Source organism: Ferrovibrio sp., assembly GCF_029255545.1.
GTDB lineage: Bacteria > Pseudomonadota > Alphaproteobacteria > Ferrovibrionales > Ferrovibrionaceae > Ferrovibrio.
In genome coordinates this window covers 1-45,162 of the sequence record NZ_JANLJJ010000055.1, presented here as the reverse complement: position 1 = coordinate 45,162, position 45,162 = coordinate 1, and the positions used below count along the sequence as shown (strand labels likewise).

Sequence of the window (45,162 nt, the reverse complement as noted above, 5' to 3'; positions counted from 1 at the left end):
GAAGGGCCTGGTCGATGCCTGCAAGCAGATCGATCCGAGCCTGGGCAAGTAAGGCTGGCGGCAAATAACCGGCCGGGCGGAGACATCCGATGACCAGCGCGGCGCGCCAGACTGCCTCTGGCGCGCCGTTTCTGTTTCGCGGTGCCTTCGGCGCCGCGCTTGGTCTGGCCATCCTCTATCTGTTTGCCGGCCCGCTGCTGCCCGACATCCTCTGGCTGAAGGCGGCGGTGAAGGGCGCGGTCTGCCCGCTGCTGGCTGTGGCGCTGTGGGCTTCGCGCGGCGGCGATGCCGATGCCAAACGCCTGGGCCTCGCTTTGCTGTTCTCGGCGGCCGGCGATGTGTTCCTGGCGGTCGACCGCGTTGGCCTGTTCGTGCCGGGCCTGGCCAGCTTCTTGCTCGCCCATCTGGTTTATCTCTGGCAGTTCGTGGCGCGTCGTCCGCGGCCTATGCGGCTGCCGGTCCTGCGTCGGCTGGTGGCGCTCGGCATTCTCGCCGGGATCACGATCATGCTGGCGCTGCTCACGCCCGGCCTGGGCAAGCTGCTGGCGTCGGTCTATGCCTATATCGCCGCCATCGCTGCCATGGCGCTGGCCGCCACGGCCCTGCCCGGCCGGCCGCTGGTGATGCTGGGCGCGATCAGCTTCATGGTCTCGGACTCGCTCATCGCGCTCGACAAATTCGTGGCGCCGATCCCCTTCGTCGGCCCGGCGATCTGGATCACCTATGTGGCCGCCCAGGTGATGATCGTGCTGGGCTGGAAAGACCGGGCCTGACGTCTTACATTGGTCGGGAAGGAGACTCCCGCCATGCGCCTGCTGCTCGCCATTTTCCTGCCCTTCATGGTGTTCTTCACCATCGGGCGGCCGATTGCCGGCATCATCTGCCTGATCCTGCAGGTCACCCTGATCGGCTGGATTCCGGCGGCTTTGTGGGCGGTCTATTCGCTCAGTCAGTACAACACCGCCAAACAGATCGAGCAGGCGACCGGGCGGCGCACGCTGTAGCCTCGCGCGCGCCTCATCAGGAGGCGGGTTGATTGCAAAGTTTGCCCCACATGCAGCGTGCTTCATTCCGCCAAGAAATACGCTCGGGGCGACGTTCATACCAACACGGTCGAAGGCTATTTCTCGATCTTCAAGCGGGGCATGAAGGGCATCTATCACCATTGCGGTGAAAAGCACCTGCATCGCTATCTGGCGGAATTCGATTTCCGCTACAACGTGCGAGGCGTCACGGATGGTGAACGCGCAGCCCTTGCGGTGAAGGGTGCCGAGGGCAAGCGGCTCATGTACCGGCAACCTGACTAAGCCGGTTCCGTTTCTTCTGACAGACTGGTTTATCCGGCAGGCGGCTAGGCGGCGGAAGTAGGCTTCCGGCCCTTGCGCTTCTTCGGGATGTCCTTGATCGGCTGGGGCCGGGTATTCAGGGCGCTGGCTAGCAGCCGCTTGAACCGGTCGTCGGCTTGGTCGTCCGGGTATTGGGACCGATCTTGCGAATCGGGCCCACTACCCATTGCGAATCCTCTAAAGCAAGCGAGTTTTTGCTCCGGAAAGCAAACAATCAGCTATCCGGGCTCCCGAACGGGCCTGTAAAATTAGCGATTGTCTCCCTGTTTCGCAGGGAGGCTGGCTGGGGCCGGGATGCCGTTGATTTAGCGGTCGGCGGCATCCCACGCCCCAAGTACAGTACCGAAAGGAGGTGTATGGGCATGCAACCCATAATATAATCTCCGTCCGGGTTACGGAGGCGCTACCAACACCGCCGTAATTCGCAGCCCCGTTGGGGGACACTACGGGACGCCTCCGGAGAAATCCGGGGGCGTCTTGCTTTGCGCCTTTCGGCGCAATTTCCGCAGACTCGTCACGCGGAAACTTCGGAAATCATTCTGCCATCGTTTCAGGAAACTTGAAACGCATAATCGGCGTATCAGCCGACTTATCACTACGCACATTCTCAGCAGCATCATCAGGACGAGTACGAAACAGACGACGCTGCAAAACCACAATCATTGTACTCTTTTTTCTTCCCCAGCCTAATGGCACATAAAACTCAATTATTCCAAAGTGATAAGATGTTTTTCCGTATGGCGGGAACTACATAATTAGGTTTTATATCTTAACAATAACCCTATTATGTTCTATACTGTTCAGGTGAGCCACAGACCGGTATTTAGAAACCATTCCTGCTTTCTAAGACAGACTCTCACATTTATATAAAATCAATAACTTACCTATGCAAAACCATCGCAAAACGATTCAAAACGCATCGCTCTCGACTGCAAATCCCGGCGCGGCAGCGCAATCCGCGCTGGCCCGCGCTGCACAATCCGCAACAGGCCAGAACTTGTACGGTGCCAATTTAAGACTTGCCGCTTCGGCCCCGCTTGCCTAAGTGCAGGGCTTGGAAACGAACGAGCGTTCAGGAGACGAGTCCCCATGACGACCCAGACCCAGGCCCCCCGCTCCGGGGCCCCGACCTCCTGGCGCACCCCGCTGCTGATCATCCTCGCCGGCTGCACCATCGCCCTGCTGAATTTCGGCGTGCGCTCGGGCTTTGGCCTGTTCCTCGAGCCGATCAGCGCCGCCAATGGCTGGGGCCGCGAGGTCTTCGCCTTCGGCATCGCCATCCAGACCGTGCTGTGGGGCTTCGGCCAGCCTTTCGCCGGCGCGCTCGCCGACCGCTACGGTTCCGCCCGCGTGCTGGTCGGCGGTGCGCTGTTCTATGCCGCCGGCGTGGCGCTCACCGCCTATGCCACCACGCCGCTGATGCTCAACGTCACGCTCGGCATGCTGATCGGCATCGGCCTGGCCGGCTCGTCGTTTACCGTGGCGCTGTCGGCCATCGCCCGCATGGTGCCGCCCGAAAAACGCTCCTGGGCGCTGGGCATCGGCACGGCGGCCGGTTCGATGGGGCAGTTTTTAATGGTGCCGCTGGGCCAGGCCTTCATCGCCGCCTTCGGCACGGCTTTCGCGCTGATCCTGCTCAGCCTGTTTGCGCTGGCCATCGCGCCGCTGGCGCTGGTGCTGGCCGGCAAGGCGCCGGAGGGCAGCGGGCCGCAGCAGTCGATGGGCGAGGCCCTGCGCGAGGCCGGCGTGCAGAAAAGCTACTGGCTGCTGATCTCGGGCTTTTTCGTCTGCGGCTTCCACGTCTCCTTCATCCAGACCCATCTGCCGGCCTATATCGTCGACCGCGGCCTCGATCCCGCCACCGGCGCCTGGGCGCTGGCCCTGGTCGGCCTCGCCAACGTGGTCGGCTCGTATACGGCTGGCGTGCTGGGCGGCAAACGCAGCAAGAAATACCTGCTCAGCTTCATCTACGGCGCGCGCGCCGTGGTGATCACGGTGTTCGTCATGCTGCCCATGACCGAGGTCAGCGTGCTGGTCTTCGCCTTCGCCATGGGCCTGCTCTGGCTCTCCACCGTGCCGCTCACCTCCGGGCTGGTGGCGCAGATCTTCGGCCCGCGCTACATGGCCACGCTGTTTGGCATCGTCTTTTTCAGCCACCAGGTCGGCGGTTTCCTTGGCGTCTGGCTCGGTGGCCGCCTGTTCGACATGACGGGGTCCTACAATCTGGTCTGGTGGATCTCGATGGGTCTCGGCGTGTTCGCCGCCATCGTGCACTGGCCGATCGACGAACGCCCGCTGGCGCGCCTCTCGCCAGCGCCGGCAGAGTAACGCCATGGCCGGCACGCACCGCATCGCGTTGGGTTTTGCGCTGGCGGTGCTGCTGGTCTGGGGCCTGCTGTTTGCCGTCACGGTGCAGCGCGCCGCCCTGCCGCCGGAGGCCAGCGGCCGGGTGATCGCGGTCTATCCCTTCGGCTGGGATGCGCTGGCCGTCACGGCGGCGGCGACGCAGACGGAAGCCCGGCTGGTGCGACAGACCTGGCTGCCCAACGCGGTCGAGCTGGCCTCCGACGATCCCGGTTTCGCCGGCCGCCTGCGCGAGAGCGGCGCCATCGGCGTCTACCGCGCCCAGCCTTTCACGCTGTTCACGCTCGCCGGCTGCACCGGCATGCCGCCTTCGCTGCCCTCACTGCGCCGCTTCGGCTGAGCCGCCGACTTCAACAGTGGTGTGCGGCATCGCGGTGATGCCCAGCTTGGCCAGCAGGGTCGCGTCGCGATTCTTGCCGGGGTTCTTCGTGGTCAGCAGCTTCTCGCCCAGGAAGATCGAGTTGGCGCCGGCCAGGAAACACAGCGCCTGCAATTCCTCGCTCATCTGCTCGCGCCCGGCCGACAGACGCACCATCGAGGCCGGCATCACGATGCGGGCCACCGCGATGGTGCGCACGAAGTCGATGCCGTCCAGCGGCGCCTGGCCGTCCAGCGGCGTGCCCTCCACCTGCACCAGCATGTTGATCGGCACGCTGTCGGGATGGGCGGGCAGGGTGGCCAGGCTGTGCAGCAGGCCGGTACGGTCCTCGGCCTTTTCCCCTAAGCCCACGATGCCGCCGCAGCACACTTTCAGCCCGGCTTCGCGCACGTTGGACAGCGTGTCGAGCCGGTCCTGGTAGGTCCGCGTGGTGATGATCGCGCCGTAATGCTCGGGCGAGGTGTCGAGGTTGTGGTTGTAGTAATCCAGCCCGGCCTCGCCCAGCCGCTGCGCCTGCTCGGACGACAGCATGCCCAGCGTGGCGCAGGTCTCCAGGCCCAGCGCCTTCACCTCGGCGATCATGGCGCAGACCTTCTCAAGGTCGCGCTCCTTCGGGCTGCGCCAGGCCGCGCCCATGCAGAAGCGGCTGGCGCCGGCCGCCTTGGCCTCGCGCGCGGCGGCCAGGGTCTCGTCCAGCCCCATCAGCTTCTCGGCCTTGACGCCGGTGTCGAAACTCGCGCTCTGGGGGCAATAGGCGCAGTCCTCGGGACAGCCGCCGGTCTTGATGCTCAGCAGGGTGCTCATCTGCACCGCGTTGGCGGCGAAATGGCGGCGGTGCGCCTGCTGGGCCAGGAAGACCAGGTCGCTGAATGGCAGGGCGAATAGCGCATCGATTTCCGCGCGCGACCAGTCGTGGTGTGGTTCGGCCGCAGCGCAACGTGCGGTGAGGGACGAGATATCCACAATGCCGGCAATGCTCATGACGGGCTCCCTGGAACGGTGGCGAGGGTCTGCACTAGCCCGGTCTATTGCCGCTGTCCAGTGCCGCCTTCACCTTGCTGCGCGCGGAGCGGTGGTTTACCCTCGCGATCATGACGGGAGCCAACAAGACCGGCACAGATAAGACCGGCACAGAACCGGCGCTGACAATCATCATCGCCGACGACCACCCACTGGTGCGCGAGGCGCTGGGCCAGGCATTGCGGCAGGCCATGGCCGGCGTCGCGGTGATCGGCTGTTCCGACCTCAACGAGGCTCGCGCCGTCCTGGATGCGCGCGAGGCCGTCGATCTGCTGATCCTCGATCTCGACATGCCGGGCATGGACGGTTTCTCCGGCCTCGCCACGGTGCGCGCCAGCCATCCCGCCGTGCCGGTGGCGATCGTCTCGTCCACGCGCGAGCCGGCCGTGATGCGCCGCGCCATCGAATTCGGCGCCGCCGCCTTCGTGCCGAAATCAGCCGCGCTCGACACCATCGCCAGCGCGCTGCAATCGGTGCTGGACGGCGAGGTCTGGCTGCCGCCTGAACTGGAGGATGGCGGCGTCCCGGATGTCCCGGATGACTTCGCCCGCCGCGTCGCCGAGCTGACGCCGCAGCAGCTGCGCGTCCTCACCCTGCTCAGCAAGGGCAAGCTGAACAAGCAGATCGCCCATGAGCTGTCGGTCGGCGAGGCCACGGTGAAGGCGCATGTTACCGCGATCCTCAAGAAGCTTGGCGTGCGCAGTCGGACTCAGGCGGTCATCGCCGCCCGGCATTTCTCGCTCTGACAGATTTCTTGCCCTGACTGAAACGGATCAGTCGCCGGTTTCGGCCAGGGACCGGGCCAGGGGCTGGGGCTGGACCGGCCGCCGGCGCTGGCTGATCAGGGCGCGCAGGGCCGCAGGTTTCACTGGTTTGTGCAACACGTCTACATGGGTCTCGGCGGCGCGGCGGCGCATGTCCTGGCCACGGTCGGCGGTGATCAGGATGGCCGGCAGCTGCTGGCCCCAGTCGCGGCGCAGCTGCGCGATCGCGTCCAGCCCATCGGGTGAATCCTCATCCAGATGCAGGTCGGCCAGGATCACGTCCGGGTTGCGGCCAACGGCGGCCACCGCCTCACGGGCCGCGGCGATCGTGTCGACCGCCGCCACCGTGCAGGACCAGCCTTCCAGCAGCGTGGTCATCGCCTCGCGCACGCCGGCCTCGTTCTCGATGCAGAGCACGAAGCTGCCGCTGAGCGAACCGGCGGTGAAGGCCGGCAATGCCGGCTGCAGCGCGGGCAGGGCGGGTTCGACGGCGGCGCGCGGCACGGTGATGCTGAAGACCGAACCGCGGCCGACGCTTGAGCGCAGCCCGATCGGGCTGTTCAGCATGCGGGCGATGCGCTCGACAATGGCAAGGCCAAGGCCAAGGCCGCGCTCGGCCGCATCGCCGCCGCGCTCCAGCCGGGCGAATTCCTGGAAGATCACCTGCCGCTTGTCATCCGGGATGCCGGGGCCGTTGTCGCAGACCTCGATGCGGATGCTGTCGCCGCGCCGCCGGCAGCCGATCAGCACGCGGCGGTTCGGCTCGTCGGCGCTGGTATAGCGAATGGCATTGGCGACGAAATTCTGCAGCACGCGGCGCAGCAGGGCCGGATCGCTGCTGACCGTGGCGCCGGTCGGCACCGCTTTCAGCGTGACATGGCGCCGGGCGGCGAGCGGCGCAAAGGCCGACACGATGGAATCGAGCAGCGGCCCCAGCGCCACCGGTCGCACCTCGAGCTGCACGGCGCCGGCATCCAGCTTGGAAATATCGAGCAGGGCATCGAGCAGGGCCTCCACCGCGCCGAGGCCATGGTCGATCTTCGAGACCAGCGGATTGTCCGGCTCGCGTTCGGCCAGGGCAGCGGTGAACAGCCGCGCGGCATGCAAGGGCTGCAGCAGGTCGTGGCTGGCGGCAGCCAGAAAGCGGGTCTTGCCCAGGTTGGCCGCTTCCGCCTGCGCCCGCGAGGATTCCAGCTCCTGCACGGCCAGCTGCAATTCGGCGGTGCGCTCGGCGACGCGGCGCTCCAGGCCTTCATAGGCGGCGCGCAGGGCGGCATCGGCGCGGCGCCGCTCGGTGACGTCCTGATAGAGCAGGAAGAAACCCAGTACCGTGCCCTGCTCGTCGATATGCGGAATATACGTGCCGTGCGCCACCTCGATCTTGGCGTCATTGGTGGGGAATTCGGTCTCGAAGCTTTGGCGCTGGCCGGCCAGGGCGGCTTCGATATGCGGCTTCAGCCGCAGATACCGGTCGGATGGCAGCATCTCGTGGACGCGCCGGCCATCGATTTGGTCCTGCGGCAGATGCAGGGCGCGGCGGAACGGCATGTTGGTGAAGCGATAGCGCTCGTCGCGATCCACATAGGCGATCAGCACCGGCACGTTGTCGGTATAGATGCGGATGGCGCGCTCGGAATCGCGCAGCGCCTCGGCGGCGCGGACGCGGTCGCTGATATCCGTGCAGGTGGCGACGAAGCCGCCATCGGGCATCGGATCGACGCGGATTTCGATCACCCGGCCGCTCGGCTGGCGCTGTTCGTGGATGCGCGAGCCGCTGGCGCCGGACGCCAGCATGGCGGCGAGATCCGAGGCGGCGTCGCCCACCAGGGTGGCGAGCGGCACGCCATTCTCGGCCAGATTGGCCGGCAGGCCGAGCAGGTCGAAGAAGCGGTCGTTCCAGGCCGCCAGGCGCTGGCGGTTGTCGAACACGCCGATGCCCTGGCTGATATGGTCGAGCGTGGTGCGCAGCAGGTCGAGATTGTGACGGATCGCTTCGGATGCCTCGCCCAGCATGGCGCGGGCGGCGCGCGGGCTGAGCAGGTTCTTGCCCTGGGCCGAGGCCATCACGATGCGCGCCGATGCCGCGCCGATCGCGCCGCCCAGCAGATGCTCGGTGAAGGCCATGGCCTCGCCCGCGCTCATGCGACGGCCGGCAAAGGCGCGTTCGGCGCGCTCCTCGCCGATGAAACGCGCGGCCAGGGCGCGCAGCTCGTCGATGCGCGGGTCGTGATCGGCTTCAACAAAGGCGGTGGCTGGCAGGCCTTCGCCGCCGGAGACGAAGATCGCCGCCTGCTCAAGGTCGCGGCTGCGCGGCCGCGACAGCAGCGACACGCCGATCAGCAGCGTCAGATTGGCGACGACGCTGGCGACGAAGCCTTGCAGGATGGCGTCGAAATCGCTGATCGGCCAGGGCAGCCAGGCGGCCAGCGGCGCCACCATCGGCCGGCCGGTCGCCGCGCCCTCGATGGACGGCACCAGCAGGGCGTAGATCCACACGGCAAACGCCGCCAGCAGGCCGGCGATCACGCCGTGGCGATGGGCGCGTTTCCAGTACAGGCCGAGCAGCAGGGGCGGCGCGAAATTGGCCACCGCGCAGAACGAGATCATGCCAATCGAGGACAGCGGCAGATAGCCGGCGATCCAGGTATGATAGATATAAGCCGCGATCAGGATCAGGACGACGGCGGCGCGGCGCACATTCAGCACGATCTGGCCGACTTCGCCGGAGCCGCCGGCGCGTGAGCGCAGCAGGAACGGCGTCACCAGCTCGTTCGACACCATGATCGACAGCGCCATGCAGGCGACGATTACCATCGAGGTTGCTGCCGAAAGGCCGCCGATGAAGGCAAAGACCGACAGGGCGATATGGTCGGCCTTCAGCGGCAGGGTAAGGACGAAGAAATCCGGATTGGTGCCCTTGTCGGTCAGGAGCAGGCCGGCTGCGGCAATCGGCACGACGAACAGGTTGATGGCGACCAGGTAGAGCGGAAACAGCCAGCGCGCCGCCTTCAGGCTGTTCGGGTCGCTGCCTTCCACCACGGCGACATGGAACTGGCGCGGCAGGCAGAGGAAGGCGAAGGCGGACAGGACCGTCATGGCGATCCAGTTGCTGCCCAGGCCCTGGCTCAGCTGCGCGGTCAGGCGCGGATCGGCCTGCACCCGGGCCAGCAGGTCGCTGCCGGAATCGAACAGGCCGTAGAAGACGAACAGGCCCACCGCCAGGAAGGCGGCCAGCTTGACCAGCGATTCGAAGGCGATGGCCAGCATCATGCCGCGATGCTGCTCGGTGGCCTGCACATGGCGCACGCCGAACAGGATGGTGAACAAGCCCATGATGCCGGCCACGAACATCGCGGTATCGCGCCAGGGCGGCGGCAGGCTGGCATTGAGCAGATGCGCCATGTCGGTGCCGACCAGCACCTCGAAGGTGACGCTGACCGCCTGCATCTGCAGCGAGATATAGGGCAGCACGCCGATCACCGCGATCAGGGTGACCAGCACGGCCACGGCGCGACTCTTGCCATAACGCGAGCCGATGAAGTCGGCGATCGAGGTGACATTCTGCCGCTTGGCGATCTTGATCATCTTGGCCATCACCGGATAGCCCAGCGTGATGGCCAGCACCGGCCCGACATAGATCAGGATGAAATCGGGGCCGGAGAGGGCGGCGCGGCCGACCGAGCCGTAGAAGGTCCAGGAGGTGCAATAGATGGCGAGCGACAAGGCATAGATGGTGGCGCCGCTGCGGCCGGTATACCAGCGCGGTCCGAGCCGGTCGCCGAGATGGGCTATCGCGAACAGCAGTCCGAGATAACCGAGCGACAGAAGCAGAATGGCGCTGCCCTGCAGCATGAAGCGTTTTCTCCCCGTTCCGGCCAGTAAATCCTCCTCGCCCTGTCCTGTCCACCGGCAAGAGACGGTTGCCATTGCCGCTGTGCCGGGTTTTCCTGCGCCGATGACGCGTATTTTCCGCCTGCTGAAAATCTGTGCTGCCCTGCTGCTGGCCTTCTGGGGCGGCGGTTTGCTGCTGTTCCGCTTCGTCGATCCCCCCGCCACGCCGCTGATGCTGATCCGCAGCATCGAGCGCGGCGCCCTGGTGCGTTACCGCCCGGTCGGGCTGGCGGAGGTTGCCGCCGGGCTGCCACGCGCCGTGATCGCCTCGGAGGACGCCCGCTTCTGCCTGCATCACGGCATTGACCTGGGGGCCGTGCAGGACGCGCTGGAGGATTACGAGGAAACCGGCCGCCTGCGCGGCGCCAGCACGATCAGCATGCAGGTGGCGCGCAACCTGTTCCTGTGGCCGGGTGGCGGTTTCGTGCGCAAGGCCCTGGAGGCCCCGCTGGCCCTGGCGCTGGATGCGGCCTGGCCAAAGCGGCGTATCATGGAGGTCTATCTCAACATCGCCGAAATGGGCCCCGGCCTGTTCGGCGCGGCGGTGGCTGCGGACGATCATTTCGACCGGGCCCCGGGCCGACTGACGGATATGCAGGCCGCCCGGCTCGCGGCCATCCTGCCATCGCCGAACCGCTGGAATGCGGCGGCGCCCACTGCGTATGTCGAACGGCGTACCGCCACGATCCGGGCGCGCATGGGACAGCTCGGCCCGGCGCAACTGGCCTGCCTCGGCTAAATTGGCAACAGCGGGACACTTGCGCAGAGCGGCCGGGCGGCGATTATTGACGCCACAAAAACACCGACCGGAAGCAGTCTTTCACCATGTCCGACAATCTCTATTCCCTGATCCGCGCCCGCATCACCGATCCGGCCAGGACCTTCATCGAGACCGGCGATGGCCGCCGCTTCAGCTATGGCGACACCTTCGAACTGGCGGGTCGTTTCGCCAATGCACTGGTGGCCCTGGGCGTGCAGCCGGGCGACCGCGTCGCCGTGCAGGTCGACAAGTCGGCCGAGGCGCTGATCCTGTATCTGGGCGTGGTGGCGGCTGGCGCGATCTATCTGCCGCTCAACATCGGCTACACGCTGACCGAACTGGAATATTTCATCGGCGATGCCGAACCGCGCGTGGTGGTCTGCCGCCCGTCGGTGGCCGCCGAACTGGCGCCGCTGGCCAGGCGGCTGGGCGTGGCCCATTGCGAGACGCTGGGTGTGCAGGGCGATGGCAGCCTGATGGACAAGGCAAAAGCCGCGGCCGCGGCCTTTACGCCGGTGCCGCGCGGGCCGAACGACCTGGCCGCCATCCTCTACACCTCGGGCACCACCGGCCGCTCGAAAGGCGCGATGCTCAGTCATCGCAACCTGTATTCCAATGCCGCCACGCTGATGGAGTACTGGCGCTTCACGGCCAACGACGTGCTGCTGCACGCCCTGCCGATCTTCCACACCCATGGCCTGTTCGTCGCCAGCAACATCATCCTGCTGGCCGGGGCGTCGATGATCTTCCTGCCGAAACTGGATCCCGACGAGATAATCCGGCACCTGCCGCGCGCCACCAGCATGATGGGCGTGCCCACGTTTTACGTGCGCCTGCTGCAGCATCCGGGCCTGACCAAAGACCTGGTCCGGCATGTGCGCCTGTTCGTCTCGGGCTCGGCGCCGCTGCTGGCCGATACGCACAAGGAATGGGAGGCCCGCACCGGCCACCGCATCCTTGAGCGCTATGGCATGACCGAAACCAACATGAACACCTCGAATCCCTATGACGGCGACCGCGTGGCCGGCACGGTGGGCTTTCCGCTGCCGGATGTCGAGTTGCGTATCGCCGATCCGGAAACCGGCAAGCCGCTGGCCCAGGGCGAGATCGGCATGATCGAGGTGAAGGGTCCGAACGTGTTCCAGGGCTACTGGCGCATGCCGGAGAAGACGGCGGCCGAATTCCGCCCGGACGGCTTCTTCATCACCGGCGACCTGGGCAAGATCGACGAGCGCGGCTACGTGCATATCGTTGGTCGCGGCAAGGACCTGGTGATTTCGGGCGGCTACAACGTCTATCCGAAGGAAGTCGAAACCGAGATCGACGCGCTGCCCGGCGTGACCGAATCTGCCGTGATCGGCGTCAACCATCCCGATTTCGGCGAAGGCGTCACGGCTGTCGTGGTGGCCGGCAAGGATTGCAAGCTGGACGAGGCGGCAGTGCTGAAGGCGCTGGATGGCCGGCTGGCCAAGTTCAAGCTGCCCAAGCGCGTGTTCTTCGTCGATGACCTGCCGCGCAACACGATGGGCAAGGTGCAGAAGAACCTGCTGCGCGAGCAGTATAAGGACATCTATACCCGCTAAGCTGCCGGCTTGCGCAGCAGCGCGACGTCGGCGCCGGCCAGCTCCAGCTCCAGCCCATGCTGGTTCGCGATGAAGCGGAAGGTCGTATCCGAATAGAAGCAGATATGCGTGGGGTCGCGGATGTAATGCCATTGCGCGAAGGCTCCGCGGTCGCGCACGCGTTTGGTCATCACGCCCAGCCAGCCGCCCGGCCGCAGCAGGCCTGACAGCCGCGCGATCTCGGCGCCGGGTTCGGCCAGGTGCTCAAACACCTCGCTGCTGGTGATGAAGTCATAGGGCTGCTCCAGCGCGGTGGCGTCGGGCGCAAAAAGCGGATCGTAGGCGCGCATGGCAAAGCCGGCCTCGCTGAACATGGCGACCAGCGCCGGGGCCGGGCCGCAGCCGAAATCCAGTCCGCTGGCGCCTGGCGGCAGGCGCTGGGCCAGTGGCGTGAACAGGCGGCCAAGGAAGCGGCGGTAGCCGGGATCATCCAGCGCATTCTCGTGCGTGTCGTAAAAGGCACGCGTGGCGGCCACATCCAGATGCTGGTGCGGCGGCACGAAGATCAGATCGCAGCTTTCGCATTGCAGGTAGTCGCGCCGCGCGTCGCGATGATAGGGACGTGCTGAGCCTGAGCAGAGTGGGCAGGGCGGCTTAGGTGCTGACATGGCCGCAGCATAGGCGGCGGGTCGGATAAAGGCGATGGCCGGCAGCGGCATGCGCCGCCGGCCATGTCTGTTCAGATGTCGAAGAACACCGTCTCGTTGTCGCCCTGCAGGACGATGTCGAAATGATAGACGGTTTTGCCGTCCTTTTTCTCGCCGCGTTGGGCGAGCAGGGTCTGGCGCCGCACTTTCAGTTCGATCAGGTTCAGCACCGGATCGGCGGCATTGGCGGCTTCCTCGTCGGAGAAATACATCCGCGTGCTGAGGCCGATATTGATGCCGCGCGCCACCACCCAGAAATTAATGTGCGGCGCCATCATCTTGCCATGGCGACCAACCACCGGGCCGGGCTTGATCGTCTCGAAGCGATAGATGCCGGTATCGAAATCGGCGCCGGTGCGGCCCCAGCCGCGGAAATCGGCATCCAGCGGCTTGTCCTGCGTGTCGGCCGGATGGCTGTAGCGGCCGGCGGCATTGGCTTGCCAGATCTCCAGCAGCGCGTCGTTCAGCGACGAGCCAGTGGCATCCAGCACGCGGCCCTCGATGACGATATGCTCGCCCTTGGTCTGCGGGCCGGCCAGCGCGTTACTGAAATTATGCGCGAAGATGTCGAAGCCGGCCTGGTGCGGCGCCAGTCCGATATGCACATAGGGGCCGGCGGTCTGCGAGGCGGTTTCCTGCAGGTAGGTGAGGGGCTGCGGCATGGTCTCAATTCCCATCCAGCTTGTTTTCGAACATGGTGGAGCGGCGGCCGCGCAGCACGAAATCGAAGCGGTAAGCCAGGCTGTCGAGCGGGATCGCCGCGTTCAGGTCGAGTGGCGCGATCAGGCGTTCCAGCGCGCCCTTGTCGGGCACGGTCTGCAGGATCGGACAGATCGGGATCAGCGGATCGCCCTCGAAATACATCTGGGTGATCAGCCGTTGCGCGAAGCCCGAGCCGAACAACGAGCAATGGATATGAGCCGGCCGCCAGGAATTGACGTAGTTGCGCCACGGATAGGGACCGGGCTTGACGGTACGGAAGAAGTAGTTGCCGTTCTCGTCGGTCAGCGTGCGGCCGCAGCCGCCGAAATTCGGATCGATTGGCGCCAGGTAGGTATCCTTCTTATGGCGATAGCGGCCGCCGGCATTGGCCTGCCAGACTTCCACCAGCGTGTTGGGCACCGGCCGGCCGTTTTCGTCCACCACGCGGCCATGCACGACGATGCGTTCACCGATCGGGTCGCCGGTCTTGGCGTAGTTGCGGATCAGGTCGTTATCCAGCGGACCGATTTCGTTATGGCCAAAGACCGGGCCGGTCACCTCGGATAGCGAGTTCTGCAGCGACAGCAGGGCATGCTTCGGCGACCGGGTGACGCTGGTCTTGTAGGTCGGGGTATAGGCGGGCGGATGCAGACGGCGATCCCGCTGGAAAAATTCCCCTTTGGTTTCCATGGTTTGCTCCCTAGATGCACCACTCTCGCGCCGGGGCGGCGGCGAGCAGCGGCATCCGGGAAGTTTCAACTTCTCTATTCAAAAAATATATTGATTAATTATAATACAATGCATGAGTAAATTCGATCATTTGGCTCTGGACGGCCATAGCCTGCAGCTGTTCCTCGCCGTGCTGGAAGAGGGGTCGGTGACGGCGGCGGCGGCCAGGCTTGGTCTCACCCAGTCGGCGGTCAGCCACAGCCTGCAGAAGCTGCGCGAGATCGCGCGCGACCCGCTCTTCGTTAAATCGGGCCGGGGCATCATCGCCACCGGCCATGCCCATGCCCTGGCCGAACAGGCGCGCCGGCTGCTCGACGACATGCAGGCTTTTTCCAGCGGGGCGCAGTTCGAACCGGCCAGCGCCGATCTCGACCTCACCATCGCCGCCAACGATTTCCAGCGTGACCTGCTGCTGCCCACCCTGCTGCGGCAGCTGGAGGCCGCGACACGCAGCGTGCGGCTGCGCGCCATCCCCTCGCAACTGCCCAGTGCCGAGATGCTGCGCGAGAATCGCTGCGAGCTGCTGATCTCGCCGGTGCCGCCGGCGGGCACCGACATGCTGCAGAAGCGACTCTTAAGCGACCGCTATGTCTGTTACTACGACGCTGCCATGCGCTCACCGCCGCGCCGCGCGGATGATTATCTGCAGGCGCGCCATGTCACGGTGGTCTACAGCGACAACGAACGGCTGCAATTCGACAAGCGGTTGTTGGCGGCCGGCCACCGGCGCGAGGTGGCGGTATCGGTGCCGAATTTTTCCGGCGTGCCGGCTTTCCTGCGCGGCACGCCGATGCTGGCCAGCCTGCCCAGCCTGCTGCGGGACGGCCTGATGCGCGATTTCGCCCAGGTGCCGATCCCGTTGCCCGAGATTTATCAGCAGGGCGTAGGCGATCTGCCAATGTATATGGTCTGGCACCGCCGGGTGCAGAATGATCCGGCCCATATCTGGTTGCGCGCGCAGGTCGAACGCGCCGCCATCACGGCCCTGCAGGGCGGCGAAGCCGGGCAGCCCCGGTCATAATTAAAAAATCATTTCCACCGATATGGCGGCGGCTATGCCGCGGCTTTGTTGCATTGTAACGCGATATTGCGCGCCGCGAGGATGGATTGCGACGGCAACGTGCGCTGCCTAGCGTGGCCCTTGACCGGTAAAGACCGGCGATCTTCTTCACGATCCCAGAACAGGAGATTGCAATGTCAAACTCGATCAATACCAATGTCGGTGCCCTCGTTGCCCTGTCATCGCTGCGCAGCCTCAATACGGAACTCGACAAGACCTCCAAGCGCGTCCAGACCGGCTACAAGGTGGCCGATGCATCGGATGATGCCGCCGTTTTCGCGGTTGCCCAGGGCATTCGCGGCAATGTGAAGGCGTACTCGTCGGTGCAGTCGTCGCTGTCGGCCGGTGAAGGCCTCGGTCAGGTGACCGCCGCCGCGCTGACCGGCATCTCAAACCTGATCGGTGACATCAAGGCGAAGTTCGCCAACCTCGCCGACGGCTCGCTGACCACCGCCCAGCGCGATGTGTATCTGAACGATACCAAGCAGCTGCTCGCCCAGGTCACCAACTACGTCAACCAGGCGACCTATAACGGCAAGAACCTGCTGAACACCGACTCCACTGGTACTTCGGTGACCTTCGTGGCCGACGTCGTCGGCACCACGCTGACCCTGCAGACCACCAGCGGTCTGGCTTCGGCCGCCTCTGCCGACTTCAACTCGGTGATCACCGTGTACAGCGGCGCCGGTGCGGCCGGTTACTCGGCTGCCATCGTCGGCCTCGGCACTCTGGAAGCCCTGGTCAACTCCATCTCGGCGCAGGTTGCCGCCCAGTCGCGTTCGATCAGCTTGCAGAAGAGCTTCGTCGACGACCTGGTCGATGCCACCAAGAAGGGCCTTGGCGCCCTGGTCGACGCCGACGTCGCCTCGGAGAGCGCCACGCTGCAGTCCCTGCAGGTCCGTCAGCAGCTCAACATCCAGGCGCTGTCGATCGCCAACCAGCAGCCGAACACCCTGCTCAGCCTGTTCCAGTAACCGGTTGGCCCGAGGTTATGAAAAAGGGAGTCGCAAGGCTCCCTTTTTTGCCGGGCGATGAAGCCGGGCGCTAAAGCACCTGGCAGGCACGCTCGAAGGCGTGGCGCGGCTGGCGGCCGAACAGTTTCGACGGATCGCCATAACCCAGGTTGCACAGGAAATCGACCTGGCAGCGGCCGTCGGGGAAGAATTCGGCATTCACCTTGGCGGCATCGAAACCGCTCATCGGACCACAATCCAGGCCCAGCGCGCGGGCGGCGATGATCAGGTAGGCACCCTGCAGGGTGGCGTTGCGCTGCGCGGTGGCCTGGGCCAGCGGCGCGTTGCTGGCAAAGGTCTCGCGCGCCTCCGGCTTGTGCCAGATCTCGGGCATGTATTCGTAGAATCTGGTGTCGCGCGCCACGATGGCGGTCACCGGGGCCGCCATGGTCTTGTCGAGATTGGCCGGCGACAGGGCGGCAGCCAGGCGCTGCTTCGCTTCCCTGCTGCGCAGGAACAGCAGTCGCATCGGCTGCGTATTCATCGAGGTCGGGCCCATCTTCAGGATGTCGTATATCTCACGCAGCAACTCGTCCGATACCGGCTTGTCCTGCCAGCCATTCTGGGTGCGGGCATCGAAGAAAATCTGCTTCAGCGCGTCGGCTGCGATCCGGGTCATGGTGTTGCTTCTGACGTTAGAGGGCTACGGACGTGCGGACGATGGTGGCGGTCTTGCGCAGATGGCTCTCCAGCGCCGCCATGGCGCGCTCGACGTCGCGATCCATCACGGCATCGAAGATGGCCTTGTGCTCGGCGGGAACGTCGCGGGCCTCGGTCTGCAGGGGCACCGACATGCGGCGGTAGCGTTCGCTCTGCTCGTACAGCATCGCGCGCATGCGCAGCAGCCAGTCGTTGCCGCAGGCGCTCACTAGCTCGGCATGGAAATCGGCATGCGCCCGCGACCAGACCTCGCTTAAATGCTGGTCCTTGCCGGCTTCGGACTGGCTCAGGCGTGAGAGGCGGTGCCAGGCGGCGACGATGCGGGTTTCCCAGGCCAGGTCGCCGCGCTGGATCGAGGTGCGCAGGCATAGCGTTTCGATGGCGATCCGCGCCTCGGTGATGTCGGCCAGTTCCTTGGGTGAAACCGGGCTGACCGTGTAGCCGCGCTGCGGTTCGGAAACCACCAGCGCCTCTGACTGCAGCATCGACAGCGCCTCGCGGACGGCGCCGAGGCTGACATCAAGGTCGCTGGCCAGGGCCGCGATGTTCAGCTTGGTGCCCGGCATGTGACGACAGGACAGGATGTCGGCGCGGATCTGGGTGTAGGCCCGATGGGATTTGGTGCCGGCGCTGGCCTCCGGCAGAACGGGGGCGGGGGCTGGATCGGAGGGGCTGTGGATTATTTTCATGTCAAAAATATATTGCTAGCCTTCAAATCTATGTGTAAGACGAAAATACAGAAAAGACCAGACCCTGACAAGGCCGGATCCTGATCGGGGCGATGTGGAGGAAACAGATATGGCCGATCCCAAGCGGTCCGGTGTGACCGCGATCCATTCGCTTGACCGCTTCGTGTTCAGCGTGCCCGAGCTGGCTGTCGCCAAGCAGTATTTCACCGATTTCGGGCTCGACGTGCGCCAGGTCGGCAAGCAGCTCGACCTCTATACCTTCGGGCATCCGCATCGCTGGGGCTCGATCTATGAGAGCGGCGAGCCAAAAAAACTCGAATACCTCGCGCTGGGCGTCTATGCCGAGGATTACGAACCGCTGCGCCGCCATATCGAGAAGATCGGCATCAAAACCATCGATCCACACCCCCTGGTGGACGAGCAGGGCTTCTGGCTGCGCGACCCGGATGGCATCACGCTGCAGATCGTCGTGGCCGAAAAATCATCGCCGAACCAGAAGGGCGATACCTACGGCCCGATGTACATGACCACCGACAAGGGCACCACGGTGGGCATCAACCGCCGGAATATGAAGCCGGTGCGCCCGGTGCGCCTGACCCATGCGCTGCTGTTCTGCTCCGACGTGCCACGCTCGCTGAAGTTCTATGACGAAGCGCTCGGCATGCGGTTGTCCGACCATTCGGGCGAGGGCATCGCCTTCATGCATGGCGCCCATTCCAGCGACCATCACCTGCTGGCTTTCGCCAAGTCGAGCGGACCGGGCCTGCATCACACCAGCTGGGTCGTGCGCGGCATCGACGAGATCGGCCTTGGCATGGAGCAGATGCTGAACAAGGGCTACAAATACGGCTGGGGCGTCGGACGCCATGTGCTGGGCTCGAATTACTTTTACTACCAGCGCGATCCGTGGGGCAGCTTCACGGAATATTCCTACGACATCGACTTCATCGGCCTGGAAACCGACTGGCCGGCGCAGGATCACCCGCCCGAGGATTCCTTTTACCTCTGGGGCCCGGGCGCGCCGGAGGACTTCGTCACCAACCACGAAATCGAAGACCGGAAGGCCGGCTGACGCCGCCTCCAATTACAGAGGATCATTCTTATGCGATTGCTGAATTACCTGAAGGGGGGCCGCTGCTCGCTGGGCGCCCGCAATGGCGACGTCATTGTCGATCTGACCGCCGCGGGGCTGCCCGATAGCATTGATGGCCTGCTGGCGCTTGGGCCCGATGGTCTGCGCAAGGCGCAGGAGGCGGCCACGAAGGGTGGCGCGACCACGCCGCTCGCCCAGGCCAGGCTGCTGCCGCCGGTTCTGAATCCGTCCAAGGCCATCGCCGTCGGCCTGAACTACATCGATCATGCTGCCGAAAGCCCTTACAAGGACGCGCCGAAATATCCGGTGCTGTTCCACCGCTTTCCATCATCCTGGGTGGCCCATAACGAGCCGCTGATCAAGCCGAAGGTCTCGGACCAGTTCGACTACGAGGCCGAGCTGGCAGTCATCATCGGCAAGGCCGGCCGCCACATCGCCAGGGACAAGGCGCTGGAGCATGTGGTCGGTTATTCGCTGTTCAACGACGGTTCGATCCGCGATTACCAGTTCAAATCGCATCAGTGGATGATAGGCAAGAATTTCGATGCCACGGCATCCTTCGGGCCGGAGCTGGTGACGGCCGATGAACTGCCGGCCGGCGCAGTCGGCCTGCAGATTCGCGCGCGCCTGAACGGCCAGGTAATGCAGGACGCCAACACCAAGGACATGATCTTCGACGTGGCGACCCTGGTCAGCACCTGCTCGGAAATTTTCGCCCTGCAGCCCGGCGACGTGATCATCTCCGGCACGCCGGCCGGCGTCGGATTTGCCCGCAAGCCCCAGATATTCATGAAGCAGGGCGACGTGATCGAAGTGGAAGTCGAGAAGGTGGGCGTCCTGCGCAATACAATCCAGAACGAGTGACGCGTCTACAAGAACAAACCTGAGGGAGGAAACACATGAAAAGCTTGAAACGGATCGTCGCCCTGGCGGCGATCGCGGCCGGCAGTCTTGGCTTTCTCGCCGGGCCTGCGCAGTCGCAACAAGGCAGTCCTGTCCGCATCGGCAGCACGTTGGCCCTGACCGGCCCTCTTTCGGCCACCGCGCTGGTCCACAAGCTGACAGGCGAGATCTATGTCGAGGACCTCAACAAGCGCGGCGGTCTGCTCGGCCGCAAGGTGGAATGGATCGTCAAGGACGACCAGTCCAAGCCTGAAGTGGCCCGCACGCTCTACGAACAGCTGGTCACCTCCGACAAGGTCGACCTGCTGATGGGGCCCTATGCCACCGGCGCGATCCTGTCGGCGATGGGCGTGGCCCAGCGTTACAACAAGATCCTGATCCACCATACCTTTGGCATCCCGTCGCTGGCGAAATACGACATGCATTTCCCGGCCTGGTCGCTGGGTCCCGATCCGGGCACCACGGTGCCGAACACGCTGTTCGACGCGCTGGCTGCCGCGCCGAAGCCGCCGAAAACCATCGCTGTCGTCACCTCGAAATTCCCGTCGGTGCATTTCATGTCGCTCGGGGCGCGCGAAGTGGCGAAGAAACGCGGCCTGCAGGAAGTTCTGTTCCTCGAATGGGAATTCGGGAACCGCGATTTCGGTCCGATCGCTGCGCGTGTGAAGGACGCGAAGCCCGATCTGGTCTTCGTTGGCGATATTGGCCTGGAAGGCAATATGCTGCTCGAGGCAATGAAGAAGCTTGATTACGAGCCGCCGCTTCATTTCCACCTCTATCCCGCGCCTGGCCCGATGGCGACGGCGCCGGAAGGCAAGAATGCCCTCTCGGTCACCATCTTCGAGGAGCACGCGCCCTATACCAACAACCCGGTCGCGGCGAAGTTCGTCGCCACCTACAATGAACGGGCCAAGGCAGCCGGTTTCCCCTATGCCAAGGTCGAGGTGCAGGCGGCTGCTTCCTTCACGGCCTGGCAGCTGCTCGAGGCCGCGGTGACCGCAACCAAGAGCTTTGACGATCGCAAGCTGGCCGATTGGCTGAAGGCGAACCAGGTGCCGACTATCCAGGGCACCCTGCGCTTCGATCGCGGCAACAATTTCGGCGACGACCTGATGCGCATCAAGCAGGTCCAGGGCGGCAATTGGGTTACCGTCTGGCCGAAGGCCTGGGCCGCCCCCGGCGCCAGCCTGAAGATGCAGTGAGAGTAGAGGCATGACGCTCCCAAGCCTGAACCTTCTGTCGCAGTCCATCCTTTCGGGTTTTTTCATCGGCGGGATGTATGGGCTGATCGGTTTGGGCTTGGGACTGTCCTGGGGCCTGCTGCGGCAAATCAACCTGGCGCATTTCGGCTTCGTTTTCCTGTCGGCCTATATCAGCTATCACATGGCGTCGGTCTGGGGCATCGATCCGCTGCTGACGCTGTTGATCCTGCCGCCGGTTTTTTTTTGCATCGGCGTTGCGATGCAATGGCTGCTGTCGCGGTTCCATATTTCGCCATTCAATTCCCTGCTGGTCACTTTCGGCATCACGGTGATGATCGAAAGCCTGATCCAGTATGTCTGGACCGCCGATTTCCGCAAATTGCAGTCCAGTTACGGCGAGGAGAAGTTCACCGTCGGCGGATTGTTCGTTCCGGTGCCCGAGCTCCTGACCCTGATGTTGGCGATCTTTTTTGCCTTCGCGATCTGGGCGGCGATGCGCTTCACCGATCTGGGCAAGGCGATGCGCGCGATGGCGGAAGACGGCCCGATCGCGGCGGCCTTCGGGATCAACCAGCGCCTGCTGTCGTTTCTGCTGTCCGGCGCCTGCGTCGCGCTGGCCTCCGTCGCCGGCGTCTGTTTCGCGCTCACCTTCACGCTGACGCCGACGCAGATCTTCTCCTGGGTGGGCGTGGTCTTCGCGGTTGTCATGCTGGGCGGGCTGGGCAGCGCGGTCGGCCCGCTGGTCGCCGGCATCATCATTGGCGTGAGCGAGGCGGTCGCGATGGTGCTGTTCTCTCCCTCCTGGGCGCCGATCGTGTCGTTTTCACTGTTGATTCTCATGCTGCTGTTCCGCCCGGGGAAGGCTTAAGATCTTGAGCAGGACAATCGTTCTCGGAATCCTGGGTGCAGGCATCGCTCTGGGATTCCTGCCCTGGCTGGGCGTTCCGGCCTTTTATGAATCCTTTCTCTATCTGCTGTTCCACTGGATGATCCTTGCCGTTTCGTGGAACATCCTGTCGGGTTACACCGGCTATTTCTCCTTTGGCCATGGTGCCTTCTTCGGCGCTGGCATCTACGCGACCGCCTATCTGGCCGGCAGGGCCGGCTGGCCGTTCCTGGCGACCGTGCCGGCGGCCATTCTGGTTGCCGCGTTGCTCGGCGTGGTGCTGGGTGCCATCGTCTTTCGGGTTTCCAGCGTGCGTGGCGAATTGTTCGCCCTGCTGACGCTGGCGGTCACCTTTGTCCTCGCCACGGTCATCCTGAACACGCCGGTCGATGGCGGCCCGGGCATTTACCTGATCGGCGTCGATATTCCGGTCCTTGGTCCCTCGCAATCGGCTTCGATCTATATGATGGGGCTGATCACGGCGACGCTGACGCTGCTGATCTCCTACTGGATCTACGCTTCCAAATTCGGCACCGGGCTGTTTGCCATCCATGACGACGAGGATGTCGCCGAGGTGATGGGGGTGCCGACCTATCGCTTCAAGCTCTACGCGCTGGCCATCTCCTGCGGCCTGGCCGGCCTGGCGGGCGGCATCCATGCGCTGTTCGTCTCCTATGTCACGGTGTCGGAAACCTTCTCGATCACCGTGCCGCTCAGCGTCGTGCTGATGAGCATCCTGGGCGGCAGCCGGCACTGGATCGGGCCGGCGGTCGGTGCCGTGCTGATCACCTGCTTGCTCTATTACTTCACGTCGGGTGAATCAGCCGTGCTGGGCCGGGCCGCGGTTGGCTTTATCCTCGTGGTCGTCATTCTCTTCATGCCGGCCGGTGTGCTCGGCCTGGTATCCGGCTGGCGCCATAACAAGCGCGTGCGCGTCGCCGCCGAAGCCGCGGCCAGCGCGGCGCCGGTCCATGCGGCCGAGGCGGCTCCGGTGGCGCGCCTGCCGGCCAGGCGCCACATCGTGGCGGAGCCGTTGCTGCAGGTCAGGGGGCTGTCGAAAGCCTTCAGCGGCGTGAAAGCCCTGAACGATGTGACCCTGGAGGTCTACAAGGGCGAGATTCTCGGCCTGATCGGGCCGAATGGTTCAGGCAAGTCGACCTTCATCAACGTGGTCAGTGGCCATTACAAGCCGACGGCCGGCGAAATCCTGTTCGAAGGCCAGAGCCTTGCCGGTCAGGATGCTCATCGCTTCGCCCAGGCCGGCATCGCGCGCACCTACCAGATTCCGCGCCCCTTCAGCCATATGAGCGTGCTGGAGAACGTGGCCATGGTCGGCATGTTCGGTGGCGGCGGGATGAGCCGCGCCGAGGCCCTGCGCGAGGCGCAGACTTTCATCGAATTCGCCGGCCTGTCGCATCGGGCCCATGCATTGCCGGATGACCTGAACCTGCATCAGCGCAAGTTCCTCGAGCTGGCCCGCGCGCTGGCCGCCCGGCCGAAGCTGCTGCTGCTCGACGAGGTTCTGTCCGGCCTGACGCCCGGGGAAATCAACGAAGCCATCGAGATGATCCAGCGGATCCGCGATCGCGGCACCACCATCGTGTTCGTCGAGCATGTCATGCGCGCGGTGATGGCGCTGACCGACCGCATCGTGGTGCTCAACCACGGCGCCCTGATCGCCCAGGGCGACGCCAGCGCGGTGATGAACGAAGAGGCCGTCAAGGCCGCCTATCTCGGGAAAGCCCATGCTTGAGGTGCGTAACCTGCGGGTCGCCTATGGCGCCGCTCCGGCCCTGTGGGATGTCAGCATCCGGGTCGAAACCGGCGAACTGGTCTGCGTGGTCGGACCAAATGGCGCGGGCAAGACCACCCTGATCAACACGCTGGCCGGCCTCAACCGCGCCGCCGGCGGCAGCATCGCGTTTCATGGCGTGGATATCACGCGTCTCGCCGCGCACAGATTCTGCGAGGCGGGCATTGCCATCGTGCCGGAAAGCCGCCGCCTGTTCACCGGCATGACCGTGCTGGAGAATCTGGAACTGGGCAGCTACCTGCCGGCGGCGCGGGCGCGCCGACGCGAGACGCTGGAGCAGGTCTGCGAGCTGTTTCCGGCGGTGCGGCAGAAGCTGCCGATGCCGGCCGGATCGCTGTCGGGCGGGCAGCAGCAGATGGTGGCGATCGGGCGCGCCCTGATGGCGCGGCCGAAGCTGCTGCTGCTGGACGAGCCGTCGCTGGGCCTGGCGCCTTCCATCGTGATGGACATGTTCGACGCCATCCGCCGCATCAATGCCGAAGGGCTGTCCGTGCTGCTGGTCGAGCAGAATGTCAGCATGGCGATGGAGCTGGCGACGCACGCCTATGTGCTGGAAGAGGGCCGCATCGTGATGGATGGCCCGGCCCACGACCTGATGCGGCGCTCGGAAATCCGCAAGGCCTATCTGGGCCTGGAGTAATGGGCGGGCCTTAACCGGTCCCCGGCTGGGCCGGGATCACCTTCACGATCCACGCATTACCCTGTTGGTCACGGAATGATGGCGACGTGATCGCGGTCTGCAGGGCGGTGCCGGCCTGTGCGGTCTGCGCCAGCCCGGCCAGGCCGAGGCGGCGCATCTCCTCCTCGCTGTGGCCGAGCAGCCGGCAGGCGGCGGCATTGGCCGCCAGGATAGTGCCGCCCGGCTCGGCCAGGATCATGCCGTCGCTGCAGGTGTCGAACAGGAAGCGGAAGCTCTGTTCGGCTGCCGGCAGCGCGGCGAGGGCAAGCTGTGCCTGCGCTTCCAGGTCGAGCCGGTCGAGCGCCACGCTGATCTGCGCCGCCAGCCTGTTCAGAAGCTCACGCATCTCGTCGGCGGGCAAACCGGCCTCGTCGGCATAGAATGTGAGTGCGCCGACCGGCTTGCCCCGTCGGCAGATCGGCAGCGCGGCAGCGGCCTGCCAGCCATATTCCGCCACGCGCTGCCGCCATGGCTCGATGCGGGAATCCTGCTGGAAATTGTCAAACCAGACCGGATGGTTTTCGCGGATGGCCGTGCCCGTCGGGCCGCGACCATATGGATCGTCGGCATGGACGGTAATCCTGATGTTATCCAGGTATTCCCGGCCGAAGCCGTAGGTGCTCACGGGGGTGACGGTGCCGCTGTCTTCATTGACCAGGCCGATCCAACTCAGCCTGACGCCGCCGAATTCAACGACAATCTCGCAGATCCGGTCGAACAACTCCTGCTGCGTCCGGCAGTCCTGGATGGCGCGGCTGCATTCCCGCAGAGCGGCGTAAAGCCGGTTGAGGCGCTGGCCCTGAATCTCGGCCTGCTTCCGGTCGGTGATGTCGAGGGCCACGCCGCGCAGTCCGACGATCGTTCCGGCGGCATCGCGCACCGCCTCGCCGCGCACCAGCATCCAGCCATGGCTGTTATCCTGGCGGACAGTCTCCAGCTCAAGTTCGTAGGGCTCGCCAGTCGCCGCGGTCTTGGCGACCCCGGCAGATACGCGTTTCCAGCTGTCAGGGCTGAAGATGCGGGACTGCTCGTTGAATCCCGGCGCCGGAGTCGCCGGGTCCAGCCCGAACATCCGGTAGAGTTCCTCCGACCAGATCGCCCGGTCTGTCGCAAGGTCGAAATGCCAGTTGCCCACCTTGGCGATGCGCTGGGCCTGCACGAGCTCGAACCGGCTTTCCTGCAGCTCTTCTTGCAGTTCCCGGCTCTCGGTGATGTCGGTGAAGATGCCGCAGATCCCCCAGATCGTCTGACGTTGGGCATCGGCATAAACCGGGGTCCTGTTTTCCAGATATATCCGTCGTCCGCGCCGAGGATCGTCAACCGTAATTTCCTCGGTGATGCGTTCCCCGCGCAGCACTCTTTGCATGGAGTCCCGTCGCGGCCCGATGCCATCAGGCGGAAAATACCGGCTGTCGAAGCGCCGGCCGAGCTCTTCGGCGGAACAGCCGAAGAGCTCAAGGGCGGGCTTATTCGCAAAGACATACCGGCCTTCGGCATTTTTCAGGTAAATGCAGGCGGCCACGTTGTCGAGCGCATCGCGCAGCCGCTGCGTTTCCGTGATCATTGCCTGCAGGCGAAACTCGTTTTCCTTGCGGGCGGAAATATCGCTATGCGTGCCGACGACGCGCAGCGGCTTTCCGTCGGCGCTGCGCTCGAACACCGTGCCGCGGTCGAGAATCCACTTGTAGCGGCCATCTTTGCAGCGGAGGCGGTGTTCGCTTGCGTAAGTCTTGGTTCTGCCTTCAAGACAGTCGCTGACCTTTTCAAGGGCGCCCGCCTTGTCGTCGGGATGGACGCGGCTTTCCCATTCCTGAAGCTGGTTGCCGATCTCGTTTTCCTTGAAGCCAAGCATTTCTTTCCACAGCCTGGAAAAGAACACGGTGCCCGTCGGGACATTCCAGTCCCAGACGCCCAGGCCGGAGCCTTCCAGCGCGGCCCGCCAGCGGTTCTCGGTTTCCTCCAGCGTCTGTTCACGCTGCCGGATATCGAGGACGAGCTTCTCGGCCAGCGCCGCCGCCTGTTCCCGCCGCCTGATCAGCGCCAGGATCAGAAGGTACAGCAGGACGCTGATCAGCATGCCCGCGCCGATGGTCAGAAAGACCGGCGCAAAGCGGATGCCGTAGGCCACCGGATGCGGATTGAACAGCAGCTGCCACTGGCGGCCGTTGAAATTGATGACCCGCGACTGCGCCAGCGGCGACAGCTCGAAATTCCTGCCGCCGCTGCTGTCGAACAGCAGGGTCTCCGGCCCGATGGTGGCGCCGTCGTAGACGTGAAGGTCGAACCCGGTTTTGCCTTCGGCCCGCCAGTCCCGGAGGATCGCCGTCATCAGGTCCGTCATGCGGTAGGGGCTGTAGGCCCAGCCCATCAGCGCTGCCCGCCGCTCCGCCACGGTCGTGGTTGGCATGCCGCTTCTGTAGGCCGGAACATACATCAGCGTGCCGGCCTGGTTTTCCGTGCCGGTTTCCTGGACCAGCGTCACCTTGCCCGACAGGGTGGCGTTGTCGGCATCCCGCGCCCGCTCCATCGCCTCGCGCCGGACCGGCTCGGAGAGCATGTCGTAGCCGAAGGCCCGCAGGTTGCGGTCGCTGAAAGGCTCAAGAAAGATGATCGACGAGTAGTAGTCGCGATCGCCCGCCGGCCATACCTGGTATTGCGGAAAGCCCTCGCTGCGGATTCCGGTGACATGGGCGTCCAGTTCCGTTGCCGGGATGTATCTGGCAAAGCCGACGCCCTGCACTCCCGGCACCCCATCGCCGCTGCGCAGCCTTTCGACATAGAGGCGCCATTCCCTCCGGTCGACCTGGAGACGTCCCGATATCAGGCCGGCGGCGCCGCGCAGGATCAGCGCGTAGGCATCGAGGCGCTCGCGGATCTGCAGCGTGATCTGATCGCTGGTGAGGATGATTCGGTCGGTGGCCTCGTTGACGATGGCGCGCCGGACCTGCAGTCCCGCCAACGCGGTCAGCAGCAGGCCGATGCCTAGCAGAATCCAGGCCAGGGCAGTTTTTTTGTCGGGCTTCATGGCCTGCGCCAATTATGGCCTGGATGGATCGGCGATGGCTGAGGGAACCGAAAGGCTGCATGCAAACATGAAAGGCGACTCTGCAGCGGCGGCATGTTTAGGCACCCCAGTGACGGGTATTCATCCGGAAGGATAGTATCGCGGAATGTGCAGGGAAAGTAAGCCGGCTTTGTCGCGTGGCCGTTCCGGGCGGGCGGCGCTGCAGCAAAAACAGCCGCCGGCGGGTGCCGGCGGCTGTTTTTGGTGAATGGCGGAGAGGGTGGGATTCGAACCCACGGTACGCTTGCACGCACAACGGTTTTCGAGACCGCCCCGATCGACCACTCTGGCACCTCTCCGCAGAGGGCCGGCGCGGAAGACTATCCTGGCCGGGGGTCGAAAGCGGCGCGGACCTTAACCGAACCGGCAGCCGCCCGCAAGGCTCCGGCCGACTTCCGCGGGAGCCGGAAAGCCATTGGCCGGTCAAGCAGTTATCCGGCTGTGCAAGGTTGGTCTTGTCATTGCCGCGGGCTTGGCTGAGACTGGCGGCACGGTGCCTGCCAGAGCCTGGATCGCGCCAGCCCGGCATCGGTATCGGGGAGAGCGCATGGGTACCGGCCAACACCGCCTCGCCGCCCGCAGCGATTTCGACAGCGCCGCCAGTGCCGCGCTGCGGCGCGGACAGGTTTCCCCCGGCATATTGCGTTGTAACGGACCCGCCGGCGCCCCCGCGCGGCCAGGGAACCGACAGGTCCGGCAGGAGGTTGCGTAGCGAGCAGGTTATCCAGCGAAAATGGAGGAAACGACCATGACCGTTGCGGCGATTCTGAAAGGCAAGACGGGTGGCGTGATCAGCGCCAGACCGGACGACAGCATCGAAAGCGTCTGCCAGCTGCTGGCAGACAAGGGCATCGGCGCGGTGCTGGTGCTGCGGCCCGATGGCAGCATTGCCGGCATCCTGTCGGAACGCGACATCGTGCGCGGCCTGGCGATGATCGGCACCGACCTGCTGAAGCAAGGCGCCGACAGCATCATGACCCGGAACGTGATGGTCTGTTCCAGCCATGACACTTTGGGCGATATCATGCATCTGATGACCAAGCGGCGGATTCGCCACCTGCCGGTTGTGGATAACGGCCGCCTGACCGGCATGATTTCCATCGGCGACGTAGTCAAGCGCCGGATCGCCGAGACTGAAATGGAAGCCGAAGCCCTGCGGCAATACATCGCCACCGGCTGAGACCTGCCCTATATAGGAGCCATGACCAGCACGCCCGAATTCCTCGTCCGCCCGGACCCGCTCGATCCCGCCCTCACCGAAACGGTGCAGGGCATCGACCATGATGGCAAACCCGTCGAGACCAAGGTGCCGGTCGAGCGCCCGCTCACCCTGTTCCTGAACGGGCAGGAAATCGTCACCATGATGACGATCGGCGACTATCCCGACTATCTGGCCCTGGGCTATCTGGTCAACCAGCGCATGTTGCTGCCCGACGACGAGGTGACCGGCATCGATTTCGACCCCGAGATCGAGACCATCGTGGTGCGCACCGCACGCCAGACCGACTATGAAGAGCGGCTGAAGAAAAAGACCCAGACCTCGGGCTGCGCCCAGGGTACGGTGTTCGGCAACATGATGGATGCGGTGGAAAATGTGCGGCTCGACCCTACGGCCATGCTGCACACCTCGTGGATTTATGCGCTGTCGAAGAAGATCAATCTGGCGCCATCCTTGTATCTGGAGGCCGGGGCCATCCATGGCTGCGTGCTGTGCGAGGATGACCGGCCGCTGATCTACATGGAGGATGTCGGCCGCCACAACGCCATTGACAAGATCGCCGGCTATATGCGGGTGAACGGCATCTCGCCGCAGGGCAAGAGCATGTACACCACCGGGCGACTCACCTCGGAAATGGTGATCAAGACGGCGCAGATGGGCATTCCGATCCTGATCAGCCGCTCGGGCTTCACCGCCTGGGGCGTGCAGCTCGCCCGCCAGATCGGCATGACCCTGATCGGCCGCGCCAAGGGCAAGCGCTTCGTGGCGCTTTCCGGCGCCGAGCGCCTGCGCTTCGATGCCGATCCGGCCATTGTCGGCGAGGAGGACGCCACGCTGCAGCGCAAGGGCAGCCGCGGCGACGAGGCGGCGTAATGACGACAATCCTCGGCGTGGTGCTGGCGGGTGGCCTGGCCCGCCGCATGGGTGGCGGCGACAAGAGCCTTCAGATGCTGGGCGGCCGGCCGATCCTGGATCGCATCCTCGACCGCCTGCGGCCGCAGGTGGATGGCATCATCCTCAATGCCAATGGCAATCCGGCGCGGTTCGCGGCCTGGGGCCTGCCGGTGGCGGGCGATGCCATCCCCGATTATGCCGGGCCGCTGGCCGGCGTGCTGGCTGGCATGGCCTGGGTGAAGCAGAACCGTCCGGATGTCACCGATATCGTTACCGTGCCGGGGGATGGGCCGTTTTTACCGCGCGATCTGGTGGCGCGTATGGTAGCGGCGCGCACCGAGGCCGGCGCCGACCTGGCCTGCGCGGTTTCGGCCGGCCAGGCTTATCCCGTGGTCGGTCTGTGGCCATTGCGCCTGCATGACGACCTGCGCCATGCGATGGTGGACGAGGATATCCGCAAGGTGGATCGCTGGACCGCGCGGCACAAACTGGCGCAGGTGCATTTCGCCGCCGATCCGGTCGATCCGTTTTTCAATGCCAACACGCCGGAGGATATCGCGGCGGCCGAACGCCTGCTGGCGCAACTGGGAGACGCGGCATGAATCCCGCTGACTGGCCGGCCATGCCGCCGGGCTACACGCTGCGACTCTGCGTCGCCGATGCTTTCGAAACCGCTTGCCAGGCAGCGCGCGATGGCGCCGAGGATGGCCTGATGCTCATGGTCGACCGGCCGGATCGCTGCGAGGCCGCCCTGGTGCTGCGGCCGCTCGACCCGATCCAGCCGGCGCTGACGCTGGCCTATGTCGGCCTGCTTGGTCTGCATGACGGGCTGGCGGCGCTGGCGCCCGCCGAAACGCCGGCCAGCATCGGCTGGCCCGACCGCCTGCTGGTGAATGAGGCCTGTGTCGGCGGCGTGCAGGTTGTCCATGGTCCACTGGTCGAGAAAGACGGCATGGCCGATGTGCCTGACTGGCTGGTGCTTGGCATCACCGTGCAGATGAGCGGCGACCGCGACGACGACACGCCTGGCGTCGAACTGGAATACACCAATCTCTATGAAGAAGGCTGTGGCGAGGTGACCGTGCCGCAGCTGATCGAGGCTTTCGCGCGGCATCTGCTGCACTGGCTCGATCGCTGGCAGGAAGACGGCTTTGAACCGGTGCGCCGCGCCGTGCTGCACGATCTGCAGGACAAGGGCCTCAGGATCGAGCCGAACGGCGATGCCTGGTTCGAGGATGGCACGGTGAAAGCCTGGCGTGGCCTGCGCGATGCCCTGCGGCATCGCAGCTGGGTACTGCCCGAGCCGGTGGGGCAGGTATCATGAAGCTGCTGCGCTGTATCCGTTTCGATGAGTCTGATACGCGGGTTTTCCCGCAGGCCGCCACACCCGGCGAATGGGCGGTGCCGGGTACTTTTGCCTTCGCCGATGCCAACCCGGAATCTTTGAGCCGGCAGCAGCGTCAGGCCTTCGCCAATGGCTTCCTCGGGCTGGGCAGTTTCGGCTGGTCCACGCTGGTGACGGTCGCAACCGCCGAAGCGGATGAGTATGAGGCAGCCGTGGCAGCCCTGGCGCAGCATCTGGCCGGGCATTATGGCGCCCCCGATATGGCCAGCGCGACGGCAGCCGCGCGCGAGGAGGTCGATTATGCTGCCGCGTTGTGCGAGCATCCGATCAACACCCTGCTTTCCTTAAGCCGTTTCATCGAGGGCGAGGCGATCCGCGAGCAGTTCCGCGTCGTGCCGCCGCCCGGAGAGAAGCTGCATACCAAGATCTGGGAGATCAGTCCCGATGACTGAACCGCAGGCCGCCTTCTGGATCAGCAGCGGCTATGACCTGTTGGACCGCGCGGATGATGGCCATCTGGTCGCGAGCATAGACTTCATCCGCGCTTATTTAAGCCGACCGGAAATGCTGCCGCCGGAGGAAGCCTGCCTGGCCGAACGCCGCCTGCATGCAAGGTTGCTGGAGGATCCGTTTTGGGCGGTGCCCGGCGGCGAAATCGACGCGCTGGCCGATGCCGATGCGCGTGAGAATTACAAAATCTTCCTGCGCTTCCGCGACCACCTGGCCGCCAGCGGCAGCATCGAAGCCGCTTATATCAGCCTGTTCCGGGCGGGCGCACCGGCGGTGCCGGCCCTGTTCATCGATCACCTCGTGGCCGCGATCCTGCGCGACCTGCTGGATGGCAGCCCTGACGCCTTCCGCTTGCGCGCCGCTGAACTGTTTTTCCGCGTGCAGAAGGCGACGACCCAGGAGGGGCGCATCCTGCTGGCTGACGAGGAAACGGTCGAGATGCTGGCGGCCGGCGGCGGCTTTGGCTCGCTTGGCGCGCTGGTGGCGCAGGCCGGCACGGCCTTGCGCAGCGTCGACATGGATATCCTGACCAAGGAGAATGCCGCGCAATACTGGGGCCGCAGCGACCGGCATGACTTCGTGCTGGATTTCGGTTTCACCCGGCCGGGGCAGGATGCCTTCGCCCGTGTGGTCGAGCTCTGGGTCGAGCGCCTGACTGGCGCCGCCGTGCAGGTGCAGCCGGTGCAGACCATCCGCGACGAACGCTGGGTCTGGCATATCGGCCTGGATGCCACGGCCAGCGGCATCATGAATACGCTGTACGAGGGCCAGAGCGTGGAGGAGGAGCGTCTGCGGCATATCCTGGCGCTGTTCCGCCTGGAATTCCGCGATCCGTCGCTGATGTTGCCGCGCATCGCCGGGCGGCCGGTCTATCTGGGCTTGGCGATGGATGCGCAAGGCCGCGTGCGGATGAAACCGCAGAATCTTGTGATAAACTTGCCGCTCAATTCGGGAAGCTGAAGCATGAGCGAGATCAGGCCACCGGAAACCGAAACACGCATGGTCGGCGTGATCCTGGAGCGCCGCAAGCTGGACAATCCCTGGGTGGATTACAGCTGGCACCCCGTACAGGTGCTGCCCGGCGTGCCGGACTCGCCGCCCTGGACCAGGCTGGCCGAAGGCGAGGGCTGGACGCAATTCTATGCCGGTGCTGCGGAGCTGGTGCTGTATCGCCACGAAAGCGAGACATACGCCTACAATATCGAAAGCGCGCAGCCGTCGGTGTGGGTTTTCCTGCGCAACAGCGCATCCGAGCCCGGCATCGAGCTTTATGGTGCATCGGTCGATCCTGGCGAGGCACATGCGCATAACGATACCGGCGATGACATCGTCGATTTCGTGCCGATGCCCGAGGCAATCCTGGCCTGGGTGACCGATTACGTGCAGCGCCATCCCCCCACGAAGGAGCATTACAGGCGCAAGCGCGACCGGGCCGATCCTGAAGCGCTGGCGCGGCGCACGCGGTTGTATGAATCCGATCCGCTGCGCCAGGTGCCCGAGGATGAATAGGGGCATCGCATGACGCGTGACAGTGACAGGCCGGAAGACGACGGGCAGGGCGGTTTCCTGGCCCGCTGGTCGCGTCGCAAGGCCGAAGCCCGCGAAGAAAAGCCGGTCGAAGCACCAGACGAATCACCGGTCGGGGAAGATAATGTTGAAATCGACCCAGCCACCCTGCCGCCGATAGAAAGCCTGACCGCGAGCAGCGACTTCGGCCTGTTTCTCAAAAAGGGCGTGCCGCCGGCCCTGCGCGCCGCGGCCTTGCGCAAGCTCTGGCTGGTTGAGCCGAGCGTGGTGAACTACCAGCCGCTGGTCGAATACAACTGGGACTTCACCGCGCCGGGCTATGGTGAATTGCTGCCCGGCGACGACATTGCCAAATACGTGCGGACAGTCTTCGATGGCAGCTTGAAGCCAGCGGAGCCTGAGACCCAGCCGGCAGCGGCATCGCAACAGCCGGAGCCAGTGCCGCAGGTTTTGGCGGATATCTCGGAACAGGGGCCCGAGATTGATCCGGTTGTTCAAACAATGGATGAAAAGCCGGCCGAGCAGCCAGCGCCGGTTTACATGCCGCCACGCCGCCGCCATGGCGGCGCTTTGCCGGACTAGAATTCGGCGTCGTCCCGGGCGCCCAGGCGGCGCAGCAGGTCAGGCCGGGCGCGCAGCCAGGCTTCGGCCGGTTCGAGGGCGCGGAACAGCAGCGGATTGACCGCGATTGACAGCAACGCCCCGGCCAGCAGCAGGTCGCGGCCTTCCTCCGGCAGCAGGCCGAGTGAAACACCCAGTCCGGCCAGGATGAACGAGAATTCGCCAATCTGGGCGAGACTCACGGATACCGTCAGGGCCGTTGACAGCGGGTGGCGGAAAATGAGGACGATGGCAAAGGCTGCCAGCGATTTGCCGACAATGATGATCAGCAGCACGCCGAACAGGGCCAGCGGCGCCTCGAAGACGATGCGCGGATCGAACAGCATTCCGACCGACACGAAGAACATCACCGCGAAGGCATCCTGAAACGGCAGCGAACGCTGGGCCGCGTCATGGCTGAGATCGGACTCGTTCATGATCACGCCGGCGAAGAAGGCCCCCAGCGCAAAGGACACGTCGAACAGCAGGGCCGCGCCAAATGCGATCCCCAGCGCAGAGGCCAGCACAGCCAGCGTGAACAACTCGCGCGAGCCGGTTTCGGCGACATGCTGCAGCAGCCAGGGAATGACGCGTTTGCCGACGATCAGGGCCAGGGCGGCGAAGGCAGCCACCTTGATGGCCGTGACCAGCAGCGAGCCAAGGATGTTTTCGCTGCCTTCGCCACGTCCGCCCAGGATGTCGGCCAGCGGCGGCAGCAGCAGCAGGGCGGCGATCATGAAGATGTCTTCCACTAGCAGCCAGCCGACCGCGATTCTGCCCAGATCGCTGTCGACCTCGCCGCGGCTTTCCAGTGCGCGCAGCAACACCACGGTGCTGGCAACCGAAAGGGCGAGGCCAAATACCAGCCCGCCGCCCAGGCCCCAGCCGAAAAACTGGGCGAGGCCAAAACCCAGCAGGGTCGCGACGGCGATCTGCGCCAATGCGCCGGGAATGGCGATCCAGCGCACCCGCATGAGATCGGCCGGGGTGAAATGCAGCCCGACGCCGAACATCAGAAGGATCACACCGATTTCAGCCAGCTGCTGAGCCAGCACCGAATCGGCGACATAGCCGGGCGTATGCGGACCAACGACGATCCCCGCCAGCAGATAGCCGACCAGAGGGGAGAGGCGGGATTTCTGGGCAATCATGCCGAAGGCAAACGCGATCACAAAGGCCAGAGCGAGCATTGTGATCAGCGGTGTGTCATGCGGCATCGCAGAATTTCTCTTCGGGGCTGTGCGCGGCCAAGGGAATGTCGCGGTTACAGGGACTTGGCTCACCGTTAACACATTTGATTAAGCAATTTAAAGCTGCGACAGGAGATGCGATTGAGAGGCGCTATCAAAATTTCGCAGTCGCAACAAAACTGGAGTAAAATCAGTGTGTTACGCCGATTTTTATTGTTACCCCACAAAAGAATTTGTAGGTTAACGCACGGGAAGAGGTAAACGTGACCGAAGCACTGATGAAAGCCATCGCCATCGTCGGCGGCCAGACGCAACTGGCCCGGCTGCTTGGTGTCAAGCAGGCCAATGTCTGGCATTGGCTGAACAAGGCGGGCCGTGTGCCGGGCGAGTATGTGCTGGCCATCGAGAAAGCCTGTGGCGGCCAGATCACGCGCCATGACCTCCGGCCCGATCTTTATCCCGATACGCAAGCCGCCGATGCCCTGCCGATTATCCCAGAGGAAGACCAGTGGCGGAGCCAGACCTATGCATTGCTGGGCCGCAGCCTGGCGCGGCGACCCGACACGGCGCTGCTGACGGCGCTTGGCCAGCTGAAGGGCGACGAAACGCCGGTGGGACAGGCCCTGGCCAGGCTGGCCGAACTGGCCCGCGCCACCTCGCTGGAGCGGGCGCAGGACGAATACGATGCATTATTTGTTGGTCTGCCGCGTGGCGAGCTGGTGCCTTATGCCTCGTTCTACCGCACCGGTTTTCTCTATGAACGGCCGCTGGCGAAACTGCGCGGCGATATGGAAAAGCTTGGCTTCGCCCGCGCCGATGGCATTTACGAGCCCGAAGATCACATGGGCGCGCTGTGCGAACTGATGTCGCTGCTGATCAGTGGCGGCGAAGGCCGCGGCCCGGCCGAGCTTGCCACCCAGGAACGCCTGTTCCGCCAGCATATCGCGCCTTGGGGCGAACGCTTCTTCACCGATCTGGAGCAGGCGCCTAGCGCTAGGCTCTATCAGCCGCTCGGCACCATCGGCCGGCTGTTCATGTCTATCGAAACCCAGGCATTCGCCCTCGCCGCATGACGGCCGGGCCGGCTTTTACGGAGGACCAGCAATGACCGCCACCGACAAGAAAGACCAGATGGATCGCCGCAATTTCCTGCGCACGGCCGGTGTCGGCGCCGCAGCTGCCGCCGTGGCGACCGCTGCGGGCGCTCCGGGCCAGGCCGAGGCCGCCGAGAATGCCGAGACCCGCAAGAAGCAGCGCTACAAGGAAACCGACCACGTGAAGCGCTACTACGAGACCAACCGGCTCTGATTGCCGCGCCGCAAGACGAAATACGGAGACGCCCCATGTTGATCAAGAAGAGCTCCACCGCCGGCGCCCCCTCGAAGGGCAAGCTGTCCGGCATCCTCGCCGGCGCCGCGCTGCAGACCGTGGATCGCCGTGGTTTCCTGAAGGCTTCGGGTCTGGCGGCCGGTGGTCTTGCCGCCGTTTCGGCGCTCAGCCCGGCCATGGTCAGGCCGGCCAGGGCCGCGCCCTCGGCCGGCGCCAATATCGTCAAGAAGAATATCTGCACCCACTGCTCGGTTGGCTGCACCGTCACTGCCGAAGTCGAGAACGGCGTCTGGGTCGGCCAGGAGCCGACCTGGGACAGCCCGATCAACCTTGGCACCCATTGCGCCAAGGGCGCCTCGATCCGCGAACTGACCCACGGCGACCGCCGCCTGAAATATCCGATGAAAATCGTCGATGGCAAATGGACCCGCATCAGCTGGGACCAGGCGGTCGAGGAAATCGGCAACAAGCTGCTCGAGATTCGCGAGAAGTCCGGCCCTGAATCCGTCTACTGGCTCGGGTCGGCCAAGTTCTCCAACGAGGGCGGCTATCTGTTCCGCAAATTTGCCGCCTTCTGGGGCACCAACAACATCGACCACCAGGCGCGTATCTGCCATTCGACCACGGTCGCCGGCGTAGCCAATACCTGGGGCTACGGCGCAATGACCAATTCGTATAACGATATCCACAATTCCAAGTGCATCGTGATCATGGGCGGCAACCCCGCCGAGGCGCATCCGGTGTCGCTGCAGCATGTGCTGCGCGGCAAGGAGAAGAACAAGGCGCCGATGATCGTGATTGATCCGCGCTTCACCCGCACGGCCGCGCATGCCACCGAATATATGCGCATCCGCCCGGGCACCGATATTCCCGTGATCTGGGGGCTGCTCTGGCACATCTTCCAGAATGGCTGGGAGGACAAGGAATATATCCGCCAGCGCGTCTACGGCATGGACGACATCCGTAAGGAAGTCGAGAAGTGGACGCCCGAGGAAACCGAGAAGGTTACCGGCGTGCCCGGCGAGCAGATGAAGCGCGTCGCCGAGCTGATGGCCAAGAACCGGCCCGGCACCCTGATCTGGTGCATGGGCGTGACCCAGCACACCGTTGGCACTGCCAACGTGCGCGCATTGTCCATCCTGCAGCTCGCGCTCGGCAACATTGGCGTGGAAGGCGGCGGCGCCAACATCTTCCGTGGCCATTGCAACGTGCAGGGCTGCACCGATCTTGGCCTCGATGTCACGACCCTGCCGGCCTATTACGGCCTGGTCGAAGGCGCCTGGAAGCATTGGAGTCGGGTCTGGGATGTCGACTACAACTGGGTGCAGAGCCGGTTCGAGTCGAAGAAGATGATGGAGACCAAGGGTATCCCGTCGACCCGTTGGTTCGACGCCGTGCTGGTCGACAAGAAGGACCTGGAGCAGAAGGACAACGTGAAGGCGATGTTCTTCTGGGGCCATGGCGGCAACACCGTGCCGCGCATGCCCGAAATGCGCACCGGCATGGAGAAGGTCGAGCTGATGGTCGTGGTCGACCCGCATCCGACCACCGCCGCAGCCCTGCCGGATCGCAAGAACGGCACCTATCTGCTGCCGGCCTGCACGCAGCTCGAGACCCGCGGTTCACGCACGGCCTCGAACCGCTCGCTGCAGTGGGGTGAGCAGATCGTCAAGCCGATCTTCGAGTCCAAGCCAGATCATTGGATCCTGCACAAGTTCGCCAAGAAGCTCGGCTTCGAGCAGGAGCTGTTCAAGAACATCAAGATCGACGAGGGCGACGAGCCGAATGTCGAGGACATCCTGCGCGAGCTCAACAAGGGCAGCGTCTCGATCGGTTACTCCGGCCAGTCGCCGGAGCGCCTGAAGGAGCATATGGCGCACCAGGCCGATTTCGACGTGGTCAGTCTGCGTGCCACCAAAGGCCCGCTGAAGGGTGAATTCTACGGCTTGCCGTGGCCCTGCTGGGGCACGCCGGAAATGAAGCATCCCGGCACCCATGTGCTCTATAACACCAACCTGCCGGTGAAGGACGGTGGCGGTGCCTTCCGCGCCCGCTTCGGTGTCGAGCGCAATGGCGTTTCGCTGCTGGCCGAGGGATCCTACCCGGTCGGCTCGGAAATCCAGGACGGTCACCCCGAGTTCACCTATGGCCTGCTCAAGAAAATGGGCTGGGACAAGGAGCTTACCGATGCCGAGCGTGCCACGATCGAGAAGATCGGTGGCAACAACCCGGATGCCGTGGGCTGGGCTATCGATTACAGCTGCGGCATCATCCGCGTCTGCATGGCGCATGGCGTGCAGGCGATGGGCAATGCCAAGGCCCGCGCCAACGCCTTCGGCCTGCCAGATCCAATCCCGGTGCATCGTGAGCCGATCTATACGGCGCGCCGTGATCTGGTCGCCAAGTATCCGGCTATGGCCGACCGTCGCGACTACCGCCTGCCGCATCTGGGCAAGAGCATCCAGGACAAGGACGTCTCGAAGGACTTCCCGATGATCCTGACCTCGGGCCGCCTCGTCGAATACGAGGGCGGCGGCGAGGAAACCCGCTCGAACAAGTGGCTGGCCGAGTTGCAGCAGAACATGTTCGTCGAGATCAACCCCGACGACGCGGCCCGCCTTGGCATCAAGGAGGGCCAGAATGTCTGGGTCTACGGTCCGGAAGCCAATGCCAAGGCCAAGGTCAAGGCCCTGGTCACGCCGCGCGTCGGCAAGGGCGTGGTGTTCCTGCCGTTCCACTTCTCCGGCTTCTGGCAGGGCGTGGACCAGCGCAAGAACTATCCGCCGGGTACCGATCCGATCGTGCTGGGTGAAGCGGCCAATGGCGTGACGACCTACGGCTACGACCCGGTCACCCATATGCATGAGAACAAGGCCACGCTGTGCCGCATCGAAGCGGCCTGAGCGGCGGTTAGGGAGATATCACCATGGCTCGTATGAAATTCCTCTGCGACTCCGAGCGTTGCGTTGAGTGCAACGCCTGCGTCACCGCGTGCAAGAACGAGCACGAGGTGCCTTGGGGCATCAATCGCCGCCGCGTCGTCACGCTGAATGACGGCGCCAAGGGCGAGCGCTCGATCTCGATGGCCTGCATGCATTGCGAAGACGCGCCCTGCATGGCGGTCTGTCCGGTCGACTGCTTCTACAAGACCGAGGAAGGCGTCGTCCTGCATTCCAAGGACCTGTGCATCGGCTGCGGCTATTGCTTCTATGCCTGTCCGTTCGGCGCGCCGCAGTATCCGCAGGTCGGCAATTTCGGCAGCCGCGGCAAGATGGACAAATGCACCTTCTGCGCTGGCGGCCCGGAAGCCGATAACACCAAGGAAGAATACATCAAGTATGGCGCCAACCGTCTTGCCGAAGGCAAGCTGCCGCTCTGTGCCGAGATGTGCTCGACCAAGGCGTTGCTGGCCGGCGATGGCGACGTCATCGCCCAAATCTACAAGGAGCGTGTCACCCGCCGCGGTTACGGTTCCGGCGCCTGGGGCTGGGCGACGGCTTATAAATCCGGCACTTCGGCCTGATCGCAGACCAGCAAGGAGATACCAAGATGCGCCTTTTCGCATTCAAGCGCACGCCACTGACCATGCGGCCTGGGATCATGCGGATGGCCTGCGCCGCGCTCGCCCTTGGCCTCATGCTGGGCTTCGGCGCGGTTGCGCCGGCCTCGGCGCAGCAGACCACGGCCGACGAAGCCGCATTGCTGCAGCAACTCAAGGGCGCGCCGGTTGCCGGTCGCGTCTCGATCCCTGATGCCAAGTCAGGCGTCCTGATTCAGCCGCAGGGCCGGGAATGGCGCCAGACGCTGGAAGGTCCGGTCAAGTCGGCCGGTGGCTGGCTGCTGGTCATTACGGTGGTGGCGCTGGCGGCATTCATGGCGATCCGTGGCCGCATCAAGATCGACTCCGGCCCTTCGGGCCGTACCATCGAGCGTTTTTCTGGCATTGAACGGTTCGCCCACTGGCTGACGGCGATCTGTTTCATCATCCTGGGCCTGAGCGGTCTAAACCTGTCCTTTGGCCGGACCCTGCTGTTGCCGGCGATCGGGCCGGAGGCGTTCACCGGGCTGACCTCGTTTGGCAAGCTGGCGCATAACTTCCTCAGCTTCCCCTTCGTGCTGGGTGTGCTGCTGATGGCCGTGTTGTGGATCCGCCACAACATCTTCAACGCCATCGATATGGAGTGGTTCCGCCAGGGCGGCGGGCTGCTGCAGAAGGGCGTGCACCCGCCCGCCGGCAAGTTCAACGGTGGCCAGAAGATCATCTTCTGGGCGGTGGTTCTGGGCGCGGCCGCGCTGGCGGTGAGCGGCTATATGCTGATGTTCCCGTTCTACGTCACCGATATCGCCGGCATGCAGATGGCCCAACTGGTGCATGCCATTGCCGGTATCGTGATGGTCGCCATTATCCTGGCCCATATCTACATCGGCTCGGTTGGCATGGAAGGCGCCTTCGACGCCATGGGCAGCGGCCAGGTCGACATGAACTGGGCCAAAGAGCACCATAGCCTGTGGGTCAAGGAGAACCAGGCCCGGGTTGGCGGCGACGACTGAGCGTGGTGGTATCCCAGAAATCAAAAGGGCGGTGGATATCCACCGCCCTTTTTTCGTTTGACCTGCGCTGACCGATCAGCCGAGATTCTTTTCGGCGAAGTCCCAGTTCAGCAGTTTGTCGATGGCGGCGTTCAGGTGATCTGGCCGGCGGTTCTGCCAGTCCAGGTAATAGGCATGCTCCCACACATCGAGGGTCAGCAGCGGTTTGATGCCGTCCATGTGCAGCGGATTCTCGGCGTTGCCGGTCTTCTTGAACACCAGCTTGCCGTTTTCCAGGCAGAGCCAGGCCCAGCCGGAACCGAACTGTGTGACGCCGGTATTGGCGAATTCGCTCTTGAACTTCTCGTAGTCGCCGAAGCTGTCCTTGATCATGTCGGCGATGCGGCCGCTCGGCTTGCCGCCGCCCTTGGGCGACAGGCTGTCCCAGTAGAAATCATGGTTCCAGACCTGGGCGGCGTTGTTGAAAATCGCGGCCTTGTCGGCCTTGCCGTGGGTCGCCTTGATGATCTCGACCAGGCTCTTGTCCTTCAGCGGGTCGTTAGCGATCAGGTTGTTCAGGTTGTTCAGATAGGCCGTATGATGCTTGCCGTAATGGAAACCGATGGTTTCCGCCTTGATGACCGGACTCAGGGCATCATCGGCATAGGGGAGGGATTTCATTGTAAACGGGGCGCCCATAAACATCTGCTCCTTGAGTGAAGGTTTACCAGTCCGAGGATCAAACTAAATAGGACAGCTGCGGCCGCGAGGAAACCGATCTGACCCGGGTTAACCGCCAATTTTTTGCGCCTTCGGGCCTGCGGAGGGCCTTGCGGCAGGGTTTGCAAAGCCATTCCTGTCCGCCATGATGAACGGACAACCGGCGAGGAAGTTGCATATGGGGATTCGTCGCCACGCAATAACCACCCTGACTGCTGCCGTCCTCGCCTGCGGCCCATTCCTGGCGCATGCCGATATGGTTGGCCATGGCGCCATGGTGAATGGGATTGCGGTATCGCCGGACGGGCAGAGGCTGCTGTCGGCCAGCTGGGATTATACCGTGCGGCTGTGGGACCTGGCGAAACAGAGTGAGCTCAAGGTTCTCGATGGCCATACCGCCAGCGTCAATGCGGTGGTTTTCCTGCCAGACGGCAAAAGCGCGTTCTCGGCGAGTTGGGACCACAGCATCATCCGCTGGAACCTGGCGAGCGGCATGGAAACCGGCCGGCTGAGCGGGCATGTCAACAACGTTGCCGGCATTGCGCTGAGTCGCGATGGTCGCTGGCTGGCCAGCGCCAGCTGGGATCGCAGCGTGAAGCTGTGGAATGTTGCGACCAGTCGCATGGAGCGCAGCTTCGAAGGCCACGAAGCGAATGTGATGCAGGTGGCTTTCGCCATGAATGACAGCCAGCTCGTTTCGGTGGCCTACGACCGCAGCGTCAGGCTGTGGGATGTTGCCAGCGGCAGGGAACTGGCCGTGCTGACTGGGCATGACAGCAGTGTGAACGCAGTGGCCGTTGCGCCAGACGGCAAAAGCGCGCTGACCGGCAGCACCGATGGTGCGATCAAGCGGTGGGATCTGGTGGCGCGCCGGGAAAGCGGCAGCCTGCCGGGTCATCGCGGCTTCATCACGTCGCTGGCCATATCGCAGGATAGCCGTTATGCGCTTTCAGGCGGCGGCGACAAGCTGATGCGTCTGTGGGATTTGCGCGAAGGCCGGCAACTCAAACAATTCGCCGGCCACGAAAAGCCGGTCTGGTCGGTGGCATTCACACCGGATGGCAAACACGCCGTTTCCGGCGGCTACGATACGGTGATCAAACTGTGGTCGTTGGAGACCAGCCTGCCGGTACAGCCGAAATTGTGAGTGGGCGCGGCTTCAGTTCCGGTGCCCGAATTCGCGTTCCGGGCTGACCCGCGCGCTGTCGGTGCTGAAGGCCATATCGACGGGCTTGTTCACAGTCTGCAGGATCACGGCCGCACCCGCCGCGACGATGAGGGCGGCGATCACACCGGAAATGAAGGCTTTCATGGGGGTATCCTCCAGGGCGCTGATTATTTTTTAATTATAAGATATTTTATTGTCTAATTTAAAGGGGTTAGCGGCTTGTCTGCTGTTGCAGCCAAGCGATCAGGTCGACGCGGTCCTGGGCAATCGCCAGTCCACCATACATCTTGTTTCCAGGAATATAGTCCTGAGTGGCGGCCAGATATCGATCCATGTTTTCCGGTGTCCAGATCACGCCGGATTTCTTCATGGCCTCGGAATAGCGATAGTCCGTTACGCTGCCGGCCTTGCGGCCAAACACGCCATACAACCGTGGCCCGACAATGTTGCGGCCCTGTGCTTCGAGGGTGTGGCAGGCCCGGCATTTGGCCCAGAGTTCGGCGCCGCGTTCGAGGCTGGGCGGCTCGATCTCATCGCTGCTGACCGATAGGGGCGAGACTGATTGCGCCAGTGCCGCACTGCTCGCCAGAATCAGGCCCAACACAGGCATGAGACGCAGAGACAAACTGACCTCCGGCTGGTTTTCCTGATACCTCAACACTATAGTCGATACAGTTGGTTTACCAAGCATCGGGTGGGAGAGTGATGCGGCTGGACGGCAAACGCGTCCTTGTGTGCAATTGCGAGGGCACTATGCCGCTGGAGGGCGCGGCCCTGGCCAGGGCCTGTGGTGCCGTGGCCGACAAGGATGGCCTGGCGACCCAGCTTTGCCGTGCCGAGCTCTGGCGCTTCCACGACGCGCTGAAATCCGGTGAACCGGTCACCGTCGCCTGCACCCAGGAACAACCCCTTTTCGAAGAACAGCGCGAAGAGCGCGGCAGCGCCACCGTCGTATCCTACGTCAATATCCGCGAGACGGCCGGCTGGTCGAGCGAGGCCGCGGCGGCGACCCCGAAAATCGCCGCATTGCTGGCCGCGGCTGCCGTGCCTGCTCCGGTGCTGCCGGCAGTGACCATGTCGTCGCAAGGCATCGTCCTGGTCTATGGCCGCGACGAGCGCGCGATTGCCGCCGCCCGGCAACTGGCGGATCGACTCGATGTCACCATCATGCTGGATCGCCCGAAGGACGTGCCCGGCCAGCCGTTGATGGATATTCCAATTGTGCAGGGGCGCATCGTCGGCGCACGCGGGCATCTGGGTGCTTTTGAGCTGGTGATCGACGATTATGCCCTGCCACTGCCATCGTCGCGCCGGCATCTGGTTTTTGGTCCGGCCCGCAACGGTGCCAGTTCGCGCTGCGACATCATCCTCGATCTCAGTGGCGGCACGCCGCTGTTCCCGGCCCATGAAAAACGCGACGGCTATTTCCGGCCCGATCCGAACGATCCGGCCGCGGTGCAGCGCGTCCTGTTCGAGGCCAGCGACCTGACCGGCAGTTTTGAAAAGCCGCTTTATGTCGATTTCCATGCCGAGCTCTGCACTCATTCGCGCTCGAAAAAAACCGGCTGCACGCGGTGCCTCGATGTCTGCCCGACCGGCGCGATCACCTCGGCCGGCGACCATGTCGCCATCGACCCCTATATCTGCGGCGGCTGTGGCAATTGCGGCGCGGTCTGCCCGACCGGCGCTGCCGATTACCGCCTGCCGCCAGCGGCAAACCTGGTCGAACAGGTGCGCGCCCTGCTGCTGGCCTATCGCGAAGCCGGTGGCCGCCAGGCAGTGCTGCTGCTGCACGATGCCAAACATGGTGCGCCGCTGATCGATGCCCTGTCCCGTTATGGCGACGGCCTGCCGGCCCGCGTTCTGCCGCTGGCGGTGTATTCCGTCAGCGAATGCAGCACGGCAGTCTTTGCTTCTGCCTTTGCCTATGGCGCTGCCGACCTGCGCGTGCTGGCGCCGGGCAAACGGCGCGAGGATCTTGGCGGCCTGGCGCAGCAGCTCGCGCTGACCGAAACCATTCTGGTCGGGCTGGGTTTCGAGGCCGGTCGCGTTGGCCTGATCGAAACCGACGACCCCGATCAACTCGGCGCCGCGCTGGCCGCGCTGGCGCCGCGCGAAGCGCCGGCGGGCGCCAGCTATCTGCCGATGGGCCGCAGCCGCGACCTGACTCGCCTGGCTTTCCGACATCTGCACAAGGTGTCGCCGCAGCCGGTCGATATCCTGACTTTGCCGCCCGGCGCGCCATTCGGCAACCTGAAGATCGACGCCGAGGGCTGCACGCTCTGCCTATCCTGCGTTTCGGCTTGTCCGACCGGCGCGCTCAGCGACGACCCTGAGCGGCCGCGGCTCAGCTTCACCGAAGACGCCTGCGTGCAATGCGGACTGTGCAAAAACACCTGTCCGGAAAAGGTGATCGCGCTCGAGCCGCGGGTGAATTTCACCGAAACCGGAGCCCTGGCCCGGCTGATCAAGGAAGAAGAGCCCTTCCATTGTATCCGTTGCGGCAAGGCCTTTGGCACCAAGTCGACCATCGATCGCATTGTGGCGCAGCTTGAAGGCAAGCATTGGATGTACCAGTCTGGCGCCATCGAACGCGTGCGCATGTGCGGCGATTGCCGCATCATCGTGCAGAGCGAAAGCAAGATCGACCCCTATGCCGGCGCGCCGCGACCTGAGATCCGCACCACGGATGATTACCTGGCTGAACGCACGGCGGCCGAGCTGAAGGCTTCGGGGAAGAAGCCGTCATGAGGGTTCTCGGTATAGCCGGCTGGAGCGGGTCGGGCAAGACCACCCTGCTGGCCGACCTAATCCCGCTGCTGGTGGCGCGCGGCCTGCGCATCT

General features: G+C 64.3%; 43 protein-coding genes, 1 tRNA gene and 3 pseudogenes. 33 read left to right on the top strand and 14 right to left on the bottom strand.

Features of this window, described 5'->3' with window-relative positions; translation table 11 throughout:
• Positions 1-89 precede the first annotated feature (89 nt).
• The 3 genes and pseudogenes from Q1J79_RS11380 to Q1J79_RS11370 all read left to right on the top strand — a co-directional run.
• A complete protein-coding gene (locus Q1J79_RS11380) occupies positions 90-773 on the top strand; it encodes a lysoplasmalogenase (RefSeq protein WP_300300301.1) in 684 nt (227 codons plus the stop codon).
• A 33-nt stretch (positions 774-806) separates the two neighbouring features.
• Positions 807-1,004: a YqaE/Pmp3 family membrane protein gene (locus Q1J79_RS11375; RefSeq protein WP_300300298.1), complete on the top strand. Its 198-nt coding sequence runs from the start codon at positions 807-809 to the stop codon at positions 1,002-1,004.
• Positions 1,005-1,058: 54 nt separating this feature from the next.
• A pseudogene (locus tag Q1J79_RS11370) lies at positions 1,059-1,307 on the top strand (transposase); the annotation flags it as partial.
• A 573-nt stretch (positions 1,308-1,880) separates the two neighbouring features.
• Here Q1J79_RS11370 and Q1J79_RS11365 read toward each other — a convergent pair.
• Positions 1,881-2,009, bottom strand: coding sequence for a hypothetical protein (locus Q1J79_RS11365; RefSeq protein WP_300300295.1), 129 nt, complete (start codon positions 2,007-2,009; stop codon positions 1,881-1,883).
• Positions 2,010-2,435: 426 nt separating this feature from the next.
• On the opposite strand from Q1J79_RS11365, the gene Q1J79_RS11360 reads away from it, so the two are divergent.
• Both Q1J79_RS11360 and Q1J79_RS11355 read left to right on the top strand, forming a co-directional pair.
• Positions 2,436-3,674, top strand: coding sequence for an MFS transporter (locus tag Q1J79_RS11360; protein WP_300300293.1), 1,239 nt, complete (start codon positions 2,436-2,438; stop codon positions 3,672-3,674).
• Positions 3,675-3,678: 4 nt separating this feature from the next.
• Complete coding sequence (locus tag Q1J79_RS11355; protein ID WP_300300290.1) at positions 3,679-4,050, top strand: hypothetical protein; 372 nt, start codon at positions 3,679-3,681, stop codon at positions 4,048-4,050.
• On the opposite strand, the gene bioB is transcribed toward Q1J79_RS11355, so the two are convergent.
• Positions 4,030-5,070 carry a biotin synthase BioB gene (gene bioB / locus Q1J79_RS11350; protein WP_300300288.1) on the bottom strand — a complete coding sequence of 347 codons (1,041 nt, stop codon included), beginning with the start codon at positions 5,068-5,070 and terminating at the stop codon, positions 4,030-4,032. The genes Q1J79_RS11355 and bioB overlap by 21 nt on opposite strands.
• 110 nt (positions 5,071-5,180) lie before the next feature.
• On the opposite strand from bioB, the gene Q1J79_RS11345 reads away from it, so the two are divergent.
• Positions 5,181-5,855, top strand: a complete 675-nt coding sequence (locus Q1J79_RS11345) for a response regulator transcription factor (protein WP_300300285.1) — start codon at positions 5,181-5,183, stop codon at positions 5,853-5,855.
• 27 nt (positions 5,856-5,882) lie between these two features.
• Here Q1J79_RS11345 and Q1J79_RS11340 read toward each other — a convergent pair whose 3' ends face one another.
• Entirely contained in the window at positions 5,883-9,725 is a 3,843-nt protein-coding gene (locus Q1J79_RS11340; RefSeq protein ID WP_300300282.1) for a NahK/ErcS family hybrid sensor histidine kinase/response regulator, read from the bottom strand.
• 103 nt (positions 9,726-9,828) lie between these two features.
• On the opposite strand from Q1J79_RS11340, the gene mtgA reads away from it, so the two are divergent.
• Both mtgA and Q1J79_RS11330 read left to right on the top strand, forming a co-directional pair.
• The gene (mtgA, locus tag Q1J79_RS11335; RefSeq protein ID WP_300300279.1) at positions 9,829-10,503 is read left to right on the top strand and encodes a monofunctional biosynthetic peptidoglycan transglycosylase; all 675 of its coding nucleotides are present in this window, start codon (positions 9,829-9,831) and stop codon (positions 10,501-10,503) included.
• 86 nt (positions 10,504-10,589) lie between these two features.
• Positions 10,590-12,107, top strand: a complete 1,518-nt coding sequence (locus tag Q1J79_RS11330) for a malonyl-CoA synthase (protein WP_300300277.1) — start codon at positions 10,590-10,592, stop codon at positions 12,105-12,107.
• Here the strand turns inward: Q1J79_RS11330 and Q1J79_RS11325 are convergent.
• From Q1J79_RS11325 to pcaH, 3 genes are all read right to left on the bottom strand, one after another.
• Positions 12,104-12,754, bottom strand: coding sequence for a class I SAM-dependent methyltransferase (locus tag Q1J79_RS11325; RefSeq protein ID WP_300300275.1), 651 nt, complete (start codon positions 12,752-12,754; stop codon positions 12,104-12,106). The genes Q1J79_RS11330 and Q1J79_RS11325 overlap by 4 nt on opposite strands.
• 71 nt (positions 12,755-12,825) lie before the next feature.
• A complete protein-coding gene (gene pcaG / locus Q1J79_RS11320) occupies positions 12,826-13,455 on the bottom strand; it encodes a protocatechuate 3,4-dioxygenase subunit alpha (RefSeq protein WP_300300273.1) in 630 nt (209 codons plus the stop codon).
• 4 nt (positions 13,456-13,459) lie between these two features.
• Positions 13,460-14,185 (bottom strand): protocatechuate 3,4-dioxygenase subunit beta, encoded by a 726-nt coding sequence (gene pcaH, locus Q1J79_RS11315; protein WP_300300271.1) that lies wholly within the window; start codon positions 14,183-14,185, stop codon positions 13,460-13,462.
• 112 nt (positions 14,186-14,297) lie between these two features.
• On the opposite strand from pcaH, the gene Q1J79_RS11310 reads away from it, so the two are divergent.
• On the top strand, positions 14,298-15,245 hold the full coding sequence (locus Q1J79_RS11310; protein ID WP_300300269.1) for a LysR family transcriptional regulator: 948 nt from the start codon (positions 14,298-14,300) through the stop codon (positions 15,243-15,245).
• A 173-nt stretch (positions 15,246-15,418) separates the two neighbouring features.
• Positions 15,419-16,258 carry a flagellin gene (locus tag Q1J79_RS11305; protein ID WP_300300267.1) on the top strand — a complete coding sequence of 280 codons (840 nt, stop codon included), beginning with the start codon at positions 15,419-15,421 and terminating at the stop codon, positions 16,256-16,258.
• Positions 16,259-16,328: 70 nt separating this feature from the next.
• Here Q1J79_RS11305 and Q1J79_RS11300 read toward each other — a convergent pair whose 3' ends face one another.
• Positions 16,329-16,916, bottom strand: a complete 588-nt coding sequence (locus tag Q1J79_RS11300) for a malonic semialdehyde reductase (protein ID WP_300300265.1) — start codon at positions 16,914-16,916, stop codon at positions 16,329-16,331.
• A 16-nt stretch (positions 16,917-16,932) separates the two neighbouring features.
• A complete protein-coding gene (locus Q1J79_RS11295; RefSeq protein WP_300300263.1) occupies positions 16,933-17,646 on the bottom strand; it encodes a GntR family transcriptional regulator in 714 nt (237 codons plus the stop codon).
• A 109-nt stretch (positions 17,647-17,755) separates the two neighbouring features.
• Here Q1J79_RS11295 and Q1J79_RS11290 point away from each other — a divergent pair, with 109 nt between their 5' ends.
• From Q1J79_RS11290 to Q1J79_RS11265, 6 genes are read left to right on the top strand one after another with little or no spacing between them, the layout of a single operon-like run.
• Positions 17,756-18,718, top strand: a complete 963-nt coding sequence (locus Q1J79_RS11290) for a VOC family protein (protein WP_300300261.1) — start codon at positions 17,756-17,758, stop codon at positions 18,716-18,718.
• Between the two features lie 30 nt (positions 18,719-18,748).
• On the top strand, positions 18,749-19,603 hold the full coding sequence (locus Q1J79_RS11285) for a fumarylacetoacetate hydrolase family protein (protein ID WP_300300259.1): 855 nt from the start codon (positions 18,749-18,751) through the stop codon (positions 19,601-19,603).
• Between the two features lie 35 nt (positions 19,604-19,638).
• Entirely contained in the window at positions 19,639-20,844 is a 1,206-nt protein-coding gene (locus tag Q1J79_RS11280; RefSeq protein WP_300300258.1) for an amino acid ABC transporter substrate-binding protein, read from the top strand.
• Positions 20,845-20,854: 10 nt separating this feature from the next.
• Positions 20,855-21,712, top strand: coding sequence for a branched-chain amino acid ABC transporter permease (locus tag Q1J79_RS11275; RefSeq protein ID WP_300300256.1), 858 nt, complete (start codon positions 20,855-20,857; stop codon positions 21,710-21,712).
• Between the two features lie 4 nt (positions 21,713-21,716).
• Positions 21,717-23,483: a branched-chain amino acid ABC transporter ATP-binding protein/permease gene (locus tag Q1J79_RS11270; protein WP_300300254.1), complete on the top strand. Its 1,767-nt coding sequence runs from the start codon at positions 21,717-21,719 to the stop codon at positions 23,481-23,483.
• Complete coding sequence (locus Q1J79_RS11265) at positions 23,476-24,183, top strand: ABC transporter ATP-binding protein (protein WP_300300252.1); 708 nt, start codon at positions 23,476-23,478, stop codon at positions 24,181-24,183. The genes Q1J79_RS11270 and Q1J79_RS11265 overlap by 8 nt, the downstream gene beginning before the upstream one ends.
• Positions 24,184-24,193: 10 nt before the next feature.
• Here Q1J79_RS11265 and Q1J79_RS11260 read toward each other — a convergent pair whose 3' ends face one another.
• Positions 24,194-27,247: a CHASE domain-containing protein gene (locus tag Q1J79_RS11260; protein ID WP_300300250.1), complete on the bottom strand. Its 3,054-nt coding sequence runs from the start codon at positions 27,245-27,247 to the stop codon at positions 24,194-24,196.
• Positions 27,248-27,495: 248 nt separating this feature from the next.
• A tRNA-Ser gene (locus Q1J79_RS11255) sits at positions 27,496-27,585 on the bottom strand.
• A gap of 449 nt (positions 27,586-28,034) precedes the next feature.
• Here Q1J79_RS11255 and Q1J79_RS11250 point away from each other — a divergent pair.
• From Q1J79_RS11250 to Q1J79_RS11215, 8 genes are read left to right on the top strand one after another with little or no spacing between them, the layout of a single operon-like run.
• Entirely contained in the window at positions 28,035-28,466 is a 432-nt protein-coding gene (locus Q1J79_RS11250; protein ID WP_300300249.1) for a CBS domain-containing protein, read from the top strand.
• Positions 28,467-28,487: 21 nt separating this feature from the next.
• Entirely contained in the window at positions 28,488-29,378 is an 891-nt protein-coding gene (locus Q1J79_RS11245) for a formate dehydrogenase accessory sulfurtransferase FdhD (RefSeq protein WP_300300247.1), read from the top strand.
• Positions 29,378-30,001 carry a molybdenum cofactor guanylyltransferase MobA gene (gene mobA, locus Q1J79_RS11240; protein WP_300300245.1) on the top strand — a complete coding sequence of 208 codons (624 nt, stop codon included), beginning with the start codon at positions 29,378-29,380 and terminating at the stop codon, positions 29,999-30,001. Before Q1J79_RS11245 ends, mobA begins: the two co-directional genes overlap by 1 nt.
• Positions 29,998-30,723 carry a biotin/lipoate--protein ligase family protein gene (locus Q1J79_RS11235; RefSeq protein WP_300300243.1) on the top strand — a complete coding sequence of 242 codons (726 nt, stop codon included), beginning with the start codon at positions 29,998-30,000 and terminating at the stop codon, positions 30,721-30,723. Before mobA ends, Q1J79_RS11235 begins: the two co-directional genes overlap by 4 nt.
• A complete protein-coding gene (locus Q1J79_RS11230) occupies positions 30,720-31,196 on the top strand; it encodes a DUF6505 family protein (RefSeq protein WP_300300241.1) in 477 nt (158 codons plus the stop codon). Before Q1J79_RS11235 ends, Q1J79_RS11230 begins: the two co-directional genes overlap by 4 nt.
• Positions 31,189-32,214, top strand: a complete 1,026-nt coding sequence (locus tag Q1J79_RS11225) for a DUF6352 family protein (RefSeq protein ID WP_300300239.1) — start codon at positions 31,189-31,191, stop codon at positions 32,212-32,214. The genes Q1J79_RS11230 and Q1J79_RS11225 overlap by 8 nt, the downstream gene beginning before the upstream one ends.
• Before the next feature lie 3 nt (positions 32,215-32,217).
• Positions 32,218-32,763: a DUF3305 domain-containing protein gene (locus tag Q1J79_RS11220; RefSeq protein ID WP_300300236.1), complete on the top strand. Its 546-nt coding sequence runs from the start codon at positions 32,218-32,220 to the stop codon at positions 32,761-32,763.
• 9 nt (positions 32,764-32,772) lie between these two features.
• Entirely contained in the window at positions 32,773-33,363 is a 591-nt protein-coding gene (locus tag Q1J79_RS11215; RefSeq protein WP_300300233.1) for a DUF3306 domain-containing protein, read from the top strand.
• Between the two features lie 44 nt (positions 33,364-33,407).
• On the opposite strand, the pseudogene Q1J79_RS11210 reads toward Q1J79_RS11215, so the two are convergent.
• Positions 33,408-34,598: pseudogene (locus Q1J79_RS11210) on the bottom strand (cation:proton antiporter); the annotation flags it as partial.
• Between the two features lie 251 nt (positions 34,599-34,849).
• On the opposite strand from Q1J79_RS11210, the pseudogene Q1J79_RS21110 reads away from it, so the two are divergent.
• The 6 genes and pseudogenes from Q1J79_RS21110 to Q1J79_RS11185 all read left to right on the top strand — a co-directional run.
• Positions 34,850-35,035, top strand: a pseudogene (locus Q1J79_RS21110) (transcriptional regulator); the annotation flags it as partial.
• A 147-nt stretch (positions 35,036-35,182) separates the two neighbouring features.
• Positions 35,183-35,644, top strand: a complete 462-nt coding sequence (locus Q1J79_RS21105) for a molecular chaperone (protein ID WP_367182982.1) — start codon at positions 35,183-35,185, stop codon at positions 35,642-35,644.
• 31 nt (positions 35,645-35,675) lie between these two features.
• A complete protein-coding gene (locus tag Q1J79_RS11200) occupies positions 35,676-35,879 on the top strand; it encodes a twin-arginine translocation signal domain-containing protein (RefSeq protein WP_300300229.1) in 204 nt (67 codons plus the stop codon).
• 35 nt (positions 35,880-35,914) lie between these two features.
• Positions 35,915-38,803: a molybdopterin-dependent oxidoreductase gene (locus Q1J79_RS11195; protein WP_300300227.1), complete on the top strand. Its 2,889-nt coding sequence runs from the start codon at positions 35,915-35,917 to the stop codon at positions 38,801-38,803.
• 23 nt (positions 38,804-38,826) lie between these two features.
• The gene (fdh3B, locus tag Q1J79_RS11190) at positions 38,827-39,423 is read left to right on the top strand and encodes a formate dehydrogenase FDH3 subunit beta (protein ID WP_300300225.1); all 597 of its coding nucleotides are present in this window, start codon (positions 38,827-38,829) and stop codon (positions 39,421-39,423) included.
• A 26-nt stretch (positions 39,424-39,449) separates the two neighbouring features.
• Positions 39,450-40,451 (top strand): formate dehydrogenase subunit gamma, encoded by a 1,002-nt coding sequence (locus tag Q1J79_RS11185; protein ID WP_300300224.1) that lies wholly within the window; start codon positions 39,450-39,452, stop codon positions 40,449-40,451.
• 75 nt (positions 40,452-40,526) lie between these two features.
• On the opposite strand, the gene Q1J79_RS11180 is transcribed toward Q1J79_RS11185, so the two are convergent.
• Positions 40,527-41,129 (bottom strand): superoxide dismutase, encoded by a 603-nt coding sequence (locus Q1J79_RS11180; RefSeq protein ID WP_300300223.1) that lies wholly within the window; start codon positions 41,127-41,129, stop codon positions 40,527-40,529.
• 199 nt (positions 41,130-41,328) lie between these two features.
• Between Q1J79_RS11180 and Q1J79_RS11175 the strand changes: the two genes are divergently transcribed.
• Positions 41,329-42,297, top strand: coding sequence for a WD40 repeat domain-containing protein (locus tag Q1J79_RS11175; protein ID WP_300300220.1), 969 nt, complete (start codon positions 41,329-41,331; stop codon positions 42,295-42,297).
• Positions 42,298-42,309: 12 nt separating this feature from the next.
• Here the strand turns inward: Q1J79_RS11175 and Q1J79_RS11170 are convergent, their stop codons facing one another.
• Positions 42,310-42,462 (bottom strand): hypothetical protein, encoded by a 153-nt coding sequence (locus Q1J79_RS11170; protein ID WP_300300218.1) that lies wholly within the window; start codon positions 42,460-42,462, stop codon positions 42,310-42,312.
• 67 nt (positions 42,463-42,529) lie between these two features.
• A complete protein-coding gene (locus Q1J79_RS11165) occupies positions 42,530-42,919 on the bottom strand; it encodes a cytochrome c family protein (RefSeq protein WP_300300216.1) in 390 nt (129 codons plus the stop codon).
• A 104-nt stretch (positions 42,920-43,023) separates the two neighbouring features.
• Here Q1J79_RS11165 and Q1J79_RS11160 point away from each other — a divergent pair, with 104 nt between their 5' ends.
• Both Q1J79_RS11160 and Q1J79_RS11155 read left to right on the top strand, forming a co-directional pair.
• The gene (locus Q1J79_RS11160; RefSeq protein ID WP_300300307.1) at positions 43,024-45,069 is read left to right on the top strand and encodes a 4Fe-4S dicluster domain-containing protein; all 2,046 of its coding nucleotides are present in this window, start codon (positions 43,024-43,026) and stop codon (positions 45,067-45,069) included.
• A partial coding sequence (locus Q1J79_RS11155) for a molybdopterin-guanine dinucleotide biosynthesis protein MobB (protein ID WP_300300304.1) occupies positions 45,066-45,162 on the top strand: 97 nt, incomplete at its 3' end. The genes Q1J79_RS11160 and Q1J79_RS11155, both read left to right, overlap by 4 nt.

Bases quoted from the DNA above. Each gene is read 5' to 3' on its own strand.
- Q1J79_RS11380 (WP_300300301.1), top strand. From the start codon at position 90: ATGACCAGCGCGGCGCGCCAGACTGCCTCTGGCGCGCCGTTTCTGTTT.
- Q1J79_RS11375 (WP_300300298.1), top strand. From the start codon at position 807: ATGCGCCTGCTGCTCGCCATTTTCCTGCCCTTCATGGTGTTCTTCACC.
- Q1J79_RS11365 (WP_300300295.1), bottom strand. From the start codon at position 2,009: ATGATTGTGGTTTTGCAGCGTCGTCTGTTTCGTACTCGTCCTGATGAT.
- Q1J79_RS11360 (WP_300300293.1), top strand. From the start codon at position 2,436: ATGACGACCCAGACCCAGGCCCCCCGCTCCGGGGCCCCGACCTCCTGG.
- Q1J79_RS11355 (WP_300300290.1), top strand. From the start codon at position 3,679: ATGGCCGGCACGCACCGCATCGCGTTGGGTTTTGCGCTGGCGGTGCTG.
- bioB (WP_300300288.1), bottom strand. From the start codon at position 5,070: ATGAGCATTGCCGGCATTGTGGATATCTCGTCCCTCACCGCACGTTGC.
- Q1J79_RS11345 (WP_300300285.1), top strand. From the start codon at position 5,181: ATGACGGGAGCCAACAAGACCGGCACAGATAAGACCGGCACAGAACCG.
- Q1J79_RS11340 (WP_300300282.1), bottom strand. From the start codon at position 9,725: ATGCTGCAGGGCAGCGCCATTCTGCTTCTGTCGCTCGGTTATCTCGGA.
- mtgA (WP_300300279.1), top strand. From the start codon at position 9,829: ATGACGCGTATTTTCCGCCTGCTGAAAATCTGTGCTGCCCTGCTGCTG.
- Q1J79_RS11330 (WP_300300277.1), top strand. From the start codon at position 10,590: ATGTCCGACAATCTCTATTCCCTGATCCGCGCCCGCATCACCGATCCG.
- Q1J79_RS11325 (WP_300300275.1), bottom strand. From the start codon at position 12,754: ATGTCAGCACCTAAGCCGCCCTGCCCACTCTGCTCAGGCTCAGCACGT.
- pcaG (WP_300300273.1), bottom strand. From the start codon at position 13,455: ATGCCGCAGCCCCTCACCTACCTGCAGGAAACCGCCTCGCAGACCGCC.
- pcaH (WP_300300271.1), bottom strand. From the start codon at position 14,185: ATGGAAACCAAAGGGGAATTTTTCCAGCGGGATCGCCGTCTGCATCCG.
- Q1J79_RS11310 (WP_300300269.1), top strand. From the start codon at position 14,298: ATGAGTAAATTCGATCATTTGGCTCTGGACGGCCATAGCCTGCAGCTG.
- Q1J79_RS11305 (WP_300300267.1), top strand. From the start codon at position 15,419: ATGTCAAACTCGATCAATACCAATGTCGGTGCCCTCGTTGCCCTGTCA.
- Q1J79_RS11300 (WP_300300265.1), bottom strand. From the start codon at position 16,916: ATGACCCGGATCGCAGCCGACGCGCTGAAGCAGATTTTCTTCGATGCC.
- Q1J79_RS11295 (WP_300300263.1), bottom strand. From the start codon at position 17,646: ATGAAAATAATCCACAGCCCCTCCGATCCAGCCCCCGCCCCCGTTCTG.
- Q1J79_RS11290 (WP_300300261.1), top strand. From the start codon at position 17,756: ATGGCCGATCCCAAGCGGTCCGGTGTGACCGCGATCCATTCGCTTGAC.
- Q1J79_RS11285 (WP_300300259.1), top strand. From the start codon at position 18,749: ATGCGATTGCTGAATTACCTGAAGGGGGGCCGCTGCTCGCTGGGCGCC.
- Q1J79_RS11280 (WP_300300258.1), top strand. From the start codon at position 19,639: ATGAAAAGCTTGAAACGGATCGTCGCCCTGGCGGCGATCGCGGCCGGC.
- Q1J79_RS11275 (WP_300300256.1), top strand. From the start codon at position 20,855: ATGACGCTCCCAAGCCTGAACCTTCTGTCGCAGTCCATCCTTTCGGGT.
- Q1J79_RS11265 (WP_300300252.1), top strand. From the start codon at position 23,476: ATGCTTGAGGTGCGTAACCTGCGGGTCGCCTATGGCGCCGCTCCGGCC.
- Q1J79_RS11260 (WP_300300250.1), bottom strand. From the start codon at position 27,247: ATGAAGCCCGACAAAAAAACTGCCCTGGCCTGGATTCTGCTAGGCATC.
- Q1J79_RS11250 (WP_300300249.1), top strand. From the start codon at position 28,035: ATGACCGTTGCGGCGATTCTGAAAGGCAAGACGGGTGGCGTGATCAGC.
- Q1J79_RS11245 (WP_300300247.1), top strand. From the start codon at position 28,488: ATGACCAGCACGCCCGAATTCCTCGTCCGCCCGGACCCGCTCGATCCC.
- mobA (WP_300300245.1), top strand. From the start codon at position 29,378: ATGACGACAATCCTCGGCGTGGTGCTGGCGGGTGGCCTGGCCCGCCGC.
- Q1J79_RS11235 (WP_300300243.1), top strand. From the start codon at position 29,998: ATGAATCCCGCTGACTGGCCGGCCATGCCGCCGGGCTACACGCTGCGA.
- Q1J79_RS11230 (WP_300300241.1), top strand. From the start codon at position 30,720: ATGAAGCTGCTGCGCTGTATCCGTTTCGATGAGTCTGATACGCGGGTT.
- Q1J79_RS11225 (WP_300300239.1), top strand. From the start codon at position 31,189: ATGACTGAACCGCAGGCCGCCTTCTGGATCAGCAGCGGCTATGACCTG.
- Q1J79_RS11220 (WP_300300236.1), top strand. From the start codon at position 32,218: ATGAGCGAGATCAGGCCACCGGAAACCGAAACACGCATGGTCGGCGTG.
- Q1J79_RS11215 (WP_300300233.1), top strand. From the start codon at position 32,773: ATGACGCGTGACAGTGACAGGCCGGAAGACGACGGGCAGGGCGGTTTC.
- Q1J79_RS11200 (WP_300300229.1), top strand. From the start codon at position 35,676: ATGACCGCCACCGACAAGAAAGACCAGATGGATCGCCGCAATTTCCTG.
- Q1J79_RS11195 (WP_300300227.1), top strand. From the start codon at position 35,915: ATGTTGATCAAGAAGAGCTCCACCGCCGGCGCCCCCTCGAAGGGCAAG.
- fdh3B (WP_300300225.1), top strand. From the start codon at position 38,827: ATGGCTCGTATGAAATTCCTCTGCGACTCCGAGCGTTGCGTTGAGTGC.
- Q1J79_RS11185 (WP_300300224.1), top strand. From the start codon at position 39,450: ATGCGCCTTTTCGCATTCAAGCGCACGCCACTGACCATGCGGCCTGGG.
- Q1J79_RS11180 (WP_300300223.1), bottom strand. From the start codon at position 41,129: ATGGGCGCCCCGTTTACAATGAAATCCCTCCCCTATGCCGATGATGCC.
- Q1J79_RS11175 (WP_300300220.1), top strand. From the start codon at position 41,329: ATGGGGATTCGTCGCCACGCAATAACCACCCTGACTGCTGCCGTCCTC.
- Q1J79_RS11170 (WP_300300218.1), bottom strand. From the start codon at position 42,462: ATGAAAGCCTTCATTTCCGGTGTGATCGCCGCCCTCATCGTCGCGGCG.
- Q1J79_RS11160 (WP_300300307.1), top strand. From the start codon at position 43,024: ATGCGGCTGGACGGCAAACGCGTCCTTGTGTGCAATTGCGAGGGCACT.